The sequence below is a fragment of the Vibrio fortis genome (assembly GCF_024347475.1).
In the GTDB taxonomy this organism is placed as follows: domain Bacteria; phylum Pseudomonadota; class Gammaproteobacteria; order Enterobacterales; family Vibrionaceae; genus Vibrio; species Vibrio fortis.
On record NZ_AP025487.1, the window covers coordinates 2,938,786 to 2,996,456 of the forward strand.

Annotated in this window: 47 protein-coding genes and 3 pseudogenes (2 of these 50 only partly in view); 16 read left to right on the forward strand and 34 right to left on the reverse strand. The window is 46.1% G+C overall.

The window, feature by feature from the left end; all coding sequences use genetic code 11:
- Window positions 1-962 carry the 3' portion of a WD40 repeat domain-containing protein gene (locus tag OCV50_RS13080; protein WP_261903226.1) on the forward strand. It extends 16 nt beyond the left edge of the window, so only the last 962 of its 978 coding nucleotides appear in the window; its start codon lies off the left edge, out of view; the stop codon is at window positions 960-962.
- Window positions 963-967: 5 nt separating this feature from the next.
- Entirely contained in the window at window positions 968-1,195 is a 228-nt protein-coding gene (locus tag OCV50_RS13085; RefSeq protein ID WP_239841893.1) for a SlyX family protein, read from the forward strand.
- A gap of 115 nt (window positions 1,196-1,310) precedes the next feature.
- On the opposite strand, the gene OCV50_RS13090 is transcribed toward OCV50_RS13085, so the two are convergent.
- From OCV50_RS13090 to kefG, 5 genes are all read right to left on the reverse strand, one after another.
- Window positions 1,311-2,276, reverse strand: a complete 966-nt coding sequence (locus OCV50_RS13090) for an isoaspartyl peptidase/L-asparaginase family protein (protein WP_261903227.1) — start codon at window positions 2,274-2,276, stop codon at window positions 1,311-1,313.
- A 189-nt stretch (window positions 2,277-2,465) separates the two neighbouring features.
- A complete protein-coding gene (gene slyD, locus OCV50_RS13095; RefSeq protein ID WP_004737185.1) occupies window positions 2,466-3,056 on the reverse strand; it encodes a peptidylprolyl isomerase in 591 nt (196 codons plus the stop codon).
- Between the two features lie 94 nt (window positions 3,057-3,150).
- Window positions 3,151-3,351 (reverse strand): YheV family putative zinc ribbon protein, encoded by a 201-nt coding sequence (locus tag OCV50_RS13100; protein WP_017632113.1) that lies wholly within the window; start codon window positions 3,349-3,351, stop codon window positions 3,151-3,153.
- Between the two features lie 75 nt (window positions 3,352-3,426).
- Window positions 3,427-5,223: a glutathione-regulated potassium-efflux system protein KefB gene (kefB, locus tag OCV50_RS13105; protein ID WP_261903228.1), complete on the reverse strand. Its 1,797-nt coding sequence runs from the start codon at window positions 5,221-5,223 to the stop codon at window positions 3,427-3,429.
- Window positions 5,223-5,810 carry a glutathione-regulated potassium-efflux system ancillary protein KefG gene (gene kefG, locus OCV50_RS13110; RefSeq protein ID WP_261903229.1) on the reverse strand — a complete coding sequence of 196 codons (588 nt, stop codon included), beginning with the start codon at window positions 5,808-5,810 and terminating at the stop codon, window positions 5,223-5,225. The genes kefB and kefG overlap by 1 nt, the downstream gene beginning before the upstream one ends.
- Before the next feature lie 170 nt (window positions 5,811-5,980).
- On the opposite strand from kefG, the gene OCV50_RS13115 reads away from it, so the two are divergent.
- From OCV50_RS13115 to crp, 6 genes are all read left to right on the forward strand, one after another.
- Window positions 5,981-7,903 (forward strand): ABC transporter ATP-binding protein, encoded by a 1,923-nt coding sequence (locus OCV50_RS13115; protein ID WP_239841897.1) that lies wholly within the window; start codon window positions 5,981-5,983, stop codon window positions 7,901-7,903.
- Entirely contained in the window at window positions 7,900-8,388 is a 489-nt protein-coding gene (locus OCV50_RS13120) for a TIGR02444 family protein (protein WP_261903230.1), read from the forward strand. Before OCV50_RS13115 ends, OCV50_RS13120 begins: the two co-directional genes overlap by 4 nt.
- 155 nt (window positions 8,389-8,543) lie before the next feature.
- Complete coding sequence (locus OCV50_RS13125) at window positions 8,544-9,521, forward strand: hydrolase (protein WP_239841899.1); 978 nt, start codon at window positions 8,544-8,546, stop codon at window positions 9,519-9,521.
- Window positions 9,522-9,613: 92 nt separating this feature from the next.
- The gene (locus tag OCV50_RS13130; protein WP_239841900.1) at window positions 9,614-9,826 is read left to right on the forward strand and encodes a YheU family protein; all 213 of its coding nucleotides are present in this window, start codon (window positions 9,614-9,616) and stop codon (window positions 9,824-9,826) included.
- 77 nt (window positions 9,827-9,903) lie between these two features.
- Window positions 9,904-10,773, forward strand: a complete 870-nt coding sequence (locus OCV50_RS13135) for a phosphoribulokinase (RefSeq protein ID WP_032550028.1) — start codon at window positions 9,904-9,906, stop codon at window positions 10,771-10,773.
- 241 nt (window positions 10,774-11,014) lie between these two features.
- Entirely contained in the window at window positions 11,015-11,647 is a 633-nt protein-coding gene (gene crp / locus OCV50_RS13140; RefSeq protein WP_004410522.1) for a cAMP-activated global transcriptional regulator CRP, read from the forward strand.
- 196 nt (window positions 11,648-11,843) lie between these two features.
- On the opposite strand, the gene OCV50_RS13145 is transcribed toward crp, so the two are convergent.
- The 20 genes and pseudogenes from OCV50_RS13145 to pilM all read right to left on the reverse strand — a co-directional run bounded on the left by OCV50_RS13145 (window position 11,844) and on the right by pilM (window position 34,446).
- Window positions 11,844-12,635 (reverse strand): DUF1338 domain-containing protein, encoded by a 792-nt coding sequence (locus OCV50_RS13145; RefSeq protein WP_261903231.1) that lies wholly within the window; start codon window positions 12,633-12,635, stop codon window positions 11,844-11,846.
- 203 nt (window positions 12,636-12,838) lie between these two features.
- Window positions 12,839-14,296 carry a succinylglutamate-semialdehyde dehydrogenase gene (gene astD, locus OCV50_RS13150; RefSeq protein WP_261903232.1) on the reverse strand — a complete coding sequence of 486 codons (1,458 nt, stop codon included), beginning with the start codon at window positions 14,294-14,296 and terminating at the stop codon, window positions 12,839-12,841.
- A 32-nt stretch (window positions 14,297-14,328) separates the two neighbouring features.
- Complete coding sequence (gene astA, locus OCV50_RS13155; RefSeq protein WP_261904162.1) at window positions 14,329-15,348, reverse strand: arginine N-succinyltransferase; 1,020 nt, start codon at window positions 15,346-15,348, stop codon at window positions 14,329-14,331.
- A gap of 109 nt (window positions 15,349-15,457) precedes the next feature.
- Window positions 15,458-16,669 (reverse strand): aspartate aminotransferase family protein, encoded by a 1,212-nt coding sequence (locus OCV50_RS13160; RefSeq protein ID WP_239841903.1) that lies wholly within the window; start codon window positions 16,667-16,669, stop codon window positions 15,458-15,460.
- 380 nt (window positions 16,670-17,049) lie between these two features.
- Complete coding sequence (locus tag OCV50_RS13165) at window positions 17,050-17,628, reverse strand: aminodeoxychorismate/anthranilate synthase component II (protein ID WP_261903233.1); 579 nt, start codon at window positions 17,626-17,628, stop codon at window positions 17,050-17,052.
- Window positions 17,629-17,770: 142 nt separating this feature from the next.
- Window positions 17,771-21,115 (reverse strand): ExeM/NucH family extracellular endonuclease, encoded by a 3,345-nt coding sequence (locus OCV50_RS13170; RefSeq protein WP_261903234.1) that lies wholly within the window; start codon window positions 21,113-21,115, stop codon window positions 17,771-17,773.
- 21 nt (window positions 21,116-21,136) lie between these two features.
- Window positions 21,137-22,237, reverse strand: coding sequence for a porin (locus tag OCV50_RS13175; RefSeq protein WP_261903235.1), 1,101 nt, complete (start codon window positions 22,235-22,237; stop codon window positions 21,137-21,139).
- Between the two features lie 536 nt (window positions 22,238-22,773).
- Window positions 22,774-23,790: a tryptophan--tRNA ligase gene (gene trpS / locus OCV50_RS13180; RefSeq protein ID WP_239841909.1), complete on the reverse strand. Its 1,017-nt coding sequence runs from the start codon at window positions 23,788-23,790 to the stop codon at window positions 22,774-22,776.
- Window positions 23,791-23,950: 160 nt separating this feature from the next.
- Complete coding sequence (locus tag OCV50_RS13185; RefSeq protein ID WP_261903236.1) at window positions 23,951-24,637, reverse strand: phosphoglycolate phosphatase; 687 nt, start codon at window positions 24,635-24,637, stop codon at window positions 23,951-23,953.
- Between the two features lie 117 nt (window positions 24,638-24,754).
- Window positions 24,755-25,429, reverse strand: coding sequence for a ribulose-phosphate 3-epimerase (rpe, locus tag OCV50_RS13190; protein WP_261903237.1), 675 nt, complete (start codon window positions 25,427-25,429; stop codon window positions 24,755-24,757).
- A 220-nt stretch (window positions 25,430-25,649) separates the two neighbouring features.
- Window positions 25,650-26,489 carry a Dam family site-specific DNA-(adenine-N6)-methyltransferase gene (locus tag OCV50_RS13195; protein WP_261903238.1) on the reverse strand — a complete coding sequence of 280 codons (840 nt, stop codon included), beginning with the start codon at window positions 26,487-26,489 and terminating at the stop codon, window positions 25,650-25,652.
- A 69-nt stretch (window positions 26,490-26,558) separates the two neighbouring features.
- Window positions 26,559-27,176: pseudogene (locus tag OCV50_RS23300) on the reverse strand (SPOR domain-containing protein); the annotation flags it as partial.
- A gap of 537 nt (window positions 27,177-27,713) precedes the next feature.
- Window positions 27,714-28,100 (reverse strand): annotated as a pseudogene (locus tag OCV50_RS23305) (ATP-binding protein); the annotation flags it as partial.
- A gap of 82 nt (window positions 28,101-28,182) precedes the next feature.
- The gene (gene aroB, locus OCV50_RS13205; RefSeq protein ID WP_261903240.1) at window positions 28,183-29,271 is read right to left on the reverse strand and encodes a 3-dehydroquinate synthase; all 1,089 of its coding nucleotides are present in this window, start codon (window positions 29,269-29,271) and stop codon (window positions 28,183-28,185) included.
- A gap of 24 nt (window positions 29,272-29,295) precedes the next feature.
- Window positions 29,296-29,814, reverse strand: a complete 519-nt coding sequence (aroK, locus tag OCV50_RS13210; RefSeq protein WP_032550005.1) for a shikimate kinase AroK — start codon at window positions 29,812-29,814, stop codon at window positions 29,296-29,298.
- A gap of 174 nt (window positions 29,815-29,988) precedes the next feature.
- A pseudogene (locus OCV50_RS13215) lies at window positions 29,989-31,617 on the reverse strand (type IV pilus secretin PilQ); the annotation flags it as partial.
- Window positions 31,618-31,746: 129 nt separating this feature from the next.
- Complete coding sequence (locus OCV50_RS13220) at window positions 31,747-32,265, reverse strand: pilus assembly protein PilP (RefSeq protein WP_261903242.1); 519 nt, start codon at window positions 32,263-32,265, stop codon at window positions 31,747-31,749.
- Window positions 32,252-32,845: a type IV pilus inner membrane component PilO gene (gene pilO, locus OCV50_RS13225; protein ID WP_239841916.1), complete on the reverse strand. Its 594-nt coding sequence runs from the start codon at window positions 32,843-32,845 to the stop codon at window positions 32,252-32,254. Before pilO ends, OCV50_RS13220 begins: the two co-directional genes overlap by 14 nt.
- On the reverse strand, window positions 32,838-33,437 hold the full coding sequence (locus tag OCV50_RS13230) for a PilN domain-containing protein (RefSeq protein WP_261903243.1): 600 nt from the start codon (window positions 33,435-33,437) through the stop codon (window positions 32,838-32,840). The genes pilO and OCV50_RS13230 overlap by 8 nt, the downstream gene beginning before the upstream one ends.
- Window positions 33,421-34,446: a type IV pilus assembly protein PilM gene (gene pilM / locus OCV50_RS13235; protein WP_261903244.1), complete on the reverse strand. Its 1,026-nt coding sequence runs from the start codon at window positions 34,444-34,446 to the stop codon at window positions 33,421-33,423. The genes OCV50_RS13230 and pilM overlap by 17 nt, the downstream gene beginning before the upstream one ends.
- 147 nt (window positions 34,447-34,593) lie before the next feature.
- On the opposite strand from pilM, the gene OCV50_RS13240 reads away from it, so the two are divergent.
- A complete protein-coding gene (locus tag OCV50_RS13240; protein ID WP_261903245.1) occupies window positions 34,594-37,152 on the forward strand; it encodes a penicillin-binding protein 1A in 2,559 nt (852 codons plus the stop codon).
- A gap of 87 nt (window positions 37,153-37,239) precedes the next feature.
- Here the strand turns inward: OCV50_RS13240 and oxyR are convergent, their stop codons facing one another.
- Window positions 37,240-38,127, reverse strand: coding sequence for a DNA-binding transcriptional regulator OxyR (oxyR, locus tag OCV50_RS13245; RefSeq protein ID WP_239841920.1), 888 nt, complete (start codon window positions 38,125-38,127; stop codon window positions 37,240-37,242).
- A gap of 205 nt (window positions 38,128-38,332) precedes the next feature.
- Here oxyR and OCV50_RS13250 point away from each other — a divergent pair, with 205 nt between their 5' ends.
- Both OCV50_RS13250 and OCV50_RS13255 read left to right on the forward strand, forming a co-directional pair.
- Window positions 38,333-39,061, forward strand: a complete 729-nt coding sequence (locus OCV50_RS13250) for a glutathione peroxidase (RefSeq protein ID WP_239841921.1) — start codon at window positions 38,333-38,335, stop codon at window positions 39,059-39,061.
- Window positions 39,062-39,261: 200 nt separating this feature from the next.
- On the forward strand, window positions 39,262-40,728 hold the full coding sequence (locus OCV50_RS13255) for a dihydrolipoyl dehydrogenase (RefSeq protein ID WP_261903246.1): 1,467 nt from the start codon (window positions 39,262-39,264) through the stop codon (window positions 40,726-40,728).
- A 222-nt stretch (window positions 40,729-40,950) separates the two neighbouring features.
- On the opposite strand, the gene OCV50_RS13260 is transcribed toward OCV50_RS13255, so the two are convergent.
- Window positions 40,951-41,313, reverse strand: coding sequence for a RidA family protein (locus OCV50_RS13260; RefSeq protein WP_261903247.1), 363 nt, complete (start codon window positions 41,311-41,313; stop codon window positions 40,951-40,953).
- 87 nt (window positions 41,314-41,400) lie between these two features.
- Here OCV50_RS13260 and OCV50_RS13265 point away from each other — a divergent pair, with 87 nt between their 5' ends.
- Entirely contained in the window at window positions 41,401-41,664 is a 264-nt protein-coding gene (locus tag OCV50_RS13265; RefSeq protein WP_239841923.1) for a DUF3624 domain-containing protein, read from the forward strand.
- 216 nt (window positions 41,665-41,880) lie between these two features.
- On the opposite strand, the gene argH is transcribed toward OCV50_RS13265, so the two are convergent.
- From argH to argC, 4 genes are all read right to left on the reverse strand, one after another.
- Window positions 41,881-43,755, reverse strand: a complete 1,875-nt coding sequence (gene argH, locus OCV50_RS13270; protein WP_261903248.1) for an argininosuccinate lyase — start codon at window positions 43,753-43,755, stop codon at window positions 41,881-41,883.
- Between the two features lie 303 nt (window positions 43,756-44,058).
- Entirely contained in the window at window positions 44,059-45,270 is a 1,212-nt protein-coding gene (locus OCV50_RS13275; RefSeq protein WP_239841925.1) for an argininosuccinate synthase, read from the reverse strand.
- Window positions 45,271-45,394: 124 nt separating this feature from the next.
- Window positions 45,395-46,183 (reverse strand): acetylglutamate kinase, encoded by a 789-nt coding sequence (argB, locus tag OCV50_RS13280; RefSeq protein WP_239841926.1) that lies wholly within the window; start codon window positions 46,181-46,183, stop codon window positions 45,395-45,397.
- An 11-nt stretch (window positions 46,184-46,194) separates the two neighbouring features.
- Complete coding sequence (gene argC / locus OCV50_RS13285; RefSeq protein WP_261903249.1) at window positions 46,195-47,199, reverse strand: N-acetyl-gamma-glutamyl-phosphate reductase; 1,005 nt, start codon at window positions 47,197-47,199, stop codon at window positions 46,195-46,197.
- Window positions 47,200-47,352: 153 nt separating this feature from the next.
- Between argC and argE the strand changes: the two genes are divergently transcribed.
- The 3 genes from argE to OCV50_RS13300 all read left to right on the forward strand — a co-directional run bounded on the left by argE (window position 47,353) and on the right by OCV50_RS13300 (window position 52,287).
- Window positions 47,353-48,489: an acetylornithine deacetylase gene (argE, locus tag OCV50_RS13290; protein ID WP_261903250.1), complete on the forward strand. Its 1,137-nt coding sequence runs from the start codon at window positions 47,353-47,355 to the stop codon at window positions 48,487-48,489.
- 262 nt (window positions 48,490-48,751) lie between these two features.
- Window positions 48,752-51,388 (forward strand): phosphoenolpyruvate carboxylase, encoded by a 2,637-nt coding sequence (gene ppc, locus OCV50_RS13295; RefSeq protein ID WP_261903251.1) that lies wholly within the window; start codon window positions 48,752-48,754, stop codon window positions 51,386-51,388.
- A gap of 359 nt (window positions 51,389-51,747) precedes the next feature.
- On the forward strand, window positions 51,748-52,287 hold the full coding sequence (locus OCV50_RS13300; RefSeq protein WP_239841930.1) for a PadR family transcriptional regulator: 540 nt from the start codon (window positions 51,748-51,750) through the stop codon (window positions 52,285-52,287).
- 88 nt (window positions 52,288-52,375) lie between these two features.
- Here OCV50_RS13300 and metF read toward each other — a convergent pair whose 3' ends face one another.
- From metF to OCV50_RS13315, 3 genes are all read right to left on the reverse strand, one after another.
- Window positions 52,376-53,275 (reverse strand): methylenetetrahydrofolate reductase, encoded by a 900-nt coding sequence (metF, locus tag OCV50_RS13305; protein ID WP_239841931.1) that lies wholly within the window; start codon window positions 53,273-53,275, stop codon window positions 52,376-52,378.
- A gap of 277 nt (window positions 53,276-53,552) precedes the next feature.
- Window positions 53,553-55,964, reverse strand: a complete 2,412-nt coding sequence (locus OCV50_RS13310) for a bifunctional aspartate kinase/homoserine dehydrogenase II (RefSeq protein ID WP_261903252.1) — start codon at window positions 55,962-55,964, stop codon at window positions 53,553-53,555.
- On the reverse strand, window positions 55,964-57,148 hold the full coding sequence (locus tag OCV50_RS13315) for an O-succinylhomoserine (thiol)-lyase (protein ID WP_261903253.1): 1,185 nt from the start codon (window positions 57,146-57,148) through the stop codon (window positions 55,964-55,966). Before OCV50_RS13315 ends, OCV50_RS13310 begins: the two co-directional genes overlap by 1 nt.
- A gap of 209 nt (window positions 57,149-57,357) precedes the next feature.
- On the opposite strand from OCV50_RS13315, the gene metJ reads away from it, so the two are divergent.
- Window positions 57,358-57,671: the 5' portion of a met regulon transcriptional regulator MetJ gene (metJ, locus tag OCV50_RS13320; protein ID WP_004415993.1), read on the forward strand. Its footprint extends 7 nt past the window's final position; only the first 314 of its 321 coding nucleotides appear in the window; the start codon lies at window positions 57,358-57,360; its stop codon lies beyond the right edge, outside the window.

Genomic DNA, 57,671 nt, shown 5'->3' on the forward strand with positions numbered 1-57,671 from the left:
ACTCATTACTATATGCAATTGTCATCACTCTGTTAAATGGATGTTTTTTCTTCCAAGAGGATGATCAACGTTGGGATATCGAACCCAGCGGTGCCACCAGCTTTGCACTAAGCAGAGACGGTCGTTTTGCCCTGCTCTATTCCCAACAGAAACATTTGTTGCTTTGGGATTTAGCCGAGAATCAAGAACTTGCCCAGCTTGGAGAACAAGACCAAGAAAGCTCCCCTGTTACACGAATCAAAATCTCTGACAATGGTCGCTATGCGGTGACAGCCAGTCAGATGAACTTTGCCGTTTGGGACCTGACTTGGACACAAGCCGAAGGGCTTTGGTCGATCTCTGACGGATTAATCCGCGACGTCGACATCTCCAGTAACGGCGAGAAAGTCCTACTCGGGTTATCAAACGGTAAAGCCATCTACGTGGACTTAGTCACTGGCCGTCGCTTAGAGTTCCTTGCCCATCGAGAAAAAGTCAATTCTGTTTCGCTTTCTTCCAATGGTCGTTATGCACTTTCGGGGGGGAACGACTATAAAGCCTACCTTTGGGATACTGAATCAGGGTTGGTTTTACGTACCTTCGAACACGAACAGCGCGTTGTGCGAGTAGTATTGCAGCGTGATGGTGAATTGGCGTTTACTTCTGATGGTGGAAACCAAGCGATTGTTTGGGACCTTGAAACGGGTGAATCACAAGCAGAGCTGCAAAGCCTATCGCGCCAGCTGATTTTCTCTACGGCTCGATTCTCGGATGACGGTAAGCAGCTAGTCACGGGGACACCTTCCAGTCAGGTCAGTGTATGGGATACACAAACGGGTAAACGGATAGCTCGTTACGAAGCGGAGCCGTTAAAAGATGCTCGCCCTCCTCGTGCGGTAGTGTATGATGCAGCCTTTGATAATCAGAGCCGTGTAATATCGGGAACATCAGCGGGCATAGCCCAAGCTTGGAATGTGGACTAAGAACGATGACAGAGAAGCTAGTTGAACAACTAGAGAGCCGAGTGAATGACCTTGAGTGTCAGCTGGCTTTCCAAGAGCAGACCATTGAAGAACTCAATGAAGCGCTTAGCCAGCAACAGATGTTGATCACTAAGATGCAAGACCAAATGAAATACGTAGTGGGCAAAGTAAAGAACATTGACGGTTCTAACTTGGCTGATGCATCGGAAGAGACGCCACCTCCACACTACTAATGTACGTTGACAATGAGCTGCGGCTTGTTGGACTGGTTGAAAAACAAAAGGCGACAGAGAATATCTGTCGCCTTTTGTGTATCTGATTGGGAGTTTGAGTTACACCGGGACTTGGCTAGTCATCGGCATAGATCTTAACTTCCACTCGCCCTTCAGTATCAACGCTAGCACGGTACATACCCGAGCTGTTCATAGCGAAGTGAATATCACCTTGATTATCAATCGCGATCAAGCCACCTTCCCCGCCCATGGTTTTCAGTTCACCTTGGATGATCTGTTCACATGCGGTATGAACATCTTCTTTGAGATAACGCATGCGAGCAGCCACATCACTGGCCACCATTTTTCTTAAAAAGAACTCCCCCATGCCGGTTGTTGAAACCGCAACATTTCCATTCTCTGCAATGGTACCCGCACCAATGATTGGCGAGTCTCCTACGCGACCGTATTTCTTATTAGTGACACCACCTGTACTGGTCGCAGCCGCTAAGTTCCCTGCTTGGTCTAACGCCACTGCACCAACCGTGCCGTACTTTTTGTCATCTGGGTATTTGTCAGCTTGCTGCTCATCATATTTCGCTTCAGACAGCGCAAAGAGACCTTTTTCTTTCATCGATTGAAGCTGATCGTAGCGGCGCTCAGTAAAGAAGTAGTCTTGCTCAGTAAAGATATAGTCATGTTCAAAGGCAAACTTCTCGGCACCTTCACCAATCAGTAACACATGCTCGCTTTTAAGCATCACATCGCGAGCAAGTTCGATCGGGTTTTTAATGTGGCGAACACCAGCAATGGCACCCGCATCCATTTCACGACCGTGCATCACCGACGCATCCATCTCAACAAACTCATCATGCGTCAGAACGGAGCCCTTACCTGCGTTGAAATGAGGACTGTCTTCCATCACCTTTACCGATGCCACAACAGCATCCAAAGCATCACCGCCCGATTGCAACACGTGGTAACCCGCCAACACTGACTTCTCTAAAGCCTCAGTAATGCCCGCTTTTAACTCATCACTCATTTGCTCTCGCAAGATGGTTCCAGCACCACCATGAATCGCAATTGAAAAAGGCTGTGACATGTAAATTCTCCACTGACATATTCTTATGGTTTGTCGCTATCAATATCATATCCAAAGCCCTGTGTCTGATAGCCACAACAAATCTTTTGGTTAGCGTTATTGCTCTCGCTTTGAAACAATAACCTTAATATGAAAAAAGCCTCCGCAAGGGAGGCTTTCATATTCTAAAACTAAATCGCTAGTTCGATATTAGTGAGAACCACAGCTACCGCCGCCGCAGCAGCCGTCTTTTTTCTCTTCACCGTGGTCATGGCCTTCGCCACCACAGCAACCGCCTTCGTGATCATGGTCGTGACCGTGACCGCCACAGCCACCTTCTTGGTGTACGTGACCGTGTTGAATTTCTTCTTCAGTCGCTTCACGAACGGCTACAACTTCAACGTCAAACGTTAGAGTTTGGCCAGCTAGCATGTGGTTGCCGTCAACAACAACTTCGTCGCCATCTACTTCAGTTACTTCTACTGGGATTGGACCTTGGTCAGTATCCGCTAGGAAACGCATACCAACTTCGATTTGCTCAACACCTTGGAATACGTCAGCAGGAACACGTTGCACTAGTGCGTCGTTGTGCTCACCGTAAGCGTCTTCTGGAGTAACGGTTGCAGAGAACTTGTCGCCAGCAACTTTGCCTTCAAGCTCTTTTTCAAGACCTGTAATTAGGTTGTTGTGACCGTGAAGGTAATCTAGTGGAGCTTCTGCAGTTGATTGGTCAACTACTACGCCATCTTCAAGTTTCACTTGATATGCAACACTAACTACTACGTTCTTTTCAATTTTCATGAGAGCTCCAAGGAGGTTTGGACTAAGCTCCAACAATTGAGCTTAGGATAAATTCTGTACCCCGATATTATGGGGATCAATTAACGAAACTCAATCATTCTGGCTTAAAAATACCGATCATTTCTTGATTCGCATGTTCAGATTTCTCTACAGTTTTCGGTTTGCGCTGCTCTGTGAAGTCACAATCAACACACTCCACCAGCTCAATATTATTCTCAACCCACCAGCGTAGTGTGTCTTGAGTGTTGCAGCTTGGGCAGCTAGCACCAGCAATAAAGCGTTTTTTCTGTTTCACGTTATCTATCCTTTACAACTTGGATTCGTGCCATTCAACGATGGCCATTGTCTTTATTATTTTATGGGCAATGTGTTACTGCCAGTAGTTTCGAGATTGATGGTCATTCTCCATCTCATGTCCGAAAATCTCCTCCAACTCTTTACGCGCCTCTTTGGCTCTTTGCGCCAATTCAGCGTCTTCACTGTGCTGAGGAAGCAGATCTTTAAGCATGGCATTATCCAGTTTACGAAAGTGCGCCTCGGCACGCTTGGCTTTGTATGGGTGCATACCTAGCTCGGTGAGCGCTTGCCTTCCCAAGTCTAACGCCCCTAAGAAAGTTTCACGAGAGTAGTTGGTCACACCATGATTCAATAGTTGGTACGCTTCAACACGGCTTCGGGCACGAGCCAAGATCTTTAAGCGCGGAAAATGCTGACGACATAAGTCGACGGTTTTCATGATTTCGTCTGGAGAATCGGTACACAAGATAATCGCTTCGGCTTTATCGGCTCCTGCAGCACGCAATAGCTCCAAGTGGGTCGAGTCACCGTAAAACACCTTATATCCGAACTTACGCAAGATATGAATTTGGCTGGCGTCACTCTCTAGGATGGTAATACGAATCTTATTGGCATACATCAAGCGCCCAATAATCTGGCCGAAACGACCAAAGCCGGCGATGATCACGCGAGGGCTGCGATCCACCACATCAGAAGACATCGCATTCTCACTGATTTGATTTAATTGACGCGCAAAGAACTTATCTTGCAGTTTAAGCATCAATGGCGTGGTCACCATAGATAAGCTCACCACTACAAGTAGGAAAGAGACTTGCTCCATGCTCAAGATGCCTTGGGCACTGGCCGCGGTGAAGATAACGAAAGCAAACTCACCACCTTGGCTCAAGATCATCGCCATACGACTGCGTGCTTTAGCTTGTGTACCGAAAATACGAGCGAGGGCGTACAACACCAGACCTTTCATCACCACCAATGCCAGTACCGCTATCAAGATTGCAAACGGACTTTCAGCAAGCAAGCCTAAGTTTACGGCCATACCCACAGAGATAAAGAACAGGCCTAGTAACAAGCCTTTAAAAGGTTCAATCGCTATCTCTAGCTCATGACGGTATTCACTCTCGGCCAATAACACACCAGCTAAGAAGGTCCCGAGCGCCATCGATAACCCTATCTGCTGCATGATTACAGCAATACCAATCACCAAAAGGAGCGCTGCGACGGTAAACAGTTCACGCACACCGCTTAATACGACGTAGCGAAATAGAGGGCGAAGCAGGAAGTGACCACCGACCAACAAACCAATCACACCAGCCAGCATCCACAGCATATCTGCCCAGCTACCACCTGTATTACCCGCAAGCAGTGGCAGCATAGCCAACATTGGAATTACTGCGATATCTTGGAACAGTAATACGGCAAACCCAGACTGGCCCGCCTCTTTACCACTTAGCTCACGCTCTTCAATAACACGCAATGCAATGGCTGTTGATGAAAGAGCTAAGCCCATACCAATGACCAAACTGGTCTGCCAACTCAATCCAAATAGACAAGCGACACCCGTGATCAGTAAGGTTGTAATGACAACTTGGGCGCCACCGAGCCCCAATATCGGCCCGCGCATCGTCCAGAGCTTTTTGGGGTTAAGCTCAAGACCAATGAGAAACAGTAGCAGCACCACCCCGAACTCGGAGAAATGGAGAATCGCTTCGACATCGCTAATTAGCCCAAGTCCCCAAGGGCCAATCGCCACACCCGCTAAAAGGTAGCCAAGAACAGACCCTAAACCTGCACGTTGAGCAATCGGCACGGCAACAACAGCAGCCGATAAGAAAATCACACTGCTTTGGAGGAATTCATTGGTTAATGCCATTACTGCGCCTCCCTTTGCTGCTCTTCAAGAAGCTGCAATGGTTCCCTTAACCAGTTTCGGTAAGACTCGGCGTGTTGATAACGTGTCATGTCTGATACATTTCGAGCCCAATGCAGAACCAAAGGCTCTAGCCAATGCATTTGACATAAGGCAGCCGTCAGCTCAAAGGGTTGCAAGATCTCTTGTAGTGGATATTTATTATAGCCCGAAGCACCAAATGCCTCCTCTTTACCGCCTGTCGTAATCACGCTGCGCCAGTACTTACCTTTCAATGCACTCTGTTCACCGAACGCAAATCCTTTGCCTAGTACGCGATCAAACCACTCTTTCAATAGTGCAGGACAAGAGTACATAAACAGCGGATGTTGAAAGACGATGATGTCATGCTCAAGGAGCAATTCATGTTCAAATGGGACATCGATAAAGAAGTCTGGATAGGCCGCATAAAGATCATGAATTTTAACATGACCGAGCGACTCTATTTTTTTCAGCATCACTTGATTGGCAATCGAGGTTTGGGGCTCTGGGTGAGCAAATATCACCAAGACCTTGGGTACTGTGTTATTTGTAGATAACAAATCACTCATTCCTTTGAAACATTCCTTACAGGGCAAACGGTGGCAATGCCAAGAAAATTCTAACAAAAGTTATTAATATGTTATTGGCATCATAACCCAATTTGCATTGTGATCGACTTTTATCTGGTTTCCGCCTACTATGCAGGCGTCTGTTCACCTCTTAATTCATTGCGATTTCTATGATTACTTTCTCGGATATTCAACTACTGCGCGGCGGTAAACCTCTGCTTGACCAAGCATCTGCGACTCTACACCCTGGCGACAAGGTGGGTTTAGTCGGTAAAAACGGTTGTGGTAAGTCCACACTGTTCGCTCTTATCAAAGACGAACTATCAATTGATGCCGGATCATTCAGTAAACCAGCACACTGGGAGCTGGCATGGGTTGCTCAAGAAACGCCGGCACTCGAGAGAACCGCAATAGAGTACGTAATTGATGGCGATCGTGAATATCGCGGTCTAGAAGAGCAGCTGATTAAAGCAGAACAAGCGGACAACGGTACCCTTGTTGCTGAGATTCACGGAAAAATAGAAACCATTGGTGGCTACAGCATCAAAGCAAGAGCCGCAGAACTTCTGGACGGTCTAGGCTTTAGCCAAGATCAGATGAGTTGGAATCTGACCCAGTTCTCTGGTGGTTGGCGTATGCGTCTAAACCTAGCACAAGCGCTATTGTGCCGCAGTGACTTACTATTGCTTGATGAACCGACCAACCACTTGGATTTAGACGCCGTAATGTGGCTAGAGCGTTGGCTACAAACCTACCCCGGCACATTGATCCTAATCTCGCACGATAGGGACTTCCTAGACCCAATCGTCAATCGCATTGTTCACGTTGAGAACCAGAAGCTCAACGAGTACACAGGTAACTACTCATCATTTGAGAATCAACGTGCCCAGAAGTTAGTACTGCAACAAGCGATGTACCAGAAGCAGCAAAAGCAGATGGCGCACATGCAGAGCTACATCGACCGCTTCCGCTACAAAGCTTCTAAGGCTCGCCAAGCACAAAGCCGTATCAAAGCGCTCGAAAAGATGGAGCAAGTGTTACCAGCTCAATTCGACAACCCATTCAGTTTCGAATTTAGAGAACCTGACGCACTGCCAAACCCTATCTTGATGATGGATGAAGTATCCGCGGGCTACGGTGATAACCTGATCCTAGAAAAGATCCGCTTGAACCTTGTTCCTGGTAGCCGCATTGGTCTACTCGGCCGTAACGGTGCGGGTAAATCGACGCTGATCAAGCTGCTTTCTGGTGAACTGAAACAACAAGCGGGTGAGCTGAGCTATTCGCAGGGTGTAAAGATCGGCTACTTTGCACAGCATCAATTGGAGACACTGCATCCAGAAGAGACGCCGCTGCAACACATGATGCAGATTGCGCCGAAGCATACAGAACAACAGCTGCGCGATTACTTAGGTAGCTTTGGTTTCCAAGGTGATAAAGCACTTGATAAGGTCGCACCGTTCTCTGGTGGTGAAAAAGCACGCTTGGTATTAGCTCTGCTGGTTTGGCAAAAGCCGAACCTACTGCTACTCGATGAACCAACCAACCACTTGGATCTCGACATGCGTCAAGCGTTAACCATGGCGTTGCAAACCTTCGAGGGCGCAATGGTGATTGTATCGCACGACAGATACTTACTGCGTGCAACTACCGATGACCTATATCTAGTGCATGACCGCCAAGTTGCACCTTTTGACGGCGACCTCAACGACTATTACAAGTGGCTGACTGATCAGCAAAAACTCGAGCGTAAAGAGGCTCAAGCGCAAGCTCCTGCTAAAGATGGTGCCAATAGCGCAGCGGCAAAGAAAGAGCAGAAACGTCGTGAGGCAGAGTTTAGAAAACTAACAGCGCCACTGCGTAAAAAGCTGACTCAGTTCGAGAAGCAGATGGACAAGTTCACAGCCGATCTTGAAGACGCTGAGCAGCAATTGTCTGATACTTCTCTGTATGAAGCCGAAAACAAAGCTAAACTTAATCAAGTACTCGCGCTCCAAGCAACAAGTAAATCTCAGCTTGAAGAGGTTGAAATGGAGTGGATGTCTGTTCAAGAAGAGCTTGAGCAGATGGAACAGGATATGGAAAACTTATGAGTTCAGAGCATGCGTCGACCACACTAACACTAGAGAGACTTTGGCAATTTAGCCTGAGTTATTATAGTGCTCGTGGTGTTAAAGATGCATGCCTAACCCTACAAAACCAATATCATGGCAATGTAAACCTACTGTTGCTCCTCAAATGGCTAGATGAGCAACAGCTGGCTTTCGAAAAGACTGAATGGCATCACATTCAACAATGCTTAGGTCGTTCAGAGTCGCTGCTTCTTAGCTATCGAGAACTGCGCAAACATCTCAAACCTCATGTAGTCGACTCACTTTATAGAGAAGCATTGCAATTCGAACTTCAGCTAGAAAAGCAGCAACAATCTGACCTTGTCGACTGTATCAATGGTCTTCCTCTAACATTGAACACCGATATACCCTTGGTATTGCAGTACTGCCGCCTACTCTCCGCCGAGTCACTTTATGAGTTCTTTTCAGAGCCACTGGCACCGGAAGAACACAGAGTAATAAACTAGACATCACGCTACTGCACTTAAGTTTCAATGCATTAGCTACGTCAATTCTTGGTCAACACTCATCACTCACCACTTGCACAGCTCGCCAAGATAGACCAAGCTCAAAGAGAAACGCGAGTGATATCTCAGCCCCAGAGAATGATGGAACCTCTACTATGACAATTTTTACCGCTGCGACTGGCCTATCTAACCCCCACCTTCAAACCTTAGTCCCTAGGTTTATTCGCAAGCAGGCGTTGTTCCACCCTCATTGGCAAACATTGGAAACACCCGACCATGATTTTCTCGATCTCGCATGGAGCGAAGACCCAAGCAATGAAGGTCTAGACCGCAAGCCAATCTTCGTACTATTTCATGGTCTTGAGGGCAGCTTTGAAAGCCCCTACGCTAATGGCCTTATGAATGCGTTCGCTGAAGATGGGTGGTTATCGGTAATGATGCATTTTCGTGGCTGCAGCGGTAAGCCCAACCGTCTAGCTCGTGCTTACCACTCAGGCGAAGTGGAAGACGCTCGCTTTTTCTTAAGAAACCTGCATGCTCAGTTTCCTAATAATCCTAAAGTGGCGGTCGGTATCTCTTTAGGCGGTAACATGTTAGCCAACTATCTGGCCGAATACGCCGATGATCCTCTGCTCTCTGCGGCCACTATCGTCTCAGCGCCGTTTGATCTTGCCAGTTGCTCAAGTCGAATCGAAAAAGGGTTCTCTAAGGTTTACAAGAAGTACTTGTTGAACTCACTTAAATCCAACGCACTCAAGAAAGAGAAGCTGCTTTCAGAAAAATTAGGCATCACAGCAGATACGATCAAGAAGATCGAGAAACTGTATGAGTTTGATGATCTGATCACAGCTCCTCTGCACGGATTTAAGAATGCTCAAGACTACTATGCGCAATGTTCTGCGTTGCCGAAGCTTAATCGCATCAAGCTGCCCACGCAGATCATTCATGCCAAAGACGATCCTTTCATGACCGATGATGTGATCCCTAAGTTCATTCTGCCAGATAACATCGATTACCGACTGTTTCAGAAAGGCGGACATGTGGGCTTTATTACAGGCAGTACCTTTAACCCTAAATTTTGGTTAGAAGAAGCTTTGCCTGCCTACTATGAAAGTATTCAGGATTCGGCATAATAGCGCCACAATAAGGTAAATTGACAGCGGCTATGCTGCACTCACTCACCTTTACAAACACATACCCATGAACATAAAAGAGAGATGTATTTATGATCATTCCATGGCAAGACATCGCGCCTGAAACTCTAGACAATCTGATCAAAGAGTTCGTGCTCAGAGAAGGCACCGACTACGGTGATGTTGAGATCTCATTGCAATCCAAAATCGACCAAGTGAAACAGCAATTGCAATCAGGGGAAGCGAGTATTGTTTTTTCTGAGCTGCATGAAACCGTCGATATCCAACTCACTAAACGCTTCTAGGCTGCCATAAAAAAATAGCCGTGTTATAGTGGAAAACGATTGCTAACAAGTAAGTTATTCTAACGACAAGGGTTGTCATGTCCGCTAAACATCCAATTATTGCGGTTACGGGTTCTTCAGGAGCCGGAACCACCACCACCTCAGAAGCTTTCCGAAAAATGTTCAACATGATGGACGTGAAGGCTGCTTGGGTTGAAGGCGATAGTTTCCACCGCTTTACTCGTCCAGAAATGGATGTCGAGATCCGTAAAGCTCGAGAGCAAGGCAAGCACATCAGTTACTTCGGCCCGCAAGCCAATGATTTTGGTGCGCTTGAAGAGTTCTTTCGTCAATATGGCAACGAAGGTACAGGGCAAGTTCGACGCTACCTGCACACCTTTGACGAAGCGGTGCCTTACAATCAAATGCCGGGTACCTTTACTCCGTGGCAAGAGATCCCTGAAAACTCGGATGTGATGTTTTACGAAGGCTTACATGGTGGTGTCGTCGATGGCGACGTCAACGTATCACAGCACGTTGACCTGCTGATTGGCATGGTACCCATCGTAAACCTAGAGTGGATTCAGAAGTTCGTCCGAGACACACGCGATCGTGGGCATTCCCGTGAAGCAGTAATGGACTCCATTGTTCGCTCTATGGATGATTACCTCAACTACATCACTCCACAGTTTTCGCGCACGCATATCAATTTTCAGCGAGTTCCGACTGTTGATACCTCTAACCCACTTAATGCAAAAGGCATCCCTAGCCTTGACGAAAGTTTTGTAGTTATTCGTTTGCGTGGTATCAAAAACGTCGATTTCCCGTATCTACTCGCTATGATTGATGGCTCATTTATGTCACGTCATAACACGCTTGTTGTGCCAGGTGGGAAAATGAGCTTTGCTATGGAGCTCATCGTAAGACCTATCTTACAACAGCTCATCGAAACGGGAAAAATTGGCTAACGGAATGGCATTCTGGTTGATTACTTTTCATACCGTGATCATGTGCACAATTTTGCGTAAAAAATCGTAGCTTGGTCACGATTAAAATCAAGAAATAGTGACTGAAAAAGGATACTATTCTTAACCGAAACACAAGATAGCTTGCAGCACAGAACAAGTGCTCTTATCCTAAGAAGTCAAATTCAGGCTTAGCTAAAATATGGAAAGCGGCAAGCATACCCTGCAGAGGAAGTGAGATATTATGGTTCTAGGTAAACCTCAAACCGATCCAACATTAGAGTGGTTCCTTTCACACTGTCATATTCATAAGTACCCTTCAAAGAGTACTCTGATTCACGCTGGTGAAAAGGCAGAGACCCTGTACTACATCGTTAAGGGTTCTGTGGCAGTTCTTATCAAAGACGAAGAAGGTAAGGAAATGATTCTTTCTTACCTAAACCAAGGCGACTTTATCGGCGAACTTGGTCTATTCGAAGAAGACCAAGAGCGTACTGCATGGGTTCGTGCAAAATCTCCTTGTGAAGTTGCAGAGATTTCTTTCAAGAAATTCCGTCAACTTATCCAAGTGAACCCAGACATCCTGATGCGCCTTTCTGCGCAAATGGCTAGCCGTCTTCAAGTAACCAGCCAAAAAGTTGGTGACTTAGCGTTCCTTGACGTTACTGGTCGTATCGCACAAACGCTACTAAACCTAGCGAAACAACCTGATGCGATGACTCACCCAGACGGCATGCAAATCAAGATCACTCGTCAAGAGATTGGTCAGATTGTTGGCTGTTCACGTGAGACTGTAGGTCGTATCTTGAAGATGCTAGAAGAGCAAAACCTAATTTCTGCTCACGGTAAAACTATTGTGGTTTACGGTACTCGTTAATCTCGATTGACCGAGCAAAAATTCAAAAGCCACCAAATGCAAATTTGGTGGCTTTTTCTTTATCTAGATACGAGATACGAGATACGAGATACGAGATACGAGATACGAATGAAACACATCAGGCTCTCGCCTTGTAAACATTCTCGAAGCGAAGCGTGCCCGAATCTTAGGGCAACGCCTGTGCTCGTATCTTTCTTTAACCGTTGGTGCTCTCGAAGATCTTATCCGCTGAAGCAGCAACAAATCCGGTATAAAGCTCGCCATTGGCCATTGGGTAGCGCTTAGCAAACTCATAGAAACCACCTGGAACCAACTCTACCCCTTCTGAGAACTCAACCTTAACTTTGTCAGCCATTGTTGATGATTGCTCTAGTAGAACCTCTGGAGAGCCTTTTACTTGGCCACCGACACTGTTGATTGTAAAGCCAGACGCACTCAGGTGATCATTCACAGCTTGTACTTCGGTGAACTCATTTAGCTGATTCACACTCACGGTAAAGTGGTTAGCACCGTAACCGTGCGCCGCCAACCAAGAAGCGTATTCGCTCTCTGTCGCCAGTTGTTTGTAATCTTGGAAATCCAAGTTCCATAAGCGACCACCGAATAGGAAATTTTGACCTTCTAGCTTGCTTGCATCTACCTGCGCTACCAACTTCGCAACAATCGCTTGTAGCTCAGGAGAACATTCTTCTACTTTCAATTCACTGATGAACACTTTTGGTTGGTTTGGATCTGGGTGTTCAAAGTGTTTAGCCACTAGCTTTTTGCTTTCAAACACGTAGTCACCACACGCTTTATAGCCAAGTGCCAAGAAGGGTTTAGCCAGCGTATCAATCCCCAAAGGTGCGACATTAAATGTACGCAGCGCGATGTGATCATTAATGAGGTCTTCCTCTTCTTTCAACAGCTGATGTACCTTCTCAGCGGATGGGCAGAGGCGTTCGATATAGTCATCCCACAGGGATTTGAACAGTAGATCGGGTGTCATGGTGACTCCTTGTCGGGTTCTAGCAAGCTAGAGGATTGGATTAGAAAATGAGAGGCTGCGACAAAAAGTCAGCAGCCATCAGCTTGTGACATACTTATTTATAATTATATCTCGCGGAGTCAGACGCCCTGCGAGTAATCCAAAAGGAGGCCAAACTTCCCTGCCTCCGATTGATGGTTTACGTTGTTAGTGATGATGAATGATTACAGTTCGATACCAGGACTAAATGTCGCTGGAAGCTGAGTCTCACCGCCTTCCATCGATGCCATTGGGTATGCACAGTAATCCGCTGCGTAGTAAGCGCTTGGACGTAGGTTACCTGAAGCACCTGGACCACCAAACGGTGCATCACCACTTGCTCCGGTCAGCTGACGGTTGCGGTTAACAATACCCGCGCGGATATGGTCAACAAAGTATTCCCACTCTGAATCATCTGTCGATACCAGTCCTGCAGACAAACCAAAGCGAGTATCGTTCGCCAGTTCAACGGCTTGCTCAAGTGACTGGTAACGAACTACTTGTAGCAATGGACCGAAGTACTCTTCATCTGGCAGCTCGGCAATGTTAGTTGCATCGATAATGCCTGGAGAAACAAACGCCGCTTCGCCCGCTTTTGCTTCCACTAGGCTTACACCACCTAAAGATTGCAGGTTTGCTTGTGCATCCAGAATGAACTTAGCCGCTGCTTCTGAGATCTGTGGACCCATAAACGGTGCAGGCTCTGCGAAAGGTTGGTCGACACGAATCTTCTTAGTTGCCGATACTAGGCTATCGAGCAGTTGATCGCCCTTCTCGCCCACTGGAACATACAAACGACGTGCACAAGTACAACGCTGACCCGCACTGATGAAGGCTGACTGGATGATGGTGTATACCGTTGCATCCACATCACCAAAGTGTTCACTGATCACCATAGGGTTGTTACCACCCATTTCTAGTGCCAACATCTTACCCGGTTGACCAGCAAACTGACGGTGTAGGATATGACCCGTGTTAGCACTGCCGGTGAACAGCACGCCATCTAAGCCTTTCGCATCCGCTAGAGCAATACCCGTCTCTTTAGCGCCTTGAACAAGGTTAATTACACCGGCAGGTAGGCCAGCCTCTTGCCAAAGCTTCATCGCAAACTCACCCGTCCACGGTGTCTGCTCCGATGGTTTGAATACAACTGTATTACCCGATAGCAATGCAGGTACGATATGACCATTAGGCAAGTGGCCCGGGAAGTTGTAAGGCCCAAATACTGCCATAACACCTAGAGGGCGGTGACGCAGGACGATCTGGTTGCCCGCAGCTTCACGTGATGATTCACCAGTACGGTCGTGATATGCACGAATTGAGATAGCAATCTTGCCTGCCATTGCACCGGCTTCAGTGCGAGTTTCCCAGATAGGTTTACCCGTCTCTTTAGCAATGATTTGTGCGATCTCTTCGCTGTTCTCTTTCACTTTTTCCGCGAACTTAAGCACAATCGCTTCACGCTCGGCAAAGCTAAGTTTCTTCCAAGTTAAGAACGCTTCGCGCGCCGCAGCGACCGCTGATTCAACTTGAGCAGGTGTCGCACTGTCGCCCTTCCATACTACTTGGTTGTCGTATGGGCTTACTGATGTCATCGCTTCGCCTTGACCGGCTACCCATTGCCCTGCAATCCACTGAGTCATACTTCTATCCTTCTTTGACTAACCATCGAGCTCTATTGAGCCAACATACGAACAAAATCGCCTTCTTTAACTTCCAATGCCTCGGCCACATTTGGCGCAAGGATCACTTTACCGCTCGCTTGGTCATAAGCACCTTTAGCAGCGACCGCTCGGAAGTTTTCAAATGAGGTGTTACCAATCAGGTAATCTTGAGAGCTTGCATGCTCACTAATTTCAACCTGAGCACGAATCGAGTGGCGCACTGATTCAATATTACGCAAGTCACACTCAACCGTTGGGCCTGCGTCGAAGATGTCGACATAACCACGGTTGGTAAAGCCTTCACGCTCAAGCAGTTTCAATGCTGGACGTGTTTTATCATGCACTTGACCAATCACGTCTTGAGCTTCTTGGCTCAATAGGTTGATGTAAATTGGTAGTTTCGGCATAAGGTCAGCGATAAAGCCTTTCTTACCGATACCCGTTAAGTAATCTGCCAACGTGAAGTCGATTGAGAAGAAGTGCTCTTGTAGCCACTGCCAGAACGGAGAGTTACCTTCGTCGTCCGACACGCCACGCATCTCCGCAAAAATGGTTTCAGAGAAACGCTCTGGGTGCTCAGCCATTAATAGGAAACGACACTTAGACATTAAGCGACCGTTTAAACCTTTACGGTAATCAGGGCGTAAGAAAAGCGTACAAATCTCACTGCAACCTGTGTAGTTATTGCCAAATGTCAGTAGCTTAACGACGTTATTTACTTTAAGTCGTTGCGACGAATGCACCACTTTACTGATGTGGTAAGAGTAAAAAGGCACGTCCCAGCCAATCGAGGCTTCAATACCAGTCGTGCCAGCAACTTCCCCAGTTTCAACGTCAAAACCTACCATTAGGTAACCTTCGTCACCCGGCTCAGTGACGTTTTCTTTGGCAAAGCTATATTCAGAGTGTGTAATTCGATTGGTTAACAGTTCTTCATTAACCGGAAGTGATGTGAATCCATGTCCTGATTCGACCGCACATGTGTGTAGCGCATCGTAATCAGATAATTTAATTGGGCGTACAACAAGCATCATTATTCCCTCCAGATGCAAAACAGGCCCAAAACATTAAGCTTGGGCCTTGAGCTGTGCGTCATGAGATCGCTCTTGTGGCGATCATTTCTATGACGCCGCTTGAGGCTTATACTAGCGAAGCAATTGCTTTATCTAGTTTTGCTAAGCCCTCTTCAATTTCTTCTTTAGTGATCACAAGTGATGGTGTGAAACGAACCACGTTTGCACCCGCAACCAACACCATTAGACCTTCTTTACCCGCAGCAACTAATACGTCACGCGCGCGGCCTTGCCATTCGTCATTCAGAGCCGCACCCAGTAGTAGGCCTTTACCACGAACTTCACTAAAGATTTGATATTTTTCATTAATTTTCGCTAGACCATCACGGAATAACGCTTCACGAACCTTCACACCTTCAAGTGTGTCTGGCTGGCTAACAACATCAACAACTGCTTCTGCAACCGCACATGCTAGTGGGTTACCACCGTAAGTTGAACCATGAGTACCCACTTTTAGATGTGGCGCTAATTCATTGGTCGTTAGCATTGCACCGATTGGGAAACCACCACCTAGTGATTTCGCAGTGCTCAAGATATCCGGTGTAACACCTAAACCTTGGTAAGCGTAGAAGTTACCAGTACGGCCGTTACCCGTTTGTACTTCATCGAAAATCAGCAGTGCATTGTGCTTATCACACAGCTCACGTACCGTGTTTACAAACTCAGATGTTGGAGAAATGATGCCGCCTTCGCCTTGCAGAGGTTCCATCATCACAGCACAAGTACGATCAGAGATATGCGCTTCTAGTGCTTCGATATCATTGTACGGAAGGTGCGTTACGTCTCCTGGCTTAGGACCAAAGCCATCTGAGTATGCAGCTTGACCACCAACAGTAACCGTAAAGAATGTACGACCGTGGAAACCCTGTTTAAATGCAATGATCTCAGATTTTTCTGGACCATGAACGTCTGCTGCCCATCGACGAGCAAGCTTCAGTGCTGCTTCGTTCGCTTCTGCACCTGAGTTTGCAAAGAACACTTTCTCTGCAAAACACACGTCTGTTAGTTTTTTCGCTAGACGCAGTGCTGGCTCGTTAGTCATAACGTTACTTAGGTGCCACAGCTTATTTGCTTGCTCAGTCACAGCGTCAACCATCGCTGGGTGACAGTGACCCAAACAGCTCACCGCAATACCACCAGCGAAGTCGATGTACTCACGACCTTGCTGATCCCAAACGCGTGCCCCTTCCCCTTTTACTGGGATCATTTCCATAGGGTTGTAACAAGGCACCATGACCTCATCAAATAGACTACGTTCCACTTTATTTTCCACTGTCATCACACATTCCTTCTCGATACTGCAAGCTTCGCAAAATAAGCGTAATGGTTCATATCCGAGACAAAGGTATTTTGTCTCGCCATCATCCTGCTGCAGCATTATATTTACATTTAATTAACCTTTTCAATAGTAGATTATTCTTTCGCCACGCTAAATAGCCAGGCGAACGTTACTACCTATGACTATTTATGCATCAACGTATCTATTTTATGAAGCTTTTTTTACTTAGACGTGCTTTAACAAACAAGAAATGCAGGCAGAACAAGCTCTGAGAGGGGATCGAGAGGAAATAACGCGAATAACTTTGCATAGACACAAAAAACGGTATTCACATCTATAAATGTTATAAAAAGTGATCGGTGTCAGAAGGATTCAAACACTCAGCGGGCTAGAAAATTAGCCAGTAGTTGGTGCCCTTGCTCTGTTTTAATCGATTCGGGGTGAAATTGTACTGCGTCGATCGGCAAAGTCTTGTGCTGATAACCCATAATTTCGTCCATACGGCCATCTTCAAATTCTGTCCAAGATGTCAGTTCAAAACAGTCCGGCAAGGTGCCATTCTTCACCACTAAGGAGTGATAGCGCGTAACAGTCAGTGGGTTATTCAACCCTTGAAAAACACTCTTCCCAGTGTGACGAATCGGGGAGGTTTTACCATGCATTACCTGTCTGGCTCTCACGACTTCACCACCAAAGACTTGAGCAATCGCTTGATGACCAAGACAAACACCTAAGATAGGTAATTTACCCGCGAAGTGCTCGATAGCCGCAAGCGAGATACCTGCATCGTCAGGCGTACATGGACCCGGAGAGATCACTAGGTGGTTTGGTTTAAGCGCTTCAATGCCGGCGATATCAATCTCATCATTGCGCACAACCTTGACCTCTGCACCCAACTCACAAAAGTATTGGTACAGGTTATAGGTAAAAGAGTCGTAGTTGTCGATGATAAGTAACATACGTAAATCGTAACCGTATTGAAGAGAACAATAGGATGTGTATTGTGCAGTAAGAGATTAGAAAGGCAAGTATAAAGCAAGAGATAAACAAAAATAAGGCCAGCATAAGCCGGCCTTATTCATTTACAGCTATCTGATTATATTAAGCTTTACGGCGACGTAAGAAACCTAATCCAAACAGAGATAGAAGTGCACCAAAGCCAAAGCTACCGCCAGAACCGTCATATTCCGGATATACTGGCTTGACGTTACTTGAGTCACGTTTAGAGATGTTAACTTCCATACTCTTTGATTCAATCACTGTAGAAGATGATGCACCTGCATTTTGTGCAGCAGCACGTTCACCCTTAAGTGTCATTGAGATAGTGTAAGTACCTTCGTCTAAGCCTACCACATCAAACATAACGGTTTGTTCACCATTTTTTGTCAGTTTGACTTGCGGCAATGCTATTCCTTTAGGTTGTGGGGAAATTGATATTTCGGCAATATCGTTTTTCTGTGCAGAAGCTGAAACTGGGAACGCAATGTCAGCTCTACCACTTTTAGCTGCGATGCTAATTGGAGTCTCACCAGCTTCATTGTATTTATACCCGATACTCACAATTGCAGAGTCATGATCCGAAGAGCGGTATGGATCTTCAGAGTAAAAGGCATTTAGATTATCTTCCGTAAGCAACTCACCCTTTTGGTTTACAGGCTTCTTCTGATCATTTAATGCGTACTTATGTTCATTCTCATAGTCGAACAACGCACTCTCTGGAGCATTAATGTGCCAATCTTTAGCGTCAACCAGCCTACTTTGCATATTCTTGGAAACTAACAAATGATCTAGAGAACCAATCTCGTCGTTGTAAGAGTAGCTCCATGAAGTTTCACCTTCAGGTGTAAACAAATCTACAGCGTTGATATACCCAAATGTCTTGGTTATTTTCTTTCCTTCTGGGCCGAACTGAACATCACTACCAATTTTGGTATAACCAGCGGCATAGATTTCTTTGCCAGTTGGGTTAGAAGTCATAACGAGCATAGGGTCCTCATGTGCATAAGCATTAAAGTCACCTAAAACTACTTTATCCCCTTCAATTTTAGCGAGCTCTTCTCCCAAATGAGTAACAGCAGCAACACGGAAGTGTTCACAGTTGCCTTGGAAATCGTCGTTACGTACTTTATCTTTTTTAGGGTCGAACTTATACCAATCTTGCCACCCCTTCCAGTCTTCATAACACGTAGAGCCCTTTGACTTCAGGTGGTTTACTGCAACCGTTAGTTTTTTACCAGTGTTGTTCACTTTAAACGTTGCGGTAACAGTATTACGCTGATAATTCTTACCGTTTTCACGGACTTCACCTTTGCTGTCTAAGATTGGGGCGTTATTTTCATCAACGATCATAGGTGCATCTTGCCATGGCATTGGTATGACTTGACCAGAGATGACTGAAACCTTGGATGGGCGGTAAATTAGCCCTGTTGTAATGGAGTCACTGCCAATCGTATCTTCTTCATCAAGGACAGTATCGCCATTTTTATCAAACCCAACGAATACATATCGATTGTGAATTGAATCTTTGTCATTACGATCAGCGTAGTTTTCTTTAGTATATTTAGCATTAACTGCCGCTAACAGCTCTTTCATTGCACCGAAATCGCCGAAACCATTATTCTCAATTTCCATCAAACCGAGAATATCAGCATCTAAACCATGTATAGCTTCGACTATCTTTGTCTGCTGACGATTGAACTCTAGTTCAGACTCTGCGCCGCGATTGTCGCCAAATTGGTTATCAGAACCACCATATGGAGAGTTGAAGTAGTTTAATACATTTTGCGTTGCGACTTTTATTGTAAAGCCATCTTTGCCGTAGTATTCATTAATCTTTAACGAGTCTCGGTCCGTATTATGAACGAATTTAATTTCAGAAGAGTTCTTGCTTTCTAAAAGAGCAGGCACCGTTAAAGTAAAGTTGCCATATGAGTATCCGATAACCCCAGTAGCCCCTATAACGCTATCATTGATGCGAATATAGTTTTCGTTAGGCTTATCATTGAACTGAGGATAATACGGAATTTGCCCATTTTGTGCTTTAGTATCGGATTCAAGCAATAGTCGATAATCATCGTTCTGATCTGCTTGATCCAATGACGCTTGAGAACCCGCTACATGATCTTGGTTAGGCTGCGGGTTTGGTCGTTTGAAACTCAGGGTAATATTATTGCGGCGAGCTGAATAGTCATAGCTAAAGCTCTTAGAGACTCTCATATCAGTCTTCACTGACATTAATTCTTGCTTAAGCTCATCTTTCGCATCAGATAGACGTGTTTGGTACTCATCCTCAGTTTCCGCTTCATTTCGTTCAATGGTTAGACTTTGAACTTTCTCCTCAATAGCAGCTAACTCAACGGCATTTTTCCCCATGTCCTCAACGGTAGTCACTAGCATACCTTCGTAACGTTCAAGTGTTTCCGAAAATGAATCATCACTTGAAAGACTAACCAGAGAAACAGGTTCTACATTAGTTACCGATGAGTTTGTTACTTCCCATTTACCAGTATGTGCTAGGAGTTGCGTCAAGCCATAGTTTTCTTGAACTTTCGCGTAAACACATACTTCTTGACCAACAGTTACATCTGCAACATCAGATGCAGGGACAAAAATGCCATCGGAACTCAACACATCGCCGTCAGCATTATTATCATACAAGTAAAAACCTGAAACAGGATTATTCGTAACTGCAGACACGGTACCTGATACTTTGTAGTATTCTTCAGAGACATATCCGGAGGTGATTAGTGGGGAGAACTTTCCTACCCCCTGAACTTCACCAATATATTTCGCTTGTGATGATGAGTTTTGTGAACATAAAGGCGTAGGAGGGGCGATCAACTCCGGATTGCCCAAATGACTATATTGATCACTAGAATCAGCTATGGACCAATCACCGGGATCGTAAGAGTTTTTCTGATTAGGGAGTGTATTAAAACGACGTAATGTAACATCTGTACCAAAATATTGATCAGAATCAGCATACCCAACAACATCTAAAATTACAGGTGAATCTGAATCACTTACATCTCGAAGTGCCCAAGTATCATTACCATTACCATTCAGATTGCTATTACCTTGGATTGCAATTCCACCGTTGTCCGCAATGTTTTTTATGATCTCATCACTGGCTCTATCTGAGTCAGACTTGTAATAATAAACAACCGCACTTTTCCCAGTAGGCAAAACTAAACCAGCTAAAGCAGAATCACCATTAGAGTTATTGATTGTATACCATGTGCCACCGTTAGCTTGTTTACTTAACTCAATGTGGTCAGGGAAAGTGTAATCAACGTCTCCCAAGTTCGTAATTTCTACAGCTCTGTTTTTTGAACTATCTTTCCCATCAACAACTTCACTAATAACAACGTCCTGTAAACCAGCCAGTGCCGCGCTACTAAGCACACTACTAATCGCACCAGCAAGTAGAGTCATTTTTTTATTCATTTCGATATCTCTCTGATTTAATTAGAAGTAAACACGAGCGTAAGCGTAAGCGTCTTGAGCTGCTTCACCAGTGTTCCATTCAAGTGCGATCACACTAGAACGTGTTGGACGGTAGTTAACTCCCAATGTGCCCCATACGCGCTCATCACCCCAGCTGTGCATATCTTTGCCACTTGCTGCTTGCTCATTGCGATTGTCAATCGCCCATTGCTCATACTCTTCGTAGTTGTATGAAGCAGTGAACTCCCAATTATCAGTAAACTGGTACTTCGCTGAGGCCAGGTAACCTTTGTTCTCTAGAGTTTGAAAGTCATTGTTCACGTAGGTTTTATCGCCGGTAACAGGATCAACCGAAACCAGCGTTCTTGACTGTGCAATATCTTCTTCTTCGAAGAACGCATTAACACCAAGGTGGAAAGTTTCTGTCACAGCAAGGCGTGCGCCAGCACCTAATAGACGCTGCTCGCCATATTTAGATTCACCATCAGAACCACCGCGACCTTCCGCACCAGCTACGACAGAGAAGCGATCGCCAAAGTAACCAATGTAACCATTCACGATTTCGCCAAGCTCAGAGCCAGAAGATGATTCAGCGCGGTTGGTGTACGAAGCGCCAACTTTGATTGCGCCAAAGTATTTGCCCTCGTACTTAACGGTCATGTCTTGATCGCCCGCTTCGCCTGTTTCAACCGTTGTATCAAAAGTAAAGTCACCCCACTTGTCGTAATCATCAAATGCAGTATCGGTTAGACCTACCTCTATGTAGTGTTCTTGACTTTTGCTCTTGTACAGGTCGTATCCAATAAAGACCTTATCGATCGCCAGAACCATATCACCTGAACCGTATTCCCAGTTCTCACGCTCATAGTCCAACTCTAAGCGATAGTGCATCTTGTCTTGTTTACCTTTCACACCCATGGTTGCGAATGAGTCATCAATGAAGGTTTGGTCTGCGTAAAACTCACCGTATTCATAGTTAGCGCCAATATGGCCACCAACGCCGACCTCACCGTAGAGTTTTACAAAATCGCCATTTTCATCTTCGTAAATGGTGACAGCATTTACTGCTGAGGCCATAAATAAAGAAGAAATAGCCAATGCCACTGCATTTCTTTTCAACATTATTTTCCCTTAATTATTAGCTTGTATTGGAATATCGTTCCAAAGCCTTTTAATGCGCGAAAAATTACTTATTGGATGTGATTTAAGTAAATTTAGAGTGCAAAAGACCGCAGATTCACAGGCGTGATTCTGAATACAATAAAATTCAATAGTTTTTATAAACGAGTGTAATTTCTAATTTTTATGTAACAACATAAAGCCATAATCAGCACAAATGAGCTGCATATCACACTTGCATCGCGATTATTAAGAGACTAATGACAATTCCAACAATATGAGTAATTTATAGTTGAGTATAAACACTAAAAACTTAAAATTTGCTCTACACCTCAGAAATATAAAGCACTCAGTGTTATGCGAAATTAACTAGATAGTGAATTTCAAATACGCTTTTTTATTGTGGCCATTACCACACGAAGAATTTAATAGATAATATTTAATTATATTAATAAGGCGTGATAGAACAGATTAATAAAAGAGAAATAAAAAAGCCCCTGCAATGCAGGGGCTTTAAGAATATCGAACTTCTGTTTTAACTATGGGCGAGTCACAAAACCTACTGCTTCATATGCTTTCTTCAGGGTTACTGCTGCGCGCTCTGAAGCTTTTTCTGCGCCCGCTTTCATCACTGCGTCCATGTAGGCACGATCTTCACGAATGCGGCGGTATTCCGCTTGGATAGGCTCTAGCATCTCAACGATTGCTGCGCCAACGTCTTTCTTGAATGGACCGTACATCTCTACGCCTTGGTATTGCGCTTCAATCTCTTCAAACGTTTTACCCGTTGCTGCAGAGTACAGACCCATTAGGTTAGAGATACCCGCTTTGTTTTCCCAGTCGTGAGCGATGCGCGGTGGTGTTTCCGCATCTGTTTGCGCTTTGTTGATCTTCTTAATGATCGACTTAGGCTCTTCCAGAAGAGTAATCACGTTCTTACGGTTATCATCTGATTTTGACATCTTCTTAGTTGCATCTTGTAGGCTCATTACACGTGCATTCACTGTTGGGATGTACGGTTCTGGCACTTCGAAGATTGGCTGCTCAGGAGAGTAGATGTTATTGAATCGAGTCGCGATATCACGCGCTAGCTCAAGGTGCTGCTTCTGGTCGCTACCTACAGGCACTTGGTGAGCGCCGTATAGCAAGATATCTGCAGCCATCAGCACTGGGTAATCAAACAGACCTACGTTTACGTCGTTTGAGTGACGTGCAGACTTGTCTTTAAACTGAGTCATACGGCTCAGTTCACCCATTTGTGTGTAACAGTTAAGAAGCCAACCAAGTTGAGCATGCTCTGGTACGTGAGACTGAACAAATAGCGTGCTCTTCTTTGGATCAACACCGACAGCAAGACAGATTGCTAGTGCGTCTAGAGTCGCTTCATGCAGCGCTTTCGGATCTTGACGAACCGTAACCGCGTGAAGGTCTACAACACAGTATTGGCAATCGTAGTCATCTTGCATCTGTTGCCATTGACGTAGAGCACCCAAGTAGTTACCGATACTTAGTTCACCAGATGGTTGAACACCACTCAATACGATGGGCTTGCTCATGGTTTTAATTCCTTTGCTTATTCGCTAGCTTTTAACGTTGCGTCTTACAGACTAGCTTCTTAACTTAAAAATAGAAAAGCCGCACAGCTCTTCTGTGCGGCTCATCCAGTGTACTCATTGACAAGTATTTTGCCAGTAGCTTAACTAACTTTTGTACGCTTTATGCTGAAACGAGAACAACATCGAGCAATTGCGCGACACTATCGGCCACATAGTCAGGGTTTGATGCAGAGATCGGTTCACCGTGGTTATAGCCATATGTCAGACCGAACGAGTGGCAACCCGCATTCTTCGCCGCTTTGATGTCGTTACTTGAATCACCAACCATCAACATTTCGTCAGCTTCTACGTTGTGCTTTTTTAGCAACCAGTTTAGCGCTACTGGGTTCGGCTTCTTCTCTGGGAACGAGTCACCACCTAACACATCAACAAAGTACTTATCGATACCGTGCTGTGCTAACACGTCTGGTACAAACTTCGATGGTTTGTTGGTTACTAGAGCCAATGTGAAGCCCGCTTTGTGCAGTTCTGCCAGCGTCTCTTTTACTGATGGGTAAAAGTGGCTTAGCTTATGCCCGCCCTGCTCGTAGAAATCATCAAACAAGATACGCGCTTTCTTTAGCAGCTCTGGCTCTAGGTTTGGATCTACCGTTAGACTGCGGCTCAAGGAGCGTCCGATAAGAACATCAGCACCGTTGCCCACATAATCACGTACTTCCTCTTCGCTTACTGCAGGGAATCCCATCGCCTGGCACGCTTGGTCCGCGGCAACCGCAAGATCTGGCACGCTATCTAATAAGGTTCCATCCAAATCAAAGGCAATCAGTTTTATTGAGCTTAATGACATCTTACTTTCCTATTTTTTGTATTCGCCTTATGAGTTGAGCAATAAGACGTAAAAAGGGGCCAATCAGCCCCTTTATCTAAATTCTTTAGTTTAGGTCAACAGACCCTAGTTCTACTTTTATGCGTTAACTTTTGCAAGCTCTGCACGCATCTCATCAATCACTTCTTTGTAATCAGGCTGATTGAAAATTGCTGAACCCGCAACAAACATATCTGCGCCCGCTTCTGCGATTTCACGAATGTTATCTACTTTTACGCCGCCATCAATCTCAAGACGGATGTCACGGCCTGATTCGTCGATCATCTTACGAACCGCACGCAACTTATCTAAAGTGTGAGGAATGAAAGATTGACCACCAAAGCCTGGGTTTACCGACATCAGTAGAATCAAATCTACTTTATCCATAATGTAGTCTAGGCATGAAAGCGGTGTTGCTGGGTTTAATACAACTCCTGCTTTACAGCCGTGCTCTTTGATAAGCTGTAGTGTACGATCGATGTGCTCAGAAGCTTCAACGTGGAACGTGATCATCGATGCACCTGCTTTAGCGAAATCAGGTACGATGTTATCGACAGGTTTAACCATTAGGTGAACGTCGATCGGTGCGGTAATACCGTAGTCACGAAGTGCTTTACAGATAGGTGCGCCAAAAGTCAGGTTTGGTACGTAGTGGTTATCCATCACATCAAAGTGCACAACGTCGGCACCCGCTGCAAGAACACGTTCTACGTCATCACCAAGACGAGCAAAATCTGCAGACAAAATAGATGGAGCGATTAGAAAATCTTTCATACCAGACCTCTTAAGAGTGAGTAAAATGCGAATATCACCGCCTTGGTGGCATCTCATACACAAATATAAGGCTCAAACCCAAGACTATCTGGTGCGCAATTCTACCTAACCGATGAAAGAGATCCTAGCAGTTCCAAGGAATTGTTTATCAAAGTGCCAAGTCTGTTGTCAGTAACACCAACCGTGGAAACAATCTGTCAATTGACTCGGTAAAGCGTTGCTACTCAGAAGCTAGTTGGTTTTTCTCTGCATGGAACAGAGCCAGCAGCTCATCCACTTTATTACGACCAGCACCGTTACGGCTGATGGTTCGCTTCACTTTAACAACGTTAAGATCGGCACCGTGATAGAGGCGACGTGTCAAAGTCGTATCGTGATTAGAGATCAATACAGGGATACCACGCTCCATTGCCGTTTTCTCAGCAACATCAGCAAGTGCAGCTTGGTCATCAAGTGAAAAGCCATTACCTGCATAGGAGGTAAAATTTGCGGTATTTGATAGCGGTGCGTATGGAGGATCGCAATAAACGACACAGCCTTTACGAGCGCGACTAAAGGTTTCGCTGTAGCCTTCACAAACAAAGGTAGCTTTCTTGGCTTTCTCGGCAAAGAACTCAAGCTCCGCTTCAGGGAAGTAAGGCTTTTTGTAAGAACCGAACGGCACGTTAAAACCACCCTTCTTGTTATAACGACATAAGCCATTAAAACCAAAGCGGTTCATGTATAAAAATGCCAAAGAACGGTACATCACATTGTCAGTATCGTTGAATTGAGCGCGAATATCTAAGTACGCTTCTTTGCGGTTGTTTTCAGGACAAAACCAACGTTTTGCTTCCGCAATATAGGTCTCAGGATCGGTCTTGAGGAGATTATATAAGTTGATCAGATCAGGGTTGATGTCTGCCAGCAAGTATTGGTCATAATCCGTGTTCAGAAACACAGAACCAGCACCAACAAATGGCTCCACCAATTTACGAGCAGGCGGCAAGTGGCGTTGGATATCTTCTACTAGGCCATATTTACCACCAGCCCATTTTAGAAAGGCACGCTGCTTTTTCATTTACTGCTCTATCTATCAACTCAAAAATAAGGCTGCGGAATGTAACATATTTTGAGGCGAAGCTCAGCGTTATTTCGCACGTTCTATCTCTCGATGCACCTGATTCATCGATTTTGCCCAAGGTTCCAGTGCTTGCAAGCCTTTTGGCAAGGATTCAACCGCATCTCGCGCGACTTGAATGGTTGGATAATCTTGATAGGTGACAATAAACCACTCAACATCATTTCGAACTGTTGGGTAAATTCGAACATCATCAACAATATCGTACTGCTCAATAAAAGATTGAACATCTTCAAGCTCAGTCATTGCCCCTAACTGCAGCGTATAAGCTCGTGGTGATAACGCTTTGAGTTCATCTCTGGCAAACGAGAAAGTAATGGTTTTCGCAGGGGCTTGTGCTGCCTCTTGGGCTGCTAGCTCGGCTTGTTCACGAGCAGAGCCTTCATCATCACTGGAAGCTTCTAGTGCCGCTTGTGACGGAGCAACAGGCTCAGTGCTTGGAGAGCTGTTTGCCTCTACTGCATCATCAATATTTTGTGTATCGACCGTCTCTGGCTTGCCTTCTAAAAGCGCATCAACGACGTCTGAAGTAATAACAACGCGCTGCTGAGTATCTTGCTCTGCCCCAACGCTGACTGTCTCTTCAACCACAACGGGTGGTAAAGAAGACGTATCATCCTCTGCACCGACATAACTATCATCACCATCAGACTCTGGCGCAGTTACATCTTCCAAGTTCTCATCGCTTTTGCTCTCTTTGGTTTCAAAGGTAGGAATCGCCGTCTGCTCAATAGGAGCAATCAGAGATTCAGCTTTGTCGTCTGGCGTTGGTTGACTTAGCATCCACCAGTAACCACCACCAATCACAACCAAGAGTAAGGCAACCAAAATTGCGATGTTGGTTGGCGAGCCAATAATTGAGCGAATAATAATCCTTTTTTCCACTTTTAACTCTCCTAGAGCCATTAACTCACCCGGTAGAGGCGCGGCTTTTCGAAATGCGCTTCGTACCCGATTTTCCATATCGTCTTCAACATAACGCACCACCAGCGACTCAAAAAACTGCAGCGCCTCTTGTTCTGAAAGAGGCTCAATTTCAAGATCAATGGGTTTATGCTCTTGCCCATAACTCAAACGAGTTAACAGAGAATCTAAATGTCCCGCCTCTGAAAACAGAACAACATTAATCGTCCATTGGGGGTTGCTTTGCGCTTCGAGCACCAACAGCCAGAGCTCAGACACTAACACTTCCGATAAACGATGGGCATTATCAACCACGATCACGACATCGCACGAATCGCCATCGAGGATTCGCGTTAAGCTATCGCTTAAAGAGTCATGTTGATTAAAAAGAGGATCAGAAACAATTTGGCTCAGAATGAGCGCACGGTGTTGTTGGTCGTCTTGATTGGGGTGACAAAACAGTAGGCATTGATTTTTATCTGTAGCCCAAGCCTCAAGGTAGCGTTGTGCTAACCATGTTTTCCCTGAACCGGGTTGCCCCGCGACAGTGACTAAGTTTGAACCAAAATTGGTGAGGAGTTGTAACCGCTCTAGCAGCTCAACCTGAGACTCTAACTCCAATACTCTTAATTCATGAGCCAAACTCATTAGGCTTCCCTACTGACAAATCAACCAAACGTCGAGATTGTCACTCTGAGCCACAACAGCTCAGAGTAACGTTACTTCTTGCTTAAAGCGTACGACAGAAATCAATCGCTTGTTTGATGATGTCCTGAGGTACATCGGCAACCACCTCAGCTGTACCAATGCTAGTCGGTAGAACGAGACGGAGCTGACCAGAGAGCACTTTTTTATCGCGCATCATGTGCTTCATAAAGTCTTCAAAAGACATGCTTTCTGGAGTATGAATTGGCAACTTCGCACTCTTAAGTATAGAGATAATACGCTCAAGTTGCTGCTCGGTAATCAAGCCTTGCAGTTGCGCCGTTTTTGCAGCCATAACCGTGCCAGATGACACAGCTTCACCATGTAGCCAATTACCATAGCCTAGTTCTGCTTCAATCGCATGACCAAATGTATGACCTAGGTTCAATAACGCACGGATTCCTGACTCTTTCTCATCTTGTGCCACAACCTCAGCTTTAATCGCACAACAACGCGCAATCGCCGTAGTCAGTGCCTGCTCGTCAAGTTGATACAGCTTATCGAGGTTCTCTTCGAGCCAGCTAAAGAAGGCTTCATCGTAAATGATGCCGTACTTGATCACTTCAGCAATACCCGCCGCAAACTCACGCTCAGGCAGTGTAGATAGGCAGTTAGTATCGATGATGACAGACTTAGGTTGATAGAAGGCGCCAATCATGTTCTTACCCATAGGGTGATTAACGGCTGTTTTACCACCTACCGATGAATCTACCTGTGAAAGCAAAGTCGTAGGAATCTGAACGAAATCAATACCACGCTGGTAACAAGCCGCAGCAAAGCCGACAAGATCACCAATCACACCACCACCTAAGGCAATCACCACCACATCGCGGCTGTAGTTACCTTCAAGCATGTAGCTCATTACGGTGTTAAAGGTTTCAAGTGTCTTGTATTGCTCACCATCAGGTAACTCTAGTAGAGATGCTTGACAGCCAACGTCACTCAAAAGCGATAAGATTTTATCCGCATACAAAGGGGCAACTGTGACATTACTGATCACAACCACTTTTTGCTTACCGGATAAAAAAGAAAGGTACGCCGGGTCTTCAAATAACCCGGCGCCAATAGAGATAGGGTAGCTACGCTCAGCTAGATTGACCGTAATCCGTTCCATGGTTTGCTCTCCGAAAAAATGAACTTAACGTTCTTCTAGCATTTTTACGATCTGGTTGGCTACCACTTTTGCACTTTGGTCGTCAGTACGAACTGTGTAGTCCGCCACTTCTTCGTACAGTGCGTTGCGAGTCATTGCTAGATCTTCTAGCACATCACGCGGGTTATCCGTTTGAAGTAGAGGGCGCTTCTTGTCGCGGTTTGTACGCGCAAGTTGCTTCTCAATTGTTGTTTCAAGGTAAACAACAATACCTCGTGCAGATAGACGGTTACGGTTTTCTTTGCTCATTACTGAACCGCCGCCTGTCGCAAGAACAATACCTTGTTCTTCTGTCAGATCGTTGATTACAGATTCTTCGCGTTTACGGAAACCTTCTTCACCTTCTACATCAAATACCCAAGCGATGTCTGCGCCAGTGCGCTCTTCGATCACAGTATCAGAGTCTAGAAACTCCATGTGCAGTTGGGAAGCTAGGTGTCTACCAATTGTACTTTTGCCGGCGCCCATTGGGCCAACAAGAAAAATATTGCGTTTCTCAGCCATGTTTAGCAGTAATTTACAACGTTAATTCAATGACATCGCCACAAGGTAGGTCAGTACTAATACTGAAATTAAAAGGCCCGTGGCACCGATTCCTCACAGATAATTCGTGATAAGACCCGAAATTATCAAGGTTAGGTGCCACTAATGCAACTTTATTTTTGATCTAATTGTCCCTTATTGAATCACAACTTTAGGTGTAACAAAGATCAACAGTTCACTTTTCCCTACATTTTCATAACTTCGGCGAAATAATGCGCCTAAAAGCGGTAAATCCCCAAGAACGGGCACCTTATCGACGGTATTGCTCACACTATGTTGGAAAATCCCTCCCAGCACTACGGTTTCTCCGTTATTAACCAGTACCTGAGTGCCAATTCTTTGAGTATCGATTGCTACCGCTTCACCTGTCCCCGTTTTCACCACTTGCCCGGGTCTATCTTGGGTTACGCTAAGGTCTAGCACCAAGCGGTTATCTGGCGTGATTTGTGGTGTCACTTTGAGGCTCAATACGGCTTTTTTGAATGCCACCGATGTCGCTCCACTCGAAGAGGACTCCAAATAAGGGATTTCTGTCCCCTGCTCAATATAAGCGGGCTTCTTATTGGTCGTAATTAAACGAGGACTGGAGATAATTTCTGCTTTTGACTCTTGTTGGAGTGCCGAAAGCTCTAGATCAAGCAGAGTATCTGAGCCTAATTTCGCCACTTGAAAAGCGATACTCGATGCATTGGGAGAGGTCGCGCCAAGATTGACGTTAAGGTAGTTGTCAATTGCACTGGAATCATCACCGCTATCGTCACTGTTGTATGGCTGAATGGTTGGGTAGTTACCTTCAATGGATCCCCCAACTTTAAAGCTACCATTGGTCGATGAAACACCCCAGCGGACACCAAGTTCATCCAAATTGCCCTCCGTGACCGTGACAATTCTCGCCTCGATTTGAACCTGCTTTACCGGAATATCGAGTGACTCGACTATTTCACGGATCACCGAGATATTCTCGGCTAACTCTCGAATCAATAACGAGTTGGTGCGCTCATCAATGGTGATACTGCCTCTATCTGAAAGCATACTCACGGTGCCATCACCGCCAATCATATCAGCAATATCGGTGGCTTTGGCAAAGTTGATTTTAATGATCTCCGACTTAAGCTCCCCTAATTCTTGTTCTAATCTCGATTTTTCAAGCGCTTGCTGCTCTCGTAGATCGAGTTCCGCTCTCGGTGCCACCAATATCACATTGCCATCGACACGCTTATCTAACCCTTTGACCTGAAGAATAATGTCTAACACCTGCTGCCATGGCACCCCATCAAGACGAAGTGTGAGGTTACCCGCTACAGAGTCTGAAACCACCAAGTTAAAGTCGTTATAATCAGCGATGAGCTGCAACACGTTCCGCACAGGGATATCTTGGAAGTTAATCGAGATAAGCTTGCCCTCTTTGTCGAGAATGCTCTTTTCAGGCTCGTTCTCGACGACCACTGGCTTACTTACAACCACCTCGATTTCTCGTCCATTGATCTGATATTCATAGTCGTAGTCGGCACTAATGCTAGCGAATAAACGAACGCTCGGCGTTTCTCGAAACACCTCAATGTCTCCCACTAAGGTTGAAAAATCCTTTACATCCAAAAGGTACAGTTTGTCATCCGCCACTTGAGTATTAAGTATCTCGATACTCAAGCCATCTTGGGCTTTCTGTACATCGACGACGGTACTGCTCGATGCCAACTCTATGACAATCACCGCATCACGCGTTTGATTGACTCTAAAGTCGATACTCTTCAGTTCATTAGGTTGTGTCTGCGCTTTAGCCCCAACCGTGACGCAGCATAGCAACACAACGAAAGCAGCTTGGTACACTCGGCTCAATCCCCGATTTATTCCTTTAATCATATTTACATCTCTAATCCACGGCATGTGGTTGGTTTATTTGAGAGCTAAGCGGACATTGCGTCGATGCCAACAACCTAGACCATCTGGAAGGGTTTCATTAATCATTACGTACTGACTGGTGACCTTAGTAATACGTCCATTATTTAAGCCAATGAACTGGTCTTTCTGCACTTTAACGACATTGCCTTTTGGAGTTTGAACAAGGCCAGACACCTGACTGCCACTGCCCATAACTCCCTTGAGTCGCAACTGGTCAAGCGGGTATTTTTCTAACTTCCCGGTACGACTACGTCGCGTTGGCTGCCAGCAATCCTTTTTCGCTTTAGGCTGTGTCAGTACAATCGCCTCTTTGGGCAACTCAAACGGTGAGCGGTGGGTCTTTTGCTGATATTGCACAGCGACAAACTCAGAGGTAGGTCCTAACTGCTCCACATCTTTACGTGCTCGAGCCTCTACCTGCACAACAAAATCCTCTAACGAATCTTGGTTGGCCTTACACCCAGCAACAACTGAGACAATCAACAGCACCAGCAAGGCTCTAACGAGATTCATCTTTCACCTCTGCCTTAAATTGGTAGGTGTATGCGCGAACACGAAAATGCAGAGTACTGCTCTCTTGGCTGACCCTCTGCCAAGTCACATCATCAAAGTTAATGATGCGCGGCAACTTGGCTATTGCTGCGGAAAAGTCACCAATTTCATGGTAATCACCTGTCAGCTCGATATTCAGAGGTAAGCTATATAAGAAGGCCTTGTTCTGTTTTTCGCCCCAATCAATGCGTGTAAAGGTGAGTTTGTTATCTAGACCGAGCTCGTTAACCGAGGCAAGCATACTCGCCAACTCTTTTTGCACTGGTAACTGTTCAAGTAGATAGTCGTAACGACTGGTCAATTCATCGAGTTGATTCTGCAACGCAGGCAAAGTGGCCACTTTATTGGCTTTAATTCGAAGGGTGGTTTTTAGCGTCTGCTCTTGCTGTTTCATCTGCTCTAACTCGTCATTGAGTGGCATTACATAGAACCAAGCTCCGAAGCCTTGGATGATTAACATCAGTAAAACGATCACCAACAGCTGCGGTAACAGCGGCCACTCCGTAATTTCATCGACATCGAGATCTTGAAAATTAACCATGTGACGCCCCTTGAGCTGCGTTAAGTGCTGGCATCTGATCTACAGAGGAGGGAACAAAACCAAATGAAACCTTAAAGGTTTGAAACTCTTTATTAAAACGCTTGCGATTGTGCACAATAGAGTGCATTTCAACATTATTAAGGGAAGGAGAACGCTCTAGGTTATCGAGCATGGTGGCAAGCCGTGCGGTACTGTCGCTGATCCCAGACATCTCAATTTCTTGTCCATTCATCTTAATCTTATCGACATAGACGCCTTCTGGGATAAGTTCAGGCATCAGATTCATAAAGTGAGTGGTTTTGTTGCGCCCAGACTGTAAAGACTCCACCACATCTAACCGAGTTAGAATGGCTTTATGCTCCCGCTCTGCCACTTTCAAAGAACGAATCTGTTTATCAAGCTGACCAATATACTGTTCAAGATAGTTAAGACGGGCTTGCTGACGAGCTTTTTCTTGTTGGAAATAGTGCCCAATCGCCCACTGCCCCATGACCGCCATCAAGGTGCCTAAGATCACCAACTGAATGAAGCGTTTCTTGTGTTGCGCTCGAAGCTCATCACGCCAAGGAAGGAGATTAATTTGATGCAACATGCTTCACTCCTCGCCATTTCAAGCCACTCACGGCCATCCCTGCAGCAATACCAAAGACATGACGATCCATATTCTTATAACGCTTAGTAGAAGCCTTATTTTCAAACAGGGCTAATGGGTTAAGAGGCTCACAAGCCAACTGAAAATGACGCTCTAGTTGCTCGACGAGCATCGGTGTTTCTGCCCCTTCTCCCATCAACCAAATCCCTCGTAACGCCTGCAACGAGTTAACCGACGCATAGAGCTGAAACTGCCGTTTGAGTTTTTCGATCAGATTCACGGTAAAGGCTTGGGTCTGCTCTGCTGAACCAAAAGGGCTTGAAACATCTCCGAAATACTCTGACTGATAGAGCGCTTGAGTACCAAATGCGATGTCTTTAAAGAAAGGCACCCCACTTTGAGGGATAAGCCCGAGCGAGGTTTGATTCACGCCAATATCGATGATGATCCAACTCTGTTTCTCTGGATAAAGTCGAGTTGCCAACTGCCAAATGTTGAGCAGTCCATGGGCTTGAGTGTCGACCACAATTGGACGAAAGCCTGCTTTAGTCAGCGCTTGAGAGCGGCTTTCCACCACCTCTTTGCGCGTCGCATAAACCTGATAACTGGTGGTTGAACCTTTACCAAATCGCTTATCATCCAATTTAATGAAATCCAAGCTCAGTTCCTCAATCGGGAAAGGCGATTGATGAGCGAAGGTTTGATAGATAGAGAACTCTTTTTCTCGGTCTTCCAGGTCACTTTCTATCTGCAAGATTTTGCTAATCACGGTATTATCTGGGACTGAGATGGCCGCATGACGACAGCCAAACGGTAAGCCTTTCCTAAGTTCTTTGAGTTTCTTTACAGTTTTCTGATACTCCAAGGTGTGGTTATCTGTGAAAATGTCGTCCGTAATAGGCAGTTCTTTGTACCCCACTAAGGCATATAACTCTCCAACGGGCTTTAAAACCACAGCTTTGATGCTGTGATTGTTTATATCTATACCTGTAACTAATGACGAACCCATACCAGCTCCTGACATGCCAAGCATTTCGTTGCTTATATAGGGGTTGTGATTATTGGTTAAATAAGCGTTAATAAACGAAAGCTAAGTTTTTAGTCTAGAGTACAAGGGTTTGCTGCTTATCAGCCTTAACTAATCAGGGATTATCCGGTGAAGTTCATAAAGCGATTATTCATATTTACATTGGTTTGCATGATTCTTGGAGTCAGTACAATTTTTGGTTTTTATTATTACGTAAAACCAGAATTGCCAGATGTCGCGACACTACGCGATGTTGAACTTCAAACGCCAATGCAAGTCTTCAGTCAAGACGGCAAATTGATCTCTCAATTTGGTGAAAAGCGACGCAACCCTGTCAGCTACGACGAAATTCCTCGTCACCTAGTTGAAGCACTCATCGCTACCGAAGATAGCCGCTTCTACGACCACCCTGGCATCGACCCGATTGGTATTACTCGTGCTGCGATTGTTGTTGCTATGTCTGGCTCAGCAAAACAGGGCGCGAGTACGATTACCCAACAGCTTGCGCGTAACTTCTTCTTATCTAATGAGAAAAAGATTATGCGTAAGATCAAAGAGATCTTCATCGCGATCCACATCGAGCAACTGCTGAGCAAAGAAGAGATCATGGAACTGTACGTGAACAAGATTTTCTTGGGTCACCGCTCCTATGGTTTCGGTGCGGCTGCACGCGTTTACTTTGGTAAAGATCTTCCAGATCTGACCCTAAGCGAAATCGCAACACTAGCCGGTATGCCAAAAGCGCCATCAACCATGAACCCGATCTACTCACTAGAGCGTGCGACCAATCGTCGTAACGTGGTGCTAGGTCGAATGCTGGATGAGAAATACATCACTCAAGAAGAGTACGATGAAGCTCGTGCCGAAGAGTTAGTTTCAAAATACCACGGCGCAGAGATCGAACTGAGCGCACCTTATGTCGCAGAAGTTGCTCGTGCTTGGATGGTAGAACGCTACGGTGAAGATGCCTACACATCAGGTATGAAGGTCTACACGACGGTTGATTCAACTCTGCAAGATGCCGCAAACCGCGCAGCTATCACTAACCTTCTTAACTACGATGAGCGACACGGCTATCGCGGTGCTGAAAAAGTACTTTGGCAAACCGAGCAAGCTGCTTGGGATCAAGAACAGATCGTTAAACACCTAAAATCACAACCGACCTATGGTGATTTAACACCGGCTGTCGTGACCAAAGTAGATGCTCAACGCGCTCACGTTTGGGTTAAAAACCAAGGTGAAGGCGTGATTGAATGGCAAGGCATGAACTGGGCACGTAAGTTCCTAACTGACGACCGCCAAGGCCCTGCCCCATCAAACGCACAAGAGATCTTGGCAGTAGGTGAACAGATCTGGGTTCGTAGCGAAACTATCTCTGGCAAAGAAGCAACGGCCGAAGAGAATGAAGAGGCAACCGAAGTCGCTAATGCTGCACCAACTAACTGGCGCCTAAGCCAAGTGCCAAATGCAAACACCGCATTTGTCGCAATGAACCCTGATAATGGCGCTGTACTTTCTATGGTTGGTGGTTTCAACTTTGTTCACAACAAGTTTAACCGTGCAACCCAATCAATCCGCCAAGTAGGTTCAGGTATCAAGCCTTTCATCTACTCTGCAGCTATCGACAAAGGCTTAACGCTAGCATCGCTGATCAACGATGCTCCGATTAACCAATGGGATAAGAGCCAAGGGACAGCGTGGCGTCCGAAGAATTCACCACCAACGTATGTGGGTCCAACTCGTCTTCGCATTGGCTTAGCACAATCGAAAAACGTAATGGCGGTACGTGTACTACGTGAAGTGGGCTTAGATGATACTCGTAACTACCTAACACGCTTTGGTTTTGATATTGATGAAGTACCTCGCTCGGAAACCATCGCACTGGGTGCAGGTAGCTTAACGCCAATGAAAGTGGCTCAAGGTTACTCGGTATTTGCGAATGGTGGCTACTATGTGGAACCTTTCTACATCAGTCGTGTTGAAAGCCCATTTGGTGACGTAGAATTTGAAGCTTCACCAAAAGTCGTTTGTCACCAAGACTGTGAAGCGAACCTAGAAACAGATCCTGTTGCTGACGAGTTTGCTGAGCAAGACGTTGATGCCGAAACACAATACGCGCCACAAGTCATCTCAGAACAGACCGCATTCCTAGTTCGTGAAATGATGTACAGCAACATCTGGGGCGGTGGTAACTGGCGCGAAGGCACAGGTTGGAACGGCACTGGTTGGCGTGCTCAACCACTGAAGCGTCGAGATATTGGTGGCAAAACCGGTACGACCAATGACTCAAAAGACACTTGGTACAGCGGTTACGGCCCTGGCATTGTAGCCACCGTGTGGGTTGGTTTTGATAACCATAACCGCAACCTAGGTCGCACTAAAAACAACAGTAATTTAGGTAAAGACCAGATTACTGGTGCGGAAGCGGGTGCTAAAACCGCACAACCAGCTTGGGTTGACTTCATGGGCTTAGCTCTGAAAGATGTACCTGCGCAGCGTAAAGAGATCCCAGAAGATATCGTACGAGTGCGAATTGATAGAGACACCGGTCTCCTGACCAACAAATCTGATGGTTCTTCGATGTTTGAATACTTCGTGAAAGGCACTGAACCTACAGAGTACATCAGCGAGCGCTTTGGTGATGATATCTACTCATCATCAGGTGACGCTGAAGAAGAGCTGTTCTAATCCAACTAAGCACCAATTAAAGAGGGCTGATACCTAAGTATCAGCCCTCTTTTTATCTGTAAACTATAAGCTCAAAGCTCTATAGCGTTATTTTTCTAATTGCGTACGAATCGCTTCTGCAAGCTGTTCGAATCGACCACGCAGTGGCGATCCCGGTCGGTATGCGACTACGATGCGGCGAGAAGGGGTTGGATTCACCGCAGGCACGTAGCATACGCCGTCTTTTTTCTTTTCAGCAGGCAGGGATAGCTCGGGAAGCAACGTGATGCCCGCACCAGCAGCCACCATATTACGCAGCGTTTCAAGGCTGGTTGCTTTAAAGCGTTCATCATCTCGTGCGCCAGCTGCAAAGCAGAAACCCAATGCTTGGTCGCGGAGACAGTGACCATCACCAAGAGCCAATACTGTTTTACCATTGAGCTGAAGCATATCGACGCTATCTTGTTCCGCCCATTCATGGTCACACGGAACCGCAACACTTAGTGGCTCATCGTAAACATCGATCTCTTTAAAAACAGCGGTCTCATCTACCGCAGCTAATACTAGACAATCGAGCTTACCATCTTCTAATTGGCTCACCAGTTGGTGCGTTTGAGCTTCATGCAAAAACAGCTCGAGTTCTGGGAACTGCTCTTTCAAGTGAGGAACAATCTTAGGCAAGATATAAGGTCCCACTGTTGGAATAAAGCCAATGTGCATTGGTCCAGTCATCGCATCGCCATGACCACTCGCCATATCTTTAAAAGTCTTCACCTCATTCAAGATACGCTTAGCCTGCTCCACCAACTGCAATCCAGACTCAGTAAAAATTACCTTCCTTGGGCTACGTTCAGTCAGTTGTAATCCGATCTCCTCTTCAAGCTTACGGATCTGGCCGCTCAAAGTAGGTTGACTGACAAAGCACGCCTCTGCGGCTTTTCGAAAATGTTTATGCTCGGCTAAAGCCACCAAGTATTCAAAGTCACGAATGTTCATGATTGGTCTCTTACCTAAGGTGTAAAGAATGCATTTCCTATAAAGGAGAACCCTTAATAGAAAATACCTATCAAAACCATAACATCAAACGATTAGAGCTATCAAAGGATTTATCTAATAATGGGCTCAACAAAACGAAACAGAGCGCAGAAAAACGCTAAGCTCTATACGAACCAAATTAAAAGTAATCTCTAAGGAAACCATTATGTTTGCATCTAAAGAAGGTCAATCAATTCCTCAAGTAACATTCCCTACTCGCCAAGGTGATGCTTGGGTAAACGTTACAACAGAAGAGCTATTCAAAGACAAGACGGTTATCGTATTTAGCTTGCCGGGCGCATTTACACCAACTTGTTCTTCAAGCCACTTGCCACGTTACAACGAGCTTTACTCGGTATTTAAAGAGAACGGTGTTGATGACATTCTGTGTGTATCAGTGAATGACACATTCGTAATGAACGCTTGGAAAGCAGACCAAGAAGCTGAAAACATCACCTTCATTCCAGACGGTAACGGTGACTTCACAGACGGCATGGGCATGTTAGTTGAGAAGAACGACATTGGCTTTGGCAAACGTTCATGGCGCTACAGCATGCTGGTTAAAAACGGCGTGGTAGAGAAAATGTTCATCGAAGAAGACGTACCAGGCGACCCATTCAAGGTTTCTGATGCAGACACTATGCTTAACTACATTGCACCTGAGCACAAAGAGCAAGAGTCAATCACAGTGTTCACTAAGCCAGGTTGCCCGTTCTGCATGAAAGCAAAACAGAACCTAATCGACAAAGGCCTAAACTACGAAGAAGTGGTACTAGGTAAAGATGCAACAACAGTAAGCCTGCGTGCTATCTCTGGCCGCTCTACAGTTCCTCAAGTTTTCATCGGTGGTAAACACATCGGTGGTAGCGAAGAGCTAGAAACTTTCCTAGGCTAATCATTGCCAAATTGCTAACCCGCTTACCAGTGGGTTGGCTAACCCTATCGGGTTGAATCTAGCTTGTGGCTCGCTTTATCCACAGCCACAGGCTAAACCTAATAAAACAAACCACAAAACGCCACTATCCTGACTCTCAATGCACCATCAGAGTTGGAGGGAGTCGCGTAAGTTTAATTTAACCATTGCGAGAAATTATTATGAAACAAGTCAATGTCGATGTCGCAGTTATCGGGGGCGGTACAGCTGGTCTAGGTTCGTACCGTGCTGCAAAAGCACACACTGACAGTGTAGTGATGATTGAAGGTGGTCCATACGGTACCACTTGCGCTCGAGTTGGGTGTATGCCTTCTAAGTTGCTGATTGCTGCAGCAGAAAGTGTTCACCAAATCGAAAAAGCACCGGCATTTGGTGTTCACCCACAAGGTGAAACCATCATCAACGGCCGCGAAGTAATGGACCGAGTGAAACGCGAGCGTGACCGTTTTGTTGGTTTTGTTTTAGAAGGCGTCGATGAAATTCCTGCGCAAGACAAGATTGTTGGTTATGCAAAATTCTTAGACGACAACACGCTTCAAGTCGATGACCATACTGTCGTGAATGCTAAACGCATTGTGATCGCGACAGGTTCTCGCCCAGCATATCCTGCGGTTTGGAATGAACTGGGCGATCGTCTGCTCATCAATGATGACGTGTTCAACTGGGATGATTTACCGCAATCCGTTGCCGTATTTGGACCAGGCGTCATTGGTTTAGAGCTAGGCCAGTCATTACATCGTCTGGGGGTTCAAACCAAGCTATTCGGTTTAGGTGGTCAGGTTGGCCCTGTGACAGACCCAGAAATTATGGCTTACGCAGACAAAGCCTTTAACGAAGAGTTCTACCTAGATGCTGATGTAAAAATCGAAAGCATGAAACGTATTACCATTGAATCTGGTGAGCCGCGTGTTGAAATCCAATTCATCAATAAGCAAGGTGAACTAGAGACCAACATCGTTGAGTACGTACTGGCAGCAACAGGTCGTCGCCCAAATACGGACAAGCTTGGTCTAGAAAACACCTCTCTAGAGCTAGATGAGCGTGGTGTACCTATTGCCGACCATTACACGCTACAAACATCGTTACCATCGATATTTATTGCTGGTGATGCAAGCAACCAACTGCCTCTGCTACACGAAGCAGCAGACCAAGCACGTATCGCGGGTGATAACGCTGGTCGCTTCCCAGAGATTCGAGCAGGGCTGCGCCGCTCTAAAATCTCAGCGGTTTTCTCTGATCCGCAAATCGCGATGGTCGGTGAAACCTACAAAGAGATCACTACCCGTTTAGGCACTTGTGGATGTTTCGCTACGGGTGAAGTGTCTTTCGAGAACCAAGGTCGCTCACGAGTGATGCTACGCAACAAAGGTATTCTGCACGTTTACGGTGAGCAAGGGACAGGTCTCTTCCTTGGCGCGGAGATGATGGGACCAAACGCAGAGCACTTAGCGCACTTGCTAGCATGGGCACACCAGAACAAGATGACGGTATCAGAAATGTTAGACATGCCGTTTTACCACCCAGTGATTGAAGAAGGTGTACGAACCGCACTGCGTGACCTCAATGCGAAACTGCACTTAGGCCCAGAAATGGTGAAACACTGTCTAGACTGTGGTCCTGGTTGTTAATCTCGGTGGATTGAGACAGAACACATAGATTAGATACTAAAAAGGAAAGCCATTGGCTTTCCTTTTTGTTTTTGGCAACGAGCAAATAACAGATTCCCGATTACGCTCCTTCGTCGCTTTCGGGAATGACGTTGGTTTATTTAAGACACTAAACCAAAACTTAACCCGTCATTCCTGAATCGAGGGACGAGGTGTCCGGAATCTCTTACGTTGCCCGAAAAATTAACAGCAGCTGCTGCTCTTCTCTGCAGCAATTACCGAGATCTCAACCAACAGCGCTTCACGAGCCATGTCTGCTGTTACACAGGCGCGAGCTGGTGCGTGACCTTCTGGTACCCATGCATCCCATACTGCATTCATTTCTTGGAAATCATCCATGGTTTTCAGGTAGATAGTTGCAGAAAGCATGTGCTCTTTATCACTACCTGCTTGCTCAAGTAGCGTTTCTACCTTGTCTAGCATGGTTTGAGTCTGCTCTTTGATGCCTTGTGTCGCATCCGCACACACTTGACCACATAGGTAAATCGTACCGTTGTGCTTTACGATACGACTCATACGTTGTTTGGTTTCTTGGCGTTCAATCATCACTTTCTCTCTCGGTGTCACCGTGATTAACCATAGGGTGACGTGTTATTATCAAAGACCATTAGGATAACGCGAATTCAACCCAAGATGACATGTAAGCACTGCAATAAAAGCGAAAAAATCCGCGACAAACTCGGACGATGCCAGCGCTGCATGAATCAGTTGATGGTGTTATCGATTCTAAGCTGGGGAGTCTGGTGGTTATTTTTCTCAGACCAACCAAAGAGCATTAATGCGATAGCACTTTTAATGGCTGCGAGCGCCTTTAGCGGACTGTTGATGATCCATTGGATCATGAAGTGGCTTATCTTACCAAGAAGAAAGAATCGAAAAAGATCGTCAACCAGTTAAACAACACTGCGACTCATTGAGGTAAATGGCCGATTAACTGGTTAGGCAGAAAAAGTAGCAGGCATAAAAAAAGCCCTGAAGCCAATCGGTTTCAGGGCTTTCTTAGAAAATTCTAAGAAAAAGCAGTGGTACTTTAATAGACCGTGCTTCCCTTAATTTGTTCCCAGAAAAACGATCTTTTTTTATCTTTTTTCTAAGAACTTTAAAATCAACACTTTATGCAACGTTTGTCTTAGTAATCACTTGTTCCACAAGGTTGACCTCTAGTGCGACTTCATCACAAGCGTGCTGACGAGGACACTGATCACAATCTTTAAGCACTTTCTCTGGCAGTAGCGACTTCGACGTAGGCAAGAAGTCATGCTTCATAAAGAACTCTGGTGTACGTGTTAATACAAACACCTTCTTAATTGCCATCTGACGTGCTTTCTCTACAAGATGTTGAACAATCGCAGAGCCTTGTCCTTGACCTTGCCAACCCGCTTCGACGCCTAAAGAGCGAATCTCAGCTAGGCCTGAGTCATATACGTAAAGTGATGCACAACCTGTCACTTCACCGTGATGCTCAGCGACCGCAAACGAGCCTATATCACGTACTAATTCATTGCGTGAACGTGGTAGGTTCTCACCCATATTCGCCCAGTACGCCACCATACCTTCCAGCGCTTCAACATCGGTCAAGCGTGCAGGACGCACCTTAACAATTGAGGTATCACGCTGCGCGAGACGCTTCTCGGCTTGATCGACTGCGTAAGCCACCTGTTTTGGTGATACACCACCCAGAGCACTACGCTTCTCAAGACACGATTCAATGGTCAGGATGTCGTACACATCTTCTTCAATCACCTCAGAGAACTCTTTCATCTCTGCGATAGACAACTCTTCCAGAGCACAGCCTTTAGCAATAGCCGCGACAACAGTTACACCGACAATATGGTGCGCTTCACGGAAAGGAATGCCTTTTGCTACTAGGTAATCAGCGAGCTCTGTCGAGTTTGCATAACCTTGTTTCGCCGCTTCTAGCGTACGTTCGCCGTTGACTTTGATGCCGTCGAAACAAAGCGCTGCCATCTCCATACAGTCATTCCAAGTATCTAGAGCATCAAATAGACCCTCTTTGTCTTCCTGCATGTCTTTGTTGTAAGCCAAAGGTAGAGCTTTCACTGTCATCATCATGCCAGCAAGTGAACCGTAGACACGGCCGGTTTTACCACGGATAAGTTCAAGCGCATCTGGGTTTTTCTTCTGTGGCATCAGAGATGAACCTGACGTCACGGTGTCTGCTAACTCGATGAAGTTTGATTCACCAGAGTTGTAGAAAATCATATCTTCAGCGAGACGTGACAGATGAAGCATAGAGATAGAAGCAATCGACATCAGCTCCATCACATGGTCACGGTCAGAGACTGAATCGAGAGAGTTACGTGTTGCACGACGGAAACCTAAGTTATGCGCCAGCGCTTCACGGTCCATTGGGTATGCTGTACCCGCAAGAGCACCAGAACCCAGAGGACAAGTATCAAGGCGCTTAATTGCATCATTCAAACGCGAGTAATCACGCTCGAACATCTCAACGTATGCCAGACACCAGTGAGCGAAGGTGACAGGCTGAGCACGTTGAAGGTGAGTATATCCCGGCAGAACGGTCCCTTGATGCTGAGCCGCCACGTTCACCATTTGGCTTTGAAGGCGATCTAGCGCAATCAACAATTGCTGACCTTGCTGACGACACCAAAGTTTTAGGTCTGTCGCTACTTGGTCGTTACGAGAACGGCCGGTGTGCAGCTTCTTACCAAGATCACCAACCTTACCGATAAGCTGCTGTTCAACCCAGCTGTGAATATCCTCTGCATCCGAACGTAGGATTTGCTCAGGATCTTCCATCACCTCTAACTTCAGTTCATTCAGCGCCAGTTCAAGCCTTTGCTGTTCTTCTGCAGTTAGAACGTTGACCGACAGTAGAGCTTTTGACCAGGCAATTGAGCCCACAATGTCTTGCTCAGCCAAGCGGTAGTCAAAACGAAGTGAATCGTTAAAATCTTTAAACCGTGTATCTGCTGCTTGGGTAAATCTCCCGCCCCATAATGCCATTGCGTATCTCCTAATTGCCCAGTGCTCACTGTGTTTTGCAAATAATAAGTCTGATTGAAATTCAGTCTTTTTCTAATGGTTTAAACTTACGGCAAATCAGATTAAAAATAAAGTATAAATTCATTATTTTTACATATTTATTCACCAATAGCTGATAAAAACGATTTCTTGCAGCCGTGAGATGGGATTATATGCCATTCAGTCGTAAAAACCGATGCGCATTCACCAAACAAAAAGCCCACTCGCTAAACAAATAGCGAATGGGCTTTGAACAGTTTCCAATATCTTAAGTAACTGTATTCGTTACTTTTGGCTGTTTAGAGCACGGATACGGCTTGATAGAGAGTAAAGGCGGATAAAGCCTTCTGCGTGGCTTTGGTCGTAAACTTCATCTTCACCAAAGGTTGCAAACTCTTCTGAGTACAGGCTGTTGTCAGAACGCTTCTGAGTCACAGTTGCATGACCTTTGTATAGCTTAACAACCACTTCACCATTCACATCTTGTGCTAGCTCTTCGGTCGCCGCTAGGATTGATTTACATAGCGGAGTGAACCAACGGCCATCGTATACAAGGTGAGAAGCCTTAACACCTAGCTCTTCACGGAATTCGAATGCTGCTTTGTCTAGCACTAGTTGCTCAACCGCACGCAGTGCTTCCATGATGATCGTGCCCCCTGGAGTTTCGTAACAACCACGAGATTTCATACCGACAAGACGGTTCTCTACGATATCGATACGACCAACACCGTGCTTCGCACCTTTTTCATTTAGGTAAACCAGTGCGTTGTATGGCGTCATTGCTTCGCCGTCTACTTCAACCACTTCACCTTTTTCAACCTTCAGCGTTACCGTTTCAGATTCATTTGGTGCTTGCTCTGGGTCTACAGTCCATGCCCAACAATCTTCGTTTGGCGCATTCCATGTATCTTCTAGTACACCACCCTCTGTAGAGATGTGCCAAGCGTTTGCATCACGCGAGTAGATCTTGGTTAGAGAAGCTGTACAAGGAATGTTACGCTCTGCTAGGTAATCTAGACACTCTTCACGGCTCACAAGATCCCACTCACGCCATGGTGCAATTACGTGTAGATCCGGTGCTAGTGCAGCAAACGCACCCTCGAAACGAACTTGGTCGTTACCTTTACCAGTACAGCCGTGACATAGAGCGTCAGCACCCACTTTACGTGCGACTTCAACTTGCGCCTTAGCAATGATTGGACGAGCCATTGATGTGCCTAGAAGGTATTTACCTTCGTAGTAAGCACCCGTTTTTAGCGTTGGGAAGATGTAGTCTGCAACCATCTCTTCTTTTAGGTCAGCGATGTAACACTCAGAAGCACCAGACGCTTTCGCTTTCTCTTCAATGCCTTCAAGCTCTTCTGCGCCTTGACCAACATCGGCCACGAACGCTACTACTTCACAATCATAGTTCTCTTTTAACCACGGAATGATTACCGAAGTATCTAGACCGCCAGAATAGGCTACAACAACTTTATTAACTTTAACCTTGCTCATTTGAGTTTCTCCTAAATTCCCGGGCCTGCACTTTGGCGGTCAGCTCCTCGGGGTTTATCCATTCGACTTAATTAATTCTTTAACTTCACTTTCTGAGTTCAGAAGCTACTGAGATAAAAACATGTTACTGAGGTAAAAACTGAGTACCGATGCTCTCACCTGAAAATAGTTGTGCCAGTTTGTCTGGGTAGCGCCAGGTCGCGACTTCAATTGGGCGGCCAAGGTCATTAGCTGCTTCAAGTGCCGCTTGTACTTTAACGATCATGCCGTCGGTGATGACTTTGCCTTCAATCAACTCGTCCGCTTGTTGCTGGTTTAGGCTTGGAATAAGATGACCTTTCCCATCCAGAACGCCGCTCACATCTGATAGCAGTACCAACTCTGCATCCAATGCGCCCGCGACAGCAACAGCAGCTTGGTCTGCATTGACGTTCATCAATTGGCCTTGGTCAGTCAAACCGATCGAGCTGATGATTGGCAGTGCGCCCGTATCTAGGATGGCTTGCAGAACCTGAGAATTACCCGGCGCTGCTTTGCCTACCGCACCCAATTCAGGGTCTAGTTCACTTACCTGACATAAACCGCCATCAGCAAGGCTTAGACCCACAGCATTGAGGCCGTCTTTGATCGCTTGTCCTTGAAGAAGCTTGTTTGCTGTACCAGCCAGAGCACCTGCAATTACAGGAATCTGGTCATACGGAGTAACACGTAGGCCCTGCTTTTTTACGGTCTCTAGATTGAGCTTACCCATCAGCTCATCAACCAGATAGCCACCGCCATGAACGATGACGATAGGTCGCTGCGCTTGCTGTTTGTACTGTGAAATTGCCCCGAAAAGCTTGCTCAACGTTTCGCTACAAGAAAGTGCAGCGCCACCTAACTTTATGATTAATGGTTGATTATTTTGGCTCATTAGAGAATTCCTTACACTAGCGCAGTTAATGGCGCAAAGCCATACCGTAAATTTAAACACTGCATCGCTTGGCTAGATGCACCCTTCAGCAAGTTATCAATCGCTGAAACAACGATGATGTGTTGACCCTGAACCTTCCATCCCAAATCACAGAATGGAGTATGTTCAACGTCTTGAATTCTTGGCAGTGTCTCTTCAAGTAATCTCACTGCTGGCTTATCTTGGTAAGCGGTAGCAAATGCTTGCTGTACCTGCTCTTTCGTCACGCCATCTGCCAACTTCATGGTGATGGTTGCCAAAATGCCACGCTTAAAGTTGCCAAGGTGCGGCGTAAAAATAACGTCGCAGCCCAAGTGCGCAGCAATTTCAGGTTGGTGACGGTGATTAAATACCCCGTAAGGCTGTAAACTTACTTCACAGAAACTGTTGACCATACTCGCCTTACGGCCCGCACCACTGACACCGCTGGTTGCGTTAATCACTGGCCATTGGTTCTCGTCTAACAGTTTGCTTTCAACTAAAGGCTTAATTGCCAATTGAGAAGCCGTTGGATAACAGCCTGCAACAGCCACCAATTGCGCTTCTTTGATCTCAGCTTCATTCCACTCAGCCAATCCATATGCAGCGCTATCAAGCCACTGCTCATGCTGATGCTCAAAGCCATAAAAATCTTGATAGAAGTTTTCACCCTTAACTCTGAACGCGCCAGACAGGTCGAAAACTTGGCAACCGTTCTCAAGAAAAATCGGCGCAAGGTCATGGCTGACCTCATGTGCTGTTGCAAGAAAAACCACATCCGCTTCTTTAGCTACGCTAACTGGGTCGACTAATGGCTCGACTGGCATATCGATTAGACCTGCTAATTTTCCATGCAGACTAGAAATCGGTTTACCCGCATCTACACTGTTGGCGGAGACAAACAAACCTGATAGCGTTAACTCAGGGTGTTTATTTACCATTAGAGCCAGTTCTGCTCCTGTGTAGCCGCTTGCGCCAATGATCGTGGTTTTCAACATTCTCACACATCCATTCTTGAGGTAAGTTACAGTTCAAATTTGACTAATCATACCTAATTTTTGGTTTTATTTGATTTTTTATTCACTAAATATGATTTAATATGTGTTTTACCGCCTTATGGTTTTTCTGTCAATAGTAGAAGTGAAGATATTATGCAATTACCCAGTTTTCTTGAGGTCTACCAGGGCCTAATTTCCACCGATTCGATCAGCTCAACCGATCCGAGTTGGGATCACGGCAATGAAAAGGTCATCGAGAAGATGGCGCAATGGTTTAAAGACTTAGGCTTCAGTGTTGAGGTCGTGGAAGTCGAGCCCGGCAAGCATAATATGGTGGCAAAGATGGGGTCGGGCGAAGGCGGCTTGCTGCTTGCTGGCCACAGCGATACGGTTCCGTTTGATGAGGGGCGCTGGAACTTCAACCCTCATGCACTAACAGAGCACAATAATCGCTTCTATGGATTGGGCACCGCAGACATGAAAGGCTTTTTCGCTTTTATTTATGAAGCGGTAAAGAAGATTGACTGGAGTAAGCAGACCAAGCCGCTCTACGTACTGGCGACTTGTGACGAAGAGACCACCATGCTCGGTGCTCGTCATTTCACCGACAATGCCCCTTTCAAACCGGATTACTGCATCATTGGTGAACCGACGAGCTTAGTGCCGATTCGTGGTCATAAAGGTCACGTGGCGAATGCAGTGCGAGTAACGGGTAAATCTGGCCACTCTTCTGACCCTGCGCTCGGCGTGAACGCCATTGAGATCATGCATGAAGTACTATTTGCTCTGATGCAACTGCGCGACAAGCTCATCAAAGAGTACCATCACCCGGGATTTGCGATTCCAAGCCCGACACTCAACCTTGGTCACATCCACGGTGGTGACAGTGCCAACCGCATTTGTGGCTGTTGTGAACTGCACTACGATGTGCGCCCTCTTCCAGGCATTAGTTTAGATGGTTTAGACAATATGTTGCGCAGCGCGCTTAAAGAGGTCGAAGCTAAATGGCCGGGCAGAATCGAAATCACGCCACTACACGAGCCGATTCCGGGTTATGAGTGTCAGCATGATCATCCATTTATCGGCGGCATGGAGTCGGTATGTGAAACCGAGTCACAAACCGTGAACTACTGTACTGAAGCACCTTTCTTACAACAGCTATGTCCAACATTGGTGCTAGGGCCGGGTTCTATTGACCAAGCACACCAGCCAGATGAATTTTTGAGCTTTGACTTCATCGACCCAACCATCAATATTTTGAGTAAGTCGATCTATAAATATTGTTTCTAGTTATTGCGCGATAACTCAATATCGCTCGCACTATCGAACAAAAGCGACCTCGAAAGGTCGCTTTTGTGCTGTTTTGACATCATCATCGCTAAATTGTAATTAAATTTCACCTTCGTTCTCTCAGAAAATAAAATTTCTAACTTCGCCATTTATATAACCAATAATTGCAAACTTAGGATGCTTTATTTGACTAGATACAGCAGTTTTCGCTAGATTGTGTACTTAACAAGGAACAATGGATGTAATTTTTTTACGAGGCAGGATGACAATGAACGAGAAATACGCCGCTCTCAAGAGTAACGTGAGCATGCTAGGACGCTTGCTAGGTAACACTATTCAAGACGCGCATGGCGACGTAATCCTAGAGAAAGTGGAAACTATCCGTAAACTTTCCAAGTCAGCTCGAGCAGGTAACCAAGCTGACCGCGATAGCCTAGTTGAAGAGATCAAAAATTTACCTAACGAGCAACTGACCCCTGTCGCTCGTGCTTTCAACCAATTTCTAAACCTCACCAACATGGCAGAGCAGTACCATACGATTTCTCGCCACTGTGAAGAGCACGTTTGTGAACCAGACGTACTTCAATCTCTGTTCTCTAAGCTAAACCAAAATGACATCAGCAAGCTCGATGCGGCTCAAGCAGTACGCGACCTCAATATCGAACTTGTGCTGACAGCTCACCCAACTGAAATCACTCGTCGCACCATGATCAACAAGCTGGTTAAGATCAACGAGTGTTTATCAAAACTTGAGCTAAGCGACCTATCAAACAAAGAACGTGTGAAAACCGAGCGTCGTCTAGAGCAACTTATCGCTCAAGGTTGGCACTCAGACGTAATTCGTCAGCAACGCCCAACGCCGCTTGATGAAGCGAAATGGGGTTTTGCCGTTGTTGAAAACTCACTATGGGAAGCCGTACCAGAATTCCTGCGTGAAATGGATGGTCGTTTAAAAGGCTTCCTTGGCGAAGGTCTACCTATCGACGCTCGCCCTGTACACTTCTCATCTTGGATGGGTGGTGACCGAGACGGTAACCCGTTTGTTACGCACTCAATCACTAAAGAAGTACTGCGTCTCTCTCGCTGGAAAGCGGCTGACCTTTACCTTGGTGACATCAACGAGCTGATCACTGAGCTGTCGATGACCAAGTGCAACGACACCGTTCGCGAACTGGCTGGTGATGAGCACGAAGCTTACCGTGCCATCCTTAAGAGCCTGCGTACGCTCCTTACGGATACGCTTGAAGTGCTTGATGCGAAGCTACACGACGCAGAAGTACCAAAGAAGACCACACTACAGAACATCGACCAACTGTGGACACCGCTTTACGCATGTTACCAATCGCTGCATGAATGTGGCATGGGCGTAATCGCAGACGGTTCACTGTTGGATACACTGCGCCGTATCAAGGCCTTTGGTGTACACCTAGTTCGTCTTGATATCCGCCAAGAGAGTACACGTCACTCAGACGTTCTTTCTGAACTGACTCGCTACCTAGGTATCGGTGACTACGACCAATGGAGTGAGCAAGATAAGATTGCTTTCCTAACTAACGAGCTAAGCTCTAAGCGTCCACTACTTCCGCGTGATTGGGAGCCATCTGAGCCAGTAAAAGAGGTTCTAGACACCTGTAAGGTGATTGCGGCACAACCTCGTGAAGCCTTTGGTGCTTACGTTATCTCAATGGCACGCACAGCCTCAGACGTACTAGCGGTTCACTTACTGCTGCAAGAATCAGGCTGTCCGTACCGCATGGACGTATGTCCGCTGTTCGAAACCCTAGATGACTTGAACAACTCTGAAGCGGTAATGAAGCAGCTAATGGGCATCGACCTGTACCGTGGCTTTATCCAGAACCACCAAATGGTGATGATCGGCTACTCTGACTCAGCAAAAGATGCGGGCGTAATGTCTGCGGGTTGGGCTCAATACGATGCAATGGATAAGCTTGTTAAAGCGTGCGAAGAGGAAGGCATTGAACTGACTCTATTCCACGGTCGTGGTGGTACCGTTGGTCGTGGTGGTGCACCTGCACACGCAGCACTCCTTTCTCAGCCACCAAAAAGCCTGAAAGGCGGCCTACGTGTAACAGAGCAAGGCGAGATGATTCGCTTTAAGCTTGGTCTACCAGATGTCGCGGTTAACAGCTTTAATCTATACGCTAGCGCAATTCTAGAAGCGAACCTACTTCCACCACCAGAGCCGAAACAAGAGTGGCGCGATCTGATGGAAGTGCTGTCTCAAGTATCTTGTGAAGCCTACCGTAATGTTGTTCGTGGTGAAGAGAAGTTCGTACCGTATTTCCGTCAGGCAACCCCTGAACTAGAGCTTGGTAAACTGCCTCTTGGCTCTCGCCCTGCCAAACGTAATCCAAACGGTGGTGTAGAAAGCCTACGTGCGATTCCATGGATCTTCTCTTGGAGTCAAAACCGCCTTGTTCTACCTGCATGGTTAGGTGCCGGTGAAGCGATTCAATACTCGGTTGATCAAGGCCATCAAGCGCTACTTGAAGAGATGTGCCGCGAATGGCCATTCTTCTCAACTCGCTTAGGTATGCTTGAGATGGTTTACTCGAAGTGTAATATGGAAATCGCTAAGTACTATGATCAGCGTTTGGTCGACGAAGAGCTATTGCCTCTGGGTGAAAAACTTCGTGAACAGCTACAAAAAGACATCAAAGCGGTGCTAAATGTAGAGAACAACGAAAACCTAATGCAGAGCGACCCTTGGGGACAAGAATCTATCCGCCTACGTAATATCTACGTTGAGCCATTGAACATGCTTCAAGCTGAGCTGCTTTACCGTACTCGTCAGAGTGAAACGCCACCAGCAGAGCTAGAAGAAGCGCTTATGGTGACCATTGCAGGTATTGCAGCAGGCATGCGCAACACTGGTTAAGCAGAATAATATTCTAAATAGAGTACAAAAGGTCGCCCAGTGCGACCTTTTTATTTCACCCAACAAACACTATTGAGTCTTTTATCAGTTTTTTGGGTTATTTTGTCCATGTATTCTACTTTATGCTTATTATTTAGATATACTACTGCTCCGCTGCGAGAACACTCCAATCAAAATATTTCGTGGCATTGGACTAGGCAAGCTAGTCCGACTAGGTGATAAACGGCTTTATAAGGTGACACAACCAACAACAAAGAGTGTTGGTGCAACTTAAACATAACCCAATATATCGTGCCGCAAGAAGCACACTTGATGTTTAAGTATTTGTTTACTGTTTATTGACCATTTGGATTGAAGACATGTCATTACCACACGTAATTCTAACCGTTTTAAGTACACGCGATGCTACTGGTTACGATATCACTAAAGAATTCTCAGCAAGCATTGGATACTTCTGGAAAGCTAGCCACCAACAAGTTTACCGTGAGCTCAACAAAATGGCTCAAAATGAACAGGTAACTTGCGTGCTAGAGCCTCAAGAAGGCAAACCTGACCGTAAAGTTTACTCAATCACAGACGCTGGCCGTCGCGCTCTTGGCGAATGGTTTGAACAGCCAACGGCTCACCCAACTGTACGTGATGAGTTCTCAGCAAAACTGATGGCTTGTGCCGTTCAACCATCTGCTGCATACCAAGTGCAACTGGCTGAGCTAGTTGAAGAGTCTCGCAAGCTAGTTTCTCACTACAAAGAGATTGAAGCAGCTTACTACGCAACGCCATCAACACTAGACAAGCAAGCACGTCTAGAGCGACTAACTCTGCGTCGTAACCTACTTATCCGCGAAGCTTGGATCATGTGGGCAGAAGAAGTTCTATTAGAGCTTGAAACGCTAGCATAAGTTTGACACTGGTGACTTTCACTAGATAAGCAAAAGGCTTGAATACCAAGTATTCAAGCCTTTTTTGTGTCTGCTAGATAGCGTTGAATTACAGTGCTGCAACCTGAGGACGCACACCTAGGGTATGACAAAGTGCGTAAGTCATCTCAGCACGGTTCAGAGTATAGAAGTGGAAATCTTTCACACCTTCACGGCTTAGCGTTCTTACCATATCAATCGCTTGGCTCGCACCCACAAGCTGACGCGTTGTTGGATCATCGTCTAGGCCTTCAAACTGCTTCGCCATCCAACCTGGTACTTTCACGTTGTTCATCGCCGCAAAGCGAGATGCTTGCTTGAAGTTAGAGACAGGTAGGATGCCCGGTACGATCTCGACATCAATACCTGCTGCTACACAACGGTCACGGAAGCGTAAGTAGCTCTCCACATCAAAGAAGAACTGAGTAATTGCACGGTTTGCGCCAGCATCCACTTTACGCTTTAGGTTAAGTAGGTCGGCTTGTGCACTCTTCGCTTCTGGGTGTACTTCAGGGAAAGCAGCAACTGAGATATCGAAGTCATGGCGAGATTTAAGCAGTTTAACAAGGTCTGAGGCATACATCTCTGGAGCACCACCACCTGGGGGAATATCACCACGTAGAGCAACGATACTCTGAATACCATTCGCCCAGTAGTCGTCTGCGATCTGAATCAACTCTTCACGGCTAGCATCAATACACGTTAGGTGTGGTGCAGCCACAAGGCCAGTCTGATCTTTGATCTCTTTGATGATTGAGTGGGTACGGTCACGCTCACCAGAGTTAGCACCGTAAGTTACCGATACAAACTTTGGCTGCAGTGTTTTTAGACGGTGTACAGAGTTCCACAGCGTCTCTTCCATCTTCTCATTGCTTGGCGGAAAAAACTCAAATGACACATTAATGTTGTCAGAAAGCTCAGCAATATTCTGATTCAAAGCGTCTATGTGACTTGCGTGTGTGTATCCCATCTTACTCTCCCTGTGGCCAACTCAACCACTAAAATCTCAAACCTTCAAACCGACGTTTAGACGTCTATATGTCCACAGAATGTATTGAATACGATTTAATGTCAACAGATCGATTATGAATTTTTCTCAAGTTGATCGTGAGGAATCTTCAAGTCGATAAGTGGGTCGCAAAGCAATAATAACGTACAAAAAAGGCTGAAAAACACATTGTGCTTTCAGCCTTATTTATCTTAGTGGATAGTATGCTATTTACGCTTTCGGACAATCGATCTGAGTTTTAGAACAAGCTCGACATTCTGTTCAAATCGGACTGAATTGCACCGGCTGTTACTTCACGTCCAGCACCTGGTCCACGAATAACGAGTGGATTATCTTTGTACCACTTACTCTCAATCGCAAAGATATTGTCACACGGCAGTAGATTCGCCAGTGCATGCTCTTTCGATAGCGCCTCAACACCGACCGTTGCCTTACCGTTCTTTTCAAGGCGAGCAACATAGCGCAACACTTTTTGCTGTGATTGGGCTTTCTCTAGACGCTCAGCCAGCACTTCACTCAATGCCGATGCTTTATCAAAGAAGTCATCGACAGAAAGGTCTTGCAGCTCTTGAGGAACCAAGGATTCCACTTTGACGTTCTCTGGCTCAATATCCAAACCCGACTCGCGCGCTAGAATCACCAATTTGCGCATCACGTCAGAGCCATCGAGATCAGAGCGTGGGTCAGGCTCCGTTAGGCCTTGTTGCCATGCTAAGTCCACCAATTCACTAAATGGTACTGAACCATCAAATTGCTGGAACAACCAAGACAATGTGCCTGAGAAGATGCCTGATAGCGCGATGATGTCATCACCACTCTCACGAAGGTCTCGTACAGTATGGTTAATTGGCAAACCAGCACCCACAGTTGCGTTATACAACCAATGACGACTGATCTTCGCGAATGCATCTTGCACCTGATGGTAGTATTCACTCGATGCAGAGCCCGCGACTTTATTGGCAGAGATTAGATGAATACCCTGCTGAGCAATATCCAGATATCTGTCTGCAAGCACCTTGCTCGCAGTGACATCCAAAACAACCACTTCATCGTAGCCTTGAATTGAACCCAGCTTTGTTAGCCATTCTCCATCTTGATACGTCACCGCTTCGTCGTCAAAACGATCCGCGACAGCACGAGCATCGATACCTTGTTCGTCATACCAATAAGTTTGGCTATCAACGACAGCAACCAACTCAAAATTCATACCACGACGTTTTTCTAGCTCAACCTTTTGCTCGGCGAACAGTGATAGCCAGCTTGAGCCGATGTTCCCCTTACCACACAGTGCGATCGCCACGCGCTTCTGAGCTTGAAACAGTTGAGAATGAATGCCTTTAACTAGAGTTTCGGTTTCCGATTTACGAACCACTGCCACTAAGCTTAAACGAGATTGAGATTCTGAGATAAATTCAACCGGTGCGCCCTTGAGCTGCTGATAGAAGCCGTAACAATGGTTCGGGTTCTTAGTCACCCCCGCACCTACCGCAGCAACCAGTGAGTAGCCCTCTTTGAGTTTGATCTCTGCTTCAATCGCATGGTCTTGCAGATACTCTAGTGCGCCGCCTGCGATCTCTTCTGTGTAAGCAAGGCGCAAGCAGTTTTGATCAGATTGCAGTTCATAAGCCAGCGGTTCTAGCTGAGCACGCTTTAGCCCTTCGAGCACCTCACTTTCAAGGCGTTCAAAATCATGGCCGTGACCAAAGGTGAGCTGAATCAGTAACACATCATCCAGAGAGGTGATGATCTTCGCGCCGCGCCCCGACGCCAGTACACGCTCAATCTGTGTTGAGCCCGACTCTGGCTGGTAACTGCAACGCAGGCTGAGATCCATTGCGCTTTGGGCGACAGGTTGTAGGGTGCGACTGTGTAGCACAGGTGCAGCCAAGCGTGCTAGCTCACTCGCTTCATCGAGACGCAGCAAAGGCAGTAGACAAGCATCTGAAACCAATCTTGGATCGGCACTGTAAACACCCGCAACATCACTCCAGATCGTCACACGATCGACTTCCGCCAATGCGCCAATCACGGTCGCTGAGTAATCTGAACCATTACGACCTAACAACACCGTCTCACCGGCACTGTTCTGCGCCATGAAGCCGGTAATCACCACGCGGCAATGAGAATGTTGAGCAAGAGACTCTTTAATCAACGCGTATGAACGTGCGCGATCCACCTCAGGTTGAGCACCCGCCTCTGCACGCAAAAAGTCTCGAGCATCTTGCGCCACAGCTTGAAGATCACTCTGACATAAAAGCGCGGCTAGCAAACGCGACGACCACACTTCGCCATGGCCTAGCACTGCTGCTTTTTGTGCTTCAGTCAATGGCGCGGTTAGTTCACCTAAAGCCGTAAACTCTCGCTGTAGGGTTACGGTTAACTGCTCTGCAACCTCGCCCTCTAGGAGTTCTGAAACTAACTCCAACTGGAACTGACGCAGAGATTGCAGGCACTCATGAGCCAAGCGCCCATCTTTATCTAGCGCCTCTAAAAATTCGATCAATCGATTAGTGGTTTTGCCTGCCGCAGACACCACCACCAAATCAGTCTCGCTAGAGTACTCTTTAAGAATATTCACGACACGCTGATAGCACTCAGGGTTTGCCAAACTGCTACCACCAAATTTATGCAATTGGCGAAAGTTAGCCATTACTTACGCTCCCCGTTATCAATGAACTGCTGCGCTTTTGCGAAGGCTTGCTCAAGATCAGCAATCAGGTCTTCTGCATCTTCTAGACCCACCGACAGTCTCAGAAGTTGATGAGACACACCAGCTTCCGCTAGGGCTTCTTCACCCATTGCACGGTGTGTCATTGACGCAGGGTGACAAATCAAGCTCTCAACACCGCCCAGAGATTCAGCCAGTGAGAATAGCTCCAACTCCCCAACAAAGTGCTTAAGCGCCTCAAAAGAGCCTGCAAATTCAAAACTCAGCATAGACCCAAAACCAGATTGCTGCTTCTTAGCAATCTCATGACCTGGGTGTTCTGGAAGGCTTGGGTGATAAATGGTATCGACCAAAGGCTGTTTCTGCAGCGCCGTTAGAATTTCACGAGAGCTCTCTTCATGAACACGCATACGTGCACCCAGGGTACGGATACCGCGCAGTGTCATATAGCTATCAAATGGTGTCCCCGTTGCACCAATACAGTTGCCCCACCAAGCCAGCTCTTCGGCATGCTCTTCAGTTTTCGTAATCACTACGCCGCCAATCACATCTGAGTGACCATTGATGTATTTGGTGGTTGAGTGGATAACAAAGTCCGCACCAAGCTCTAGAGGCTTTTGGAACACCGGAGTCAAAAAGGTGTTATCCACCGCCACCAACGCACCCACCTCTTTTGCCTTGCGACAAGTCTCAGCAATATCAACTACGCGAACGAGTGGGTTTGATGGTGTTTCCAACAAGATCAACTTTGGTTTCAGTGCGATCGCAGCATCGAATGCCGCTTGATCCGATTGATCAACAAACAGCACCTTAAAATCACCCTTTTGTGAACGCGTATTGAAAAGACGGTAAGTACCACCGTAGCAGTCGTGTGGCGCCACGATCAGATCGTCACTACCAAGAAACGCCGAGACCCATAGATTAAGTGCTGACGTACCACAGTTAGTCACCACTGCTCCCTTGCCTGATTCCAATTCAAACAGAGCTGTCTCTAGCAAGCCTCGGTTTGGGTTGCCTGAACGAGTGTAATCATACTTAGGAACTTCACCAAAAGCGGGAAAACCGTAGTTGGTCGACAGATAAATGGGTGGAACAACGGCATGATGTTGAGTGTCTGACTCGATACCAGTACGTACGGCGATGGTTGCTGGTTTCCGGCTGCTCATAGGTGTTTCCTTACAGGTTTTGGCGTCTGAGAATCACAGCGGCTTGTCGGGGTTTTGCGGCTGTGTTAGATATATGTTATTCACTTTACTTTCATAAGAATGAGACGTCAACACTTCTAGACGTCTATATGTCTTTGCTTATGGCGGTAAATCCCGCTAAAATCACCCCTATTAATTTAATCTAACAACTAAAGTGATGAAGGTACGCAATGGCCGACTGGAATGGTGAATACATAAGCCCATATGCTGAGCATGGAAAGAAAAGCGAACAAGTAAAGAAAATTACAGTTTCTATCCCTCTAAAAGTGTTGAAGGTTCTAACTGACGAGCGTACTCGCCGCCAGATTAACAACCTACGCCATGCAACAAACAGTGAGCTACTATGTGAAGCCTTTCTGCATGCATATACTGGCCAGCCTCTACCAACAGATGAAGACCTGCGTAAAGATCGCCCAGACGACATCCCTGCTGAAGTGAAAAAGCTGATGACAGAGATGGGCATCGAGTTCGAAGCATTTGACGA

Bases quoted from the DNA above. Each gene is read 5' to 3' on its own strand.
- OCV50_RS13115 (WP_239841897.1), top strand. From the start codon at position 5,981: ATGATTACTTTCTCGGATATTCAACTACTGCGCGGCGGTAAACCTCTG.
- argE (WP_261903250.1), top strand. From the start codon at position 47,353: ATGCAATTACCCAGTTTTCTTGAGGTCTACCAGGGCCTAATTTCCACC.
- crp (WP_004410522.1), top strand. From the start codon at position 11,015: ATGGTTCTAGGTAAACCTCAAACCGATCCAACATTAGAGTGGTTCCTT.
- OCV50_RS13195 (WP_261903238.1), bottom strand. From the start codon at position 26,489: ATGAAAAAGCAGCGTGCCTTTCTAAAATGGGCTGGTGGTAAATATGGC.
- aroB (WP_261903240.1), bottom strand. From the start codon at position 29,271: ATGGAACGGATTACGGTCAATCTAGCTGAGCGTAGCTACCCTATCTCT.
- aroK (WP_032550005.1), bottom strand. From the start codon at position 29,814: ATGGCTGAGAAACGCAATATTTTTCTTGTTGGCCCAATGGGCGCCGGC.
- OCV50_RS13175 (WP_261903235.1), bottom strand. From the start codon at position 22,237: ATGTTGAAAAGAAATGCAGTGGCATTGGCTATTTCTTCTTTATTTATG.
- kefB (WP_261903228.1), bottom strand. From the start codon at position 5,223: ATGGCATTAACCAATGAATTCCTCCAAAGCAGTGTGATTTTCTTATCG.
- OCV50_RS13145 (WP_261903231.1), bottom strand. From the start codon at position 12,635: ATGACACCCGATCTACTGTTCAAATCCCTGTGGGATGACTATATCGAA.
- ppc (WP_261903251.1), top strand. From the start codon at position 48,752: ATGACAATGAACGAGAAATACGCCGCTCTCAAGAGTAACGTGAGCATG.
- rpe (WP_261903237.1), bottom strand. From the start codon at position 25,429: ATGAAAGATTTTCTAATCGCTCCATCTATTTTGTCTGCAGATTTTGCT.
- OCV50_RS13300 (WP_239841930.1), top strand. From the start codon at position 51,748: ATGTCATTACCACACGTAATTCTAACCGTTTTAAGTACACGCGATGCT.
- pilO (WP_239841916.1), bottom strand. From the start codon at position 32,845: ATGGTTAATTTTCAAGATCTCGATGTCGATGAAATTACGGAGTGGCCG.
- slyD (WP_004737185.1), bottom strand. From the start codon at position 3,056: ATGAAAATTGAAAAGAACGTAGTAGTTAGTGTTGCATATCAAGTGAAA.
- OCV50_RS13125 (WP_239841899.1), top strand. From the start codon at position 8,544: ATGACAATTTTTACCGCTGCGACTGGCCTATCTAACCCCCACCTTCAA.
- OCV50_RS13230 (WP_261903243.1), bottom strand. From the start codon at position 33,437: ATGTTGCATCAAATTAATCTCCTTCCTTGGCGTGATGAGCTTCGAGCG.
- OCV50_RS13220 (WP_261903242.1), bottom strand. From the start codon at position 32,265: ATGAATCTCGTTAGAGCCTTGCTGGTGCTGTTGATTGTCTCAGTTGTT.
- OCV50_RS13315 (WP_261903253.1), bottom strand. From the start codon at position 57,148: ATGAGCAGCCGGAAACCAGCAACCATCGCCGTACGTACTGGTATCGAG.
- astD (WP_261903232.1), bottom strand. From the start codon at position 14,296: ATGACTCAGTGGATTGCAGGGCAATGGGTAGCCGGTCAAGGCGAAGCG.
- astA (WP_261904162.1), bottom strand. From the start codon at position 15,348: ATGCTTGTTGTACGCCCAATTAAATTATCTGATTACGATGCGCTACAC.
- kefG (WP_261903229.1), bottom strand. From the start codon at position 5,810: ATGAGTGATTTGTTATCTACAAATAACACAGTACCCAAGGTCTTGGTG.
- OCV50_RS13120 (WP_261903230.1), top strand. From the start codon at position 7,900: ATGAGTTCAGAGCATGCGTCGACCACACTAACACTAGAGAGACTTTGG.
- argH (WP_261903248.1), bottom strand. From the start codon at position 43,755: ATGGCATTATGGGGCGGGAGATTTACCCAAGCAGCAGATACACGGTTT.
- OCV50_RS13130 (WP_239841900.1), top strand. From the start codon at position 9,614: ATGATCATTCCATGGCAAGACATCGCGCCTGAAACTCTAGACAATCTG.
- argB (WP_239841926.1), bottom strand. From the start codon at position 46,183: ATGAGCCAAAATAATCAACCATTAATCATAAAGTTAGGTGGCGCTGCA.
- OCV50_RS13170 (WP_261903234.1), bottom strand. From the start codon at position 21,115: ATGAATAAAAAAATGACTCTACTTGCTGGTGCGATTAGTAGTGTGCTT.
- OCV50_RS13250 (WP_239841921.1), top strand. From the start codon at position 38,333: ATGTTTGCATCTAAAGAAGGTCAATCAATTCCTCAAGTAACATTCCCT.
- OCV50_RS13090 (WP_261903227.1), bottom strand. From the start codon at position 2,276: ATGTCACAGCCTTTTTCAATTGCGATTCATGGTGGTGCTGGAACCATC.
- OCV50_RS13275 (WP_239841925.1), bottom strand. From the start codon at position 45,270: ATGAGCAAGGTTAAAGTTAATAAAGTTGTTGTAGCCTATTCTGGCGGT.
- OCV50_RS13085 (WP_239841893.1), top strand. From the start codon at position 968: ATGACAGAGAAGCTAGTTGAACAACTAGAGAGCCGAGTGAATGACCTT.
- oxyR (WP_239841920.1), bottom strand. From the start codon at position 38,127: ATGAACATTCGTGACTTTGAATACTTGGTGGCTTTAGCCGAGCATAAA.
- OCV50_RS13185 (WP_261903236.1), bottom strand. From the start codon at position 24,637: ATGTCATTAAGCTCAATAAAACTGATTGCCTTTGATTTGGATGGAACC.
- OCV50_RS13265 (WP_239841923.1), top strand. From the start codon at position 41,401: ATGACATGTAAGCACTGCAATAAAAGCGAAAAAATCCGCGACAAACTC.
- OCV50_RS13165 (WP_261903233.1), bottom strand. From the start codon at position 17,628: ATGTTACTTATCATCGACAACTACGACTCTTTTACCTATAACCTGTAC.
- trpS (WP_239841909.1), bottom strand. From the start codon at position 23,790: ATGAGCAAGCCCATCGTATTGAGTGGTGTTCAACCATCTGGTGAACTA.
- OCV50_RS13255 (WP_261903246.1), top strand. From the start codon at position 39,262: ATGAAACAAGTCAATGTCGATGTCGCAGTTATCGGGGGCGGTACAGCT.
- OCV50_RS13160 (WP_239841903.1), bottom strand. From the start codon at position 16,669: ATGACAGTGGAAAATAAAGTGGAACGTAGTCTATTTGATGAGGTCATG.
- argC (WP_261903249.1), bottom strand. From the start codon at position 47,199: ATGTTGAAAACCACGATCATTGGCGCAAGCGGCTACACAGGAGCAGAA.
- metF (WP_239841931.1), bottom strand. From the start codon at position 53,275: ATGGGATACACACACGCAAGTCACATAGACGCTTTGAATCAGAATATT.
- OCV50_RS13135 (WP_032550028.1), top strand. From the start codon at position 9,904: ATGTCCGCTAAACATCCAATTATTGCGGTTACGGGTTCTTCAGGAGCC.
- OCV50_RS13260 (WP_261903247.1), bottom strand. From the start codon at position 41,313: ATGATTGAACGCCAAGAAACCAAACAACGTATGAGTCGTATCGTAAAG.
- pilM (WP_261903244.1), bottom strand. From the start codon at position 34,446: ATGGGTTCGTCATTAGTTACAGGTATAGATATAAACAATCACAGCATC.
- OCV50_RS13310 (WP_261903252.1), bottom strand. From the start codon at position 55,964: ATGGCTAACTTTCGCCAATTGCATAAATTTGGTGGTAGCAGTTTGGCA.